Source organism: Streptomyces sp. NPDC056160 (genome assembly GCF_042268205.1).
In the GTDB taxonomy this organism is placed as follows: Bacteria; Actinomycetota; Actinomycetes; order Streptomycetales; family Streptomycetaceae; genus Streptomyces.
This window is the reverse complement of the sequence record NZ_JBHJUW010000072.1, coordinates 1-41,357: the sequence shown is the minus strand read 5'-3', so window position 1 is coordinate 41,357 and position 41,357 is coordinate 1. Positions and strand designations below refer to the sequence as shown.

The following is a 41,357-nucleotide window of genomic DNA, read 5'->3' as shown; positions in this document are numbered from 1 at the left end:
GGTCCTGCTTGTCCTTCAGCTTCCGGGCGGTGCCGAGGGGCGACGGCGCCCGCCCGGCTGCCGCCGCCTGACCGGCTGCACCGGTCACACCCGACACGCCGCCCACACCCGCCGCGCCCGCCAGTCGCTGCGCCTCGGTGAGCCTGCTCAGGCCGATGACCGTGGCGCCCACCGCCCCCAGGCCGACGCCCGCCAGCAGCAGGACCAGGCCCGCGAGCAGGCCGCACAGCGCGGCCGGCCACCGGCGCACCCTCCCGCTCCCGGTCCGCGGACCGCAGGCACGCTCGCGCGGGGCGGTCCCGCCGGACTTTCCGCCGGGCAACGGCTTGGGACGCAACGCAGTCTGTTCCATCGTTCTCCTTCGGCCTGCTCCGGCCTCCGGCTGGTGACTACCCGGCGCCCGCGCCCGCCACGAGCCACGAACGGGTGAGACTGAAGCCGCCGGCGGCTGTCACGTTCCCCCGCATGAGCGATCACCTCCTGCGACTGCCGCGACACCACCCCTGCCTGGCCGAACCCGTCGCCTTCCCCTTCGAGTTCGACCTGGACGGCGCCGACCGTGCCGAGCCGGTCCGGCTCACCTCCGGCGGCCCCCTGGAGCCGGTCGCGGGCGACGCCTCGGGCGGGCCCTGCTCCACGTGCGGCGCCGGCTCCGTGCTCTACGCCGACTCCGAGGGCTCGGCCGGGCTCATCGGCCGGCGGAGGAGGCGCGGGTGGCCCTCATCCGCGGGCTGGGCGAGATCGTCGTGGACCAGGGCGCGCTGCGGCGCCCCGGCCCCCCGCAGGAGCCGCACGTCTCCCCCGGCGCCCGCTCAGCCGACGGGCAGCGCGGGTGCCGGGGGGCGGTCCGGGAGGAAGGCGTGGGCCCGGCGGGCCAGCCAATCGGCCTTGTAGCGGTTCACCTCGCTGTGCCAGTGCAGGATGCCGGCCATCCAGTTCTGCAGGTCGGCGACATACCCGTGCACGGCCGCGCGGGCCTCCCGGGACAACTCGAAGTCTTCGCATACGACGGGCAGTTCGTGGGCGACGACGTGTTCGAACTGACGCATGCGCTGGGTCATCAGGTCGTGCACCACGTCGAGCGCGGCGGGATAGCCGATGCCGAAGAAGTGCTGCACGACCAGGATCGCGTTGTGGATCTCGCCCTCGTACTCGATCTCCTTCTGGTAGGAGAAGACGTCGTTGAGCAGGCAGGCGTAGTCGACGGCCGCGTTCTCCAGCGAGCGGACCGGCCCGCTGCGGTAGACCTCGGGCGGGATCGACGGGCCGTAGCCCGTCCGGCACAGGCTGAGGGTGAGGTCGGAGCCGAAGGTGGCACGCCTCATCTCCAGGTAGTCGACGGGGTCGGGCACGCGGTTCTGCAACTGGTTGGACAGCTCCCACACCCAGCTCTCGGTCATCGAGTCGATCGCGTGCTTCAGGGTGCGCCGCTGGTCGGGGGTCATCTCGGCGGTGGTCCGCGCCCACAGGTCGGTCAGGCCGCGCTCCATGGCGTCGAGCGGGACGACGGCCTCCTCGCCGTCGACGGGCATGCACGCCGACAGGCGGGCCGTGGTCGTCCGGGCGGCGGCGAGGTCACGGCGGTGGCCGTAGACCAGCGGGTAGTAGTCGTCGCCGTACGTGCCCCAGGCGAGCCACTGCGCGCTCAGGTCGAGCGCTTCGGGGGTCGCGTCCGGGTCGATCCCCGCGGAGCACAGGGCGAGGTCGTAGGCGGCGAGCTTGTCCTCGTCCCAGACGCCTTCCGTGAGGATGCCCGTGCGGTGGCACCAGTCGGCGAGCCGCAGCCGGGAGCGGTCCAGGTGCGGGCTCAGCTCCAGCCGGTAGGGCATGTACAGGTCGGGGATGCGGGAGGGGCCGACCTTCTCGTACGGGACGTGGGTGTACGCGCGCAGGCGTTCGGCGCCGGCCGCGGCGAGCAGGGCGCCCACGTCGACGGCCGCGGTGCCGGGTCCGGACGGGGGCCGCCAGGGGCTGGTCGGGCGCGCCCGTGCGTTCATGTACCGGCTGGAGCGCAGGTGCCACTCGTGACCGCCCGACTGCCAGTCCTGCAGGCCCTTGGTGTACGCCGCCACCGCCGCGACCTGGCCGGGGGTGAGGCCGTTCTCCGCGGCCACGGCGGGCACCTCGGTGAGCGCGGTGTGCTCGAACTGGTGCAGGCGTGAGGTGAGGACGGCGTTGACGGTGTCGGCGGCCTCCTGGGTGGTGCAGCCGAAGAAGGTCTCCAGGACCAGCACGCCGTTGCTCAGTTCGCCCTCGTCCTCCACCTCCCGCTGGTAGGAGAACAGGTCGTTGCGCAGGTGCACGGCGTCGGAGAACGTCTCCATCAGCACCCTGAGCGGCCTGGACCCGGCGACCGAGGCGGGCACTTCGGCGGTGGCGTACTCCACGAGCCCCGCCGACCAGGGGGCGCCGCCGACCTTGCGGCGCATCTCGATGTACTCGACGGGGTTGGCGATCCGCCCCTCGTTGATGTTGGACAGCTCCCACAGGGACTCGTTCAGCAGGTGCTCGGTGGCCACCGCGAACCGGCGCCGCCAGTCGGCCGACATCGACGGCACCGTACGCGCCCACAGGTCGGCCAGGCCCGCCTCCACGGGGTTCTCCGGCTCGGGGACGGGGGCGGCGGGGTCGAGCGGCATGAACAGGGGCAACCGGTCCAGGTAGGCCTTGCCGCCGGCCCGGTCCTGGCTGCGCTTGAACGTCTCCAGGAAGTGGTCGTCGAAGAAGAAGACCCACACGTACCAGTCGGTGATCAGGGAGAGGGCGGGTCCGTCGCAGTCGGGGTGGGTGTAGGCGCACAGCAGTCCGTAGTCGTGCGCGTCCAGGTCGGACTGCTCCCAGACCCCGGAGCCCTCCAGCATGCCCATGTCGCGCGCCCACTGCGTCGAATGGGCGCGCGCCTCGTCGAGGTGCGGGTTCAGCCGTGCGGGATACGGCATGTAGAAGTACGGGAGTTCGAAGGGCTGCTGCGTCATGGCCGGGCCCTACCCGGGAGGTTCAGGAGCCATCCTCCGGCAGCCATCCCATCACACCATCGCGTGAATCACCGCCGAACCCGCCCCACGGGCGGGCCCGGTGGCGCGGAACGAAGGCACCCGCCGTGGTCGACCCCGACGATCGTCAGGGGCGGGCGTTGCCGTTGGGCCCGGGTGCCGGGCGCTTCCCGCCTCTACGGTCGGACCTCATGGAACGAGAACCACGCAAGAAGGCCGGGGCCGGTCGGCCGCCCGGTGCGGCGGCCGTCGTGGCCGCGGGTGCGGGAGTCGTCACGTGGCTGTTCCCCCGGCGGCCCGCCAGGAACGCGGCCACGGCGTTCGGGACGGCCCACCACGGGTTCAGCATGCTCGGAGCGGCGGCCGCGGTGTGAACGGCCCCAGGATCAAGTACGCGCCGCGCGAAGGTGGTTGCGGTCACCGTCCCGCCGTTGATGATTGCGCTCTCCACGGGGACGACGGTACGGACCTCCGACGCCGTTCGACCACTGCCGAAAGTCCAGTCCGCGCCGGTGGTGGCCGGCGGACCACGCCGCCGCGCGGCGCGGTCCGCCGCGGCGGCGGTCAGCGGGCCGGCGGGCCGGCGGCCCCGGCTTCGCGTTCCAGTTGTGCGGCGAGGCCCAGATAGCGCGGCCGCCGGGGCAGCGGCACCAGGCCCCGGATCAGCAGGTGCCACATCTCGGTCGTCCTGCGCGGCAGCCGTGCCACCGGTTCCAGCGGCCGGGCCGTGACGCGGGTGCCGACGAAGAAGGAGACCAGGGAACGCGCGGCGGCATGGACGTCGACGTCGGGGTGGACGTCGGCCTCCTTGACCGCGCCGAGGAGCCGGGTGGTGGCGATCTCCAGCCACTCGGTGAAGGGGTGCCGCAGCGGAGGCCGTACCTCCACGCCGCCCGTGGCCAGCCGGAACCCCGCGCGGACGACCGGCCCTTCGACGGACAACCGTGTGAACGCGAACGTGATGCGCATCAGCGCTTCCAGCGACGGGCAGTCCCGCTCCTCCACCTCGCCCGTCACCTGGCGCACGGCCCTGGACTGCAACTCCATGATGGCGTGGGCGAGATCCTCCTTGGCCGCGAAGTGGAAGTACAGGGCGCCCTTGGTGACCTGCGCGTGCTCGACGATGTCGCTGAGGCTGGTCCGTTCGTAGCCGTTCCGGTCGAACAGGTCGGCAGCCGCCGTGATGATCGTCGAGCGCGTCCGCTCGGCACGCAACTGCCTCGGCATGGCCAGAACACTCCAGGTATAACGAACGGGGCATGCTGTTTGTTTCTCCTTCTCCTCCACGATAGCCCACGCGTCCTGGCCCTCACCAGGGCGCGATCGGGGCCGATTTACTCGGAATCTTCGGCTGAATAGCCATCAAAGCCGGGCGAAAGCCTAGCCATTGGAAACCGGTCAGGCGGTTTATTTAAAAGATCCTGGGTGTGGAACTTATCCGGCGCCCCGCTAGTTTCTACGGTGCTGTAGATCTGAACCATCCGACACTTGGAGAACACCATGGCCCTGTGGGACCGCATCAAGGATTCCGCGACGCAGATGCAGACCCAGCTGGCGGCGAAGAAGAACGACCTGAAGAGCGGCGCCTTCCGCGACGCGAGCATGGCGATGTGCGCCCTCGTGGCCGCCGCCGACGGCACCGTGGATCCGTCGGAGCGCCGGCGCGTCGCGCAGCTGATCGCCACCAACGAGGTCCTGCAGAACTTCCCCGCGGACGACCTGCGCCGCCGCTTCGAGGAGAACCTGGACAAGCTGACCGCCGACTTCGACTTCGGCAAGGTGAGCGTGCTCCAGGAGATCGCCAAGGCGAAGAAGAAGCCGGCGGAGGCGCGCGCCGTCGTCCAGATCGGCATCGTGATCGGCGGCGCGGACGGCGACTTCGACAAGACCGAGCAGGCCGTGGTCCGCGAGGCCTGCTACGCCCTGGACCTGCCGCCGCACGAGTTCGACCTCTGAGGACCGCCCCCGGCGCCACCGCGCCGCCCGCCGTCACCCGCCTTCGCGCTCACAACTCGGCCAGCACCGGCAGGAGTTCGCCCGCGGTGGCGACGTCCGCCGTCAACGGGCGGTCCTCGGTGCCCGCGGGCAGCGCGGCGGCGGCCACGGCGAAGGCCGCGGCACGCGGCGGCTCGGCGCGCAGCCGCAGCGCCCGCACGGCGACGACCAGTTCGCAGGCCAGTACGGTCGTGTAGGCGTCCACCGCGCGCAGGGTCTGGCGGGCCGCCTGGGAGGCGAAGCTGGCGGCCTCCTCCAGGCCGTGGGAGAGCACCGCGTGGCCGGTCGATGCGGGCGTGGCGCAGGCCCGCAGCTCGGCGAGGGCGGAGTGGGCCGTGTACTCCAGGATCATCGTGCCGGAGCTGCCGGCCGGTCCGCGGGCGAGGAAGGCGGGCAGGCCGGTGAGGTCCGGGCGGCCGAGCGCGGCGAGGCGGGCGGCGGACAGCTGGGCGGTCTGGAGCACGGCGAGGCCGAGGGCGTCCAGGGCGAGGCCGAGCGGCGCCGCGTAGAAGCCGCCGTGATGGTAGGCCGCCGTGCCGTCGGGCCCGATGAGCGGGTTCTCCGAGGGGCAGTTGACCTCCACCTCGACGATGTGCCGCAGCGCGTCCGCCGCGTCCAGGGCGGGGCCGTGCGCCTGCGGGAAGGCCCGGAAGCCGAACGGGTCCTGGATCCGGTGCTCGCCGGGGCCGTGCGGCCGGCCGGGCGCGCCGAGCAGCCGCCGTACCTCCGCGGCGGCGCGGGTGACGCCCGGGTAGGGGCGCAGCGCGTGGACCTCGGCCGCGTACGCCTCCAGGGAACCGGAGACGGCGGCGAGCGACAGGGCCGCCACGGCGTGAGCGGCCCGCAGCAGCACGTCGAGGCCGTGGCAGCCGAGCGCGGCCTGGCCGAGGGTGAGGGCGTTGCTGCTGAGCAGCGCGAGCGCGTCGCCGGGCCGCGGGACGACGGGGGCGGGCAGCGCGGGGACGGCGGTGTCCGTGGCGCGGTCCGGCCCGCCGCGGCCGGGCGGGCGGCCGTACGGCAGGGTGGCGGGGGACGGTCCGGCGCCCGCCGGGGCGTCGTTCAGCCAGGGGCGTTCACCGATCAGGGTCAGGCCCGTCTGGGCCAGGGCCGTCAGGTCTCCGGTGCCGAGGCCGCCGTACTCGTTGACGGCCGGGTGGACGCCGAGCCGCAGGGCCTCGGTGAGGGCGGTGACGAAGGCGGGCTGGATGCCGGAACCGCCGGCGAGGAGCTGGTTGGCGCGGATCGCCAGCATCGCCCGTACCTGGCGGGCCGGGAGCAGCGCGCCCGCCCCGCCCGCGTGGCTGCGCAGCAGCCGCAGGCCGTGCTCGCTCTCCTCCCCGCTGTCCACCGTCACCGAGCGGTGCGCGCCGACGCCGGTGCCCCGGCCGTAGAGCCTGCCGCCGGCGGCGAGCCGCCCGGCCGCCCGCCAGGAGCGGTGCGCCCGGGCCAGCGCGGCGGCCGGTACGACGGGTTCGGCCGCGGCGTCGGCCAGGCGGACCACGCCGGGCAGCGAGAGGCGGCGGCCGTCCAGCGCGACGCGGGTGTCCCCCGCGTCCCGGGGCGCCCGCGTCGCGCTGTTCACCGCCGTGTCCTCGTGGGGCCCGGGGGGTCAGACGAGACCGGCCGACTTCAGCCAGGCCGTGGCGACGTCCAGCGGGTCCTTGTTCTGCGACTGCACCTGGGTGTCCAGGTCCAGCAGCGTGGCCGTGTCCAGCTTGGCGGAGAGCGCGTTGAGCGCGTCGGTGCCCTTCTGGTCGAGTCCGCCCTTGTGGACGAGCGGCTGGACGTTCTCGAACCCGAAGAGGTTCTTCGGGTCCTGGAGGACGACGAACTTCTCCTTGGCGATGGCCGGGTCCGTGGTGAAGACGTCCGCCGCCTGCACGGTGTCCTTCTTCAGCGCCGCCTGGGTCAGCGGGCCGCCCGCGTCCAGCGCCTTGAAGGACTTGAACTCCAGCCCGTAGAGCGACTTCAGGCCCAGCAGGCCCTGCTGGCGGGTCTGGAACTCCGGCGAGGCGCCGATGACCATGTCCTTCGCGGCGTCCTTGAGGTCCGCGATGGAGGACTTGGCCGTCAGGGCGTACTTCTTCGCCGTCGCGGCGTTGACGGTGACCGAGTCCTTGTTCTGCGCGGGCGACGGTTCCAGCACCGTCAGCTTGGGGTCGAGCTTGGCGCCGATGGCGGCCGTGGTGGCGGCGACCGTCTTCGGGGCGGCGTTCTTGTCGAGGTAGGCCAGCAACGCGCCGTTGTACTCGGGCAGGACGGTCACGGAGCCGTTCTTGAGCAGGCCGTACGTGGTCTCGCGGCTGCCGATGTTGTGCTTGTAGGTGACCTTGACGCCCTTCGCCTTCAGGGCCTCGCCGTAGATGTCGGCCAGCAGGATGCTCTCGGCGAAGTTGTTGGAGCCGACGACCACGCTGTCGCCGCTCGCCTTGCCGCCCGCCAGCGGGTCGCCGCCGGACTTGTCGTCGGAGGACGAACACCCGGCGACGAGGGCGACGGTGGCGGCGAGGGCGACGGCGGCCACGCCGGCGTGCCTCGTGCTGGACCTGGTGCTCTTCGCGTAAGAAGTCACAATTCCCGTTCCGGGTTAGGAAGTCGTGGGGGGCGTGTCGTGGACAAGGGAGCGCGGCATGCGGGGCGCCGCACTTTACTGATCCAATCCAGCCACTTCTTGATCAGTCAAGTGCGGCCAGGTCACCGATTGGCTTCGATCCCGGAGCGCTTGTGAAGTGCAAGCGATTGCTTCGTAACGCATTCTTGATGGGACGGGCCGAACGCCGCTTCTAAGAGGCGGTACATTTCACGAAGTTGACATTGGTCACAGCGGTGTACGGGGGCCGCTCCGGTGTCGTCGCGCATCATCGTCGTCACGATCGTCCCGGGTGGAGACACCCTTCGAAGGAGGCCCGGTGTCCACGAACGAGGTGGACGCGCCCCCACGGCAGGCCCCACCGCCCCGGGCCGGTGGCATCCGGGGATTCGCCGACCGGTGGCCCTTCCGGCGCAAACTCAACGTCCTGGTCGGCGTCCCGCTCGCCGTGGTCGGCCTGCTGCTCGCCTACCTGATCGCGGGCCAGGCCGGCCAGGCCAGGGACGCGGCGGACGCGGCCCGGCTGGTACGGGACAGCGCCCAGGTCGCGGCCCTCGTCGACCGGGTGGAGGCCGAGCACCAGCAGGCCGTCCTGCTCTCCGTGCGCTACGAGGCCCAGGGCATCGGCGCCCGGCCCTCGACCACCGCCTACCGCAGGGCGCAGGGCGCGGTCGACGCGCAGGTCGCGGCGGTGCGGCAGGCGTTCGGCGACCGGCTTCCGGGCACCGAGGCGCAGGCCCTCAGGGAGATCGAGGGCCTCACCAGCCTGCGCGGCACCGTGGAGGAGGGCTACCTGCCCGCCGACAACATCGACCCGGCCTACACGGGCGCCTCGAAGAACCTGATCGACGGCCTCGGACTCGACCGGAACGCGGCACTCGCGGCCACCTTCACCGGCAACCTGCTGGACTCCCTGCTGCGCGCGGACGCCGCGCACAGTTCCTTCGAGACGAGCGTGTTCTCGGCGACGACCGGCGACACCAACGCGCTCATCGAGTTCACCGGCGCGGTCGGCTCGCACGAGCTGTACACCTACCAGGCCGACCGCTTCTCCCGGTTCGCCACCGTGGCACAGGCCGACCGGCTCGCGGAGGTGGAGCACACCGCCGCGCAGCGCCGGATCACCGAGGCGTACGCCGAACTGCAGATCGACCCGAGCAGTCTCCAGGCGAACTCCCCGGACCGGATCCGCCGCGCCTTCCAGGACGCGCTGGGCGACTACCCCTCCTACCCCGAACAGGCCGCCTCCCGCCTGGAGATCGCCTCCTCGCTCATCGACGAGATCGCCGACACGGCGGACGACGCCTCGACGGACGCGTGGTGGCGGGCCGCCGGGCTGCTGGCCGCCGCCCTGCTCGGCTTCCTCCTCTGGCTCGGCTTCTCGGTGGCCGTGCGCCGCTCGGTGGTCCGGCCGGTGCAGGCGCTCACCGGGGCCGCGCAGGAGGTCTCCGCGGCCACCGGGCGGGAACTCGCCCGGGTCGCCGACGACGACTCCGACGACACCGGGCCCCCGCGCCTGAAGGACGTGCCCGTCACCGCGCGCGACGAGATCGGCGACCTGGCGGCGGCCTTCAACCAGGTGCAGACCACCGCCGCGGCGCTGCTGGAGCGCCAGGTGCTCAGCCGCCGCAACGTCGCCGAGATGTTCGGCAACGTCGGCCGCCGCGTCAGCAACCTCACCACCCGCCAGCTCGCGCTGATCGACGCGGTGGAGCGCGGTGAGACCGACCCCGCCCTGCTCGAACGCCTCTACTCCATCGACCACATCGCCGTGCGCCTGCGCCGCAACGCCGACAGCCTGATGCTGCTGGCCGGCATCCGCGAGGCCGTCCTGGACTCCGTCCCCACCGCGCTGACCAACGTGGTCCGGGCCGCGCTCGGCCAGATCGAGGGCTACCAGCGGGTGCGGCTGTACGCCGGGACCGAGATCATGGTCGCACCGGACATCGTCGGCGACCTGACGCTGATGGTGGCCGAACTCCTGGAGAACGCGGTGTCGTTCTCCCCGGCGGGCAGCCCCGTCGAGGTGACCGTGCGGTCCGGCGCCGAGGGCGCGTCGATCGCGGTCACCGACCACGGGCTCGGCATGAGCGCCGAGCGCCTGGCCGAGGAGAACGCCCGCCTGATCCACCGCGAACGCCTCGACGTCGTGCCGACAAAGGTGCTCGGCCTCTTCGTGGTGGGCACGCTGGCCCGCCGCTGGGAGGTCGGGGTCGCCCTCACCCGCACCCCGGGCGGCGGTGTCACGGCGGAGGTCACGATCCCGCCCGCGCTGCTGCTGGCCCCCGGTTCGGTGACCGACGGTTCGCAGGCCGCCGACGGCAGCTCGGCGAAGCCGGCCGGCAGCGAGGTCACGGCCGGCGCCACGGACGCCACGGCTGCCACCGGTGCCGGTGAGGTCACCGGGCCGAGGCCGTCGGCCGCCGTGGTGCCGCAACCCGCCCCCGGCGGCGACGAGCCCGGTTCGCTCCCCCGCCGCCTCCCCCGGCGCGACACGGCCCCCGGCGCGTCCGGCGGGGAGACGACGGCGGACCGTGATCCGGCCGCCGGCCGGCCCGCGGCGCGGACCCCGTTCATTCCCCGGGCCCGCAAGGAGACCATCCCGGCACAGGCGGCGTCCGGCCGGCCGGCGCCGGGCCAGGAGGAGCCCGGCGGGACGGCGGCCTCCCGTCCCCTGCGCCGACGCGTGCGCGGCGCGACCCTGCGCGCCGCCGACGGCCCCGCCCCGGGCGCCCGCGAGGACGTACGGCCCGCCGACGCCGACGCCGTACGGTCCGCGCTGGAGGAGTTCGAGGCCGCGGTGGAACGCGCCCACCGCGACACCGCCGCCGGCCACCGCCCCGACGACCCGCCCCCGACCGCCTCCGCCGAGCCCGGCCCCGCCGACACCGGCGACACCGGCGACACCCCCGAGAAGCACCACCAGAACGACCTCCCGAAAGGAGCCGAGCAGTGAGCACGTCGACAGGTGACACTCCGACGGGAGGCACCCCGCCGACCGATCTGCAGGCCGCCGCAGCCGACTTCACCTGGCTGCTCAACCGCTTCGCGACGGAGACCGCCGGTGTCGTCGACGCCATCGCCGTCTCCTCCGACGGACTGCTCATCGCGGTGTCGCAGCTGCGCGAGCACGCCGACTCCGAGCGGCTGGCCGCCATCGTCTCCGGCATCACCAGCCTGGCCGCCGGCGCCTCCGGCAACTACCGCCTGGGCGCCCTCAACAAGGTCATCATCGACCTGGAGGGCGGTCACGTCCTGGTGTCCGCGATCGGCAGCGGCGCGGTGCTCGGCGTGGTCACCGACAAGGAGGCCAAGCTCGGCAACATCGCCTACGAGATGACGCTGTTCGCCAACCGGGCCGGTGCCGCGCTCAGTCCGCAGCTCGTCCTCGAACTGAAGAACAGCGTCGGCGCCGCGTCGACGCGCTGAGCGGTCACCGCCGGCCGAGGAAGGAAGAAGACCCCATGGCGGACGGCTCCCCGCCCCCGGGAGGAGACCCGGTGGGCCCCGCCCCCGCCGTGCGGCCTTTCCTGGTCACGGCCGGCCGGGTGGCGCCCACCGCCGCCGGCCGTCCGGTGCCCGTGGAGACCCAGGTGGTGGCCACCGCCGCCGGGCTCGCGTCGCTGGACGACCTCTCCTTCGAGCAGCACGACATCATCGCCGCCTGCCGCCTGCCGCAGTCGGTCGCGGAACTCGCGGCCCGGCTGCGGCTGCACCTCAACGTGGTGCGGGTCCTCGCCGAGGACCTGCGCGCCGAGGGGCGGCTGACGGTGCACGTGCCCGACTCCGGCGCCACCCACGACGCCTCCGTCCTGCGCAGGGTTATCGATGGCCTGCGGGCCATCCCCGACTCCCGGGGAGTACTCCGTGACACCGACTGAACAACTCGCCCGCGGCACCGCCGCGGCGGCCGGGCCGAGCACCGTACGACCGCCGCTTCCGGTGAAGATGGTGATCGCGGGCGGTTTCGGCGTGGGGAAGACCACCGCGGTCGGCTCCATCTCCGAGATCGAGCCGCTGACCACCGAGGCGGCCATCACCGAGGTCGCCGCCGGCGTGGACGACCTCACGCACACCCCGCGCAAGACCACCACCACGGTCGCCATGGACTTCGGCTGCATCACCATCGACCCGACGCTGAAGCTGTACCTGTTCGGCACGCCCGGCCAGGAGCGGTTCGGCTTCATGTGGGACGACATCGTGGAGGGCGCGGTCGGCGGCCTCGTCATCGTCGACACCCGGCGCCTGGACGACTGCTACGCGGCCGTCGACTACTTCGAGCACCGGCAGATCCCGTTCGCGGTGGCGCTCAACGCCTTCGACGGCCAGGTGGAGCACCCCTTGGAGGAGGTCCGCTGGGCGCTCGACGTGTCCGAGCACGTCCCGGTGGTCGTCTTCGACGCCCGTGAGCGCGGCTCGGTGCGCGACGCGCTGCTCGTCGTACTGGAACTGGCACTGGCTCGGACCGAGGCCTGAGGGCGGCCGCGGACGCGGACGGGCCGCGACCGGGAGGACCGCGGTTGTCACCGCACCCCCGGGCCGCGGCCCGTCCACCCGCGTCACACGCCGCGCCGTACGCCCCGTGACACCGCGAGCCGTGCTGCGGCCCAGAACAGGACGAGCGTGGCGAGCGCCAGCGCGGCCACCAGGGTGGCGCCGCCCACCACCTTCTCGTAGTTGCGCTGGTAGAGGCCGTCGATGACGTAGCGGCCGAGGCCGCCGATGCCGACGTAGGCGGCGATGGTCGCCGTGGAGACGATCTGGATGGCGCCCGAGCGCAGGCCGCTGAGGATCAGCGGGAGTGCCACGGGCAGTTCGACCTGGAAGAGGATCCGCGACTCCTGCATGCCCATGCCCCGCGCCGCGTCCACCGGCGACGGGTCGACGGAGCGCATGGACTCGTAGGTGGTCACCAGGATCGGCGGGACGGCGAGCACGACCAGCGGGACCATGACGGGGACCAGGCCGAAACCGACCAGCATGGTCATCAGCACCAGCAGGCCGAAACTGGGCAGCGCCCGCCCGGCGGTGGCCAGGAACGCCAGGACGTTGCCGCCGCGCCCGTAGTGCCCGGTGACCAGGCCGACCGGCAGCCCGATGGCCGCGGCGATCGCGAGCGCGATCAGGCAGTAGCGCAGGTGCTCGACCAGGCGGGTGGGGATGCCGTCGTAGCCGTGCCAGTGGGCGCTGTCGCTGAAGAAGGCGTTGACGAAGTGCAGTACGTTCACCAGGCGGCGTCCTCCAGTACGGGCGCGGCCGGCTCCGGCCGGTCCTCGGCGGCCCCGGGCCCGCGGCGGCGGGTGCCGCGCGGCATCCACGGGGTCAGCAGGAACCGTACGCCGACCAGCGCGGCGTCGACCAGGATGGCCAGGACGGCGGTGGTGACCACGGAGTTCACCGCCAGCTCGGGCCGGTGGTAGATGTTCGCGTCGTTGAGGAGGTTCCCGAGCGCCCCCTGGTTGCCGATGAGCATGCCGACGCTGACCAGGGAGATGCTCGACACCGTGGCCACGCGCAGACCGGCGAGGATGGCGGGCACGGCGATGGGCAACTGCACCTGGAAGTAACGCCGTACGGGACCGAGGCCCATGGCGGTGGCGGCGGCCAGCGTCTCCTGCGGCACCGCCCGGACGCCGTCGACGATGGCCGGGACGAGCACGACCAGGCTGTAGACGGCGAGCGGGATCATGACGGTCAGCTCGGTCTGGCCGGTGTAGTCGATGAGGAAGACGATGAAGGCCAGGGACGGGACGGCGTAGAGCACCGTCGTCAGGCCGAGCACCGGCGGGTACAGCCAGCGCAGGCGCACGCACAGCTGGGCGATCGGCAGGGAGACGACGAGGCCCGCCAGGACCGGCAGCAGCGCCTCGCGCAGGTGCAGGCCGATCAGGCCGAACCAGCTGTGCTGGAGGTCGCTCGGGAGGTCGAAGAAGCGGTTCATCGGGCGACCTTGGCGTCCGCGTCGGCGTCCGCGCCGGCTTGCGCGCGCCCTTCGGCGTCCGGGCGGCCCCCGGCGTGCGCGGCGCGGATGGCCGCCCCGATGGTCTGCTGCGACACCACGCCGGCCGCCCGGCCGGCGCCGTCCACGCCGACCGCCCAGCCGGTCGGCGAGAGCACGGCGCAGTCGAGGGCGGCGCGCAGGGACTCCTCGCCCCGCACGAAGGGCCGCCCGTGGGGCAGCAGCCGGGCGGGGTCGATCCGTCCGGCCCTCAGGTCGTGCGGCTCGCTCCAGCCGAGGGGGCGGCCGTCGAGGTCGGTGACGAGGAGGTAGGGCACGTCGGCTGCGGTGCGGGCGGCGATCTGCTCGGCGGTGGCGTCGACGGCGACGATCGGCGAGGTCAGCAGCTCCAGTTCCGCGGTCCCGAAGAAGGACAGCCTGCGGATGCCGCGGTCGGTGCCGAGGAAGTCCTCGACGAAGGCGTCGGCGGGATGGGTCAGCAACTCGGCGGGCGGGGCGAACTGGGCGAGCCGGCCGCCGGTGCGCAGCACCGCGACCATGGTGCCCAGCTTGATGGCCTCGTCGATGTCGTGGGTCACGAAGACGATGGTCTTGCCCAGCTCGTCCTGGATGCGCAGCAGTTCCTCCTGGAGGCCCTTGCGCACCACCGGGTCCACGGCGGAGAACGGCTCGTCCATCAGCAGCACCGGCGGATCGGCGGCGAGCGCCCGCGCCACGCCGACGCGCTGCTGCTGGCCACCCGAGAGCTGGTACGGGTACCGCTTGGCGAGGGCGGCGTCGAGGCCGACGCGCTCCATCAACTCCACCGCGCGCGCCCGGGACTTCTGCTTGCTCCAGCCCAGCAGCCTGGGGACGGTGGCGATGTTGTCGACGATGGTGCGGTGCTGGAAGAGCCCGGCGTTCTGGATGACGTAACCCATGGACCGGCGCAGGGTGTTGACGGGCTGTTCCTTGATGTCGGCGCCGTCGAGGAGGATGCGGCCCTCGCTCGGCTCCACCATGCGGTTGATCATGCGCAGGGTGGTGGTCTTGCCGCACCCGGACGGTCCGACGAGGACGGTGATCGAACGGTCCGGTATCTCCAGCGAGAGCCGGTCGACCGCCACCGTGCCGTCCGGGTACCGCTTGGTGACTGAATCCATGCGTATCAAAACGCCGCATACCCTTCGGGTTGGCAGTAGCTGCCCGCTCTCGGCCACGGTCGCGCGGGCCGTTGCGGAGAGAGTCTAGACGGACGGGATTGCGGCGGGGTTGCAGCACCCGTACGAGCCGCGGCCGCGCGCGGGGCCGCCCGCGCGGACACGCCACCGCACCCGCCGCGACGGTTCCGGCCGTCACGGCGGGTGCGGTAGGTGGGTCCACCGGGGGGGTGCCCGCCCGCCCCGTACGGCACGTGCCGTACGGGGCGGGTCATACGACCGGTGGGTCCGGACGGGTGCGGCCGGCGGGTCCGGCAGTGCGGCCGGGGGGCCGGTCAGGTGGCTGGTCCGGTCAGGTGCGGCCGGGGCCTCCGCTGCCGAAGGAGCCGCTGCTGCCCGGGGCCCAGCGGCTGCGGTGCTGGTCCTGGCTGCGCCGGGTGCTCGCGGCGTGCAGCTCGTGCGGCAGCAGCCGCTTTCCGTCGTCGCCGCAGTGCACCTCGTCCGGCTCGCGCCGCTCGCTGATCTCCTCGACCGCGCCGGTGACCGGCAGGTGCGGCTGCTCGGACGTCTCGGGCCGCTTCGGCTCACGGCGCATCACACCGATGCCCATGCCGACGGCCCAGACGAGCACCACCACGATGATGAGCCCGCCGATGAAGGCACCGAGCGTGGCCCACAGGTGCGGTGCCATGGCCAGTACGACGTTGGAGGCTGTGCCCATGTCTTCCACCCGCCTCTGCGGAGATGCGGCGAAACAACCGGTGGCGCCGGTAGCGCCACCTGTGTCCCATATTGTCCAGTGTCCCACCGTGAAGGGCCACCGCAAAGTGCCGCCCGGGGCCCCGGCCCCGGCTCCGGTTCCGCCTCCTGCCCGGCTCAGTCCTCGGCGGGCGCCAGCCGCAGCGAGATGCTGTTGATGCAGTACCGCTGGTCGGTCGGGGTGGGATACCCCTCACCCTCGAACACGTGCCCGAGGTGCGACCCGCAGCGGGCGCATCGCACCTCGGTGCGCACCATCCCGTGGGAGCGGTCCTGCAGCAGCTCCACCGCCTCGGTGTCCTTCGGGTCGTAGAAGGACGGCCAGCCGCAGTGCGACTCGAACTTCGTGTCCGAGGTGAACAGCTCCGCGCCGCAGGCCCGGCAGGAGTAGACGCCCTTCGTCCTGGTGTCGGTGTACTCGCCGACGAAGGCGGGCTCCGTCCCTGCCTGGCGCAGCACGGCGTACTCGGCCTGGCTCAGCTCCGCGCGCCACTGCTCGTCCGGCTTGTCCACCTCGTACGCCATGAGCCCTCAGCCCCTTCACTCAGTCCTGCTGCAGACGGTCCAGGATGCGCGGTCCGAGGTCGGTGACGTCGCCCGCGCCCATGGTGAGAACAAGATCACCGGGCTTCGCCATTCCCGCGATCGCGTCGGGGACCTCGGCCTTGTCGTGGACCGCGGTGACCTCGGCGCCCGCGGCCCGGGCGGAGGCGATGATCAGTTCACTGGTGACGCCGGGGATCGGGTCCTCGCGGGCCGGGTAGATGTCCAGGACGACGGAGGCGTCCGCGAGGGCGAGGGCCTGGCCCATCTCCTTGCCCAGTTCCTGGGTGCGGGAGAAGAGGTGCGGCTGGAAGACCACCAGGATCCGGGCGTCGCCGGCGGCGGCCCGCATCGCCTCCAGGTCGGCCGTCATCTCCGTGGGGTGGTGGGCGTAGGAGTCGATCACCTGGACGCCCGCCGCCTCGCCCTTGAGCTGGAGGCGCCGCTTGACACCGGTGTAGGCGGCCAGCGCCGGGGCCAGTTCGGCGGCCGGGATGCCGAGGGCGGCGCCGGCGGCGAGCGCGGCGACGGCGTTGTGCGCGTAGTGGCGGCCGGGGACGGCGACCCGGAAGGTCAGCTCGGCACCGTCCAGCAGCACGGTGACCTCGCTCTTCAGGCCCTGCGGCACGACCGACAGGATGCGTACGCCGGCGTCCTCGGACTCGCCGTACGTCACCGTCCGCACCGAGTCCGGCAGGCGCCGGGCCAGCTCGCGCGCGCCCTCGTGGTCGGCGGCGATCACCAGGGTGCCGCCGGGGACGATCCTTGCGGCGAAGGTCTCGAAGGACTCGTAGATCTCGTCCATGGACGCGTAGTTGGCGTGGTGGTCGAGTTCGACGTTGAGGACGATGGCGACCTCGGGCGCGTACTTGTGGAAGCTGCGGTCCGATTCGTCCGCCTCGGCGACGAAGATGTCGCCCTCGCCGTGCAGCGCGTTGGAGCCGGGGGCGTCCAGGTCGCCGCCGATGGCGTACGACGGCTTCAGGCCCAGCTCGCTGAGGGAGACCGCCAGCATCGAGGTGGTGGTGGTCTTGCCGTGGGTCCCGGCCACCGCGATCGGGCGCAGGCCGTCCATGAGGGCGGCCAGGGCGTCGGAGCGGTGGACGGCCGGGATGCCCAGCTCGGCCGCCCGGACCAGCTCGGGGTTGTCCGCGCGGATCGCCGAGGAGACGACGACGCAGGTCGCGTCGGAGGCCAGGTGGCCGGCCGCGTGCCCGATGTGCACGGTGGCGCCCAGCGCGCGCAGCGCCTCGGCGGTCGCCGAGTCCTTGGCGTCGCTGCCGGCCACCCGGGCGCCGCGCTGGGCGAGGATCTTGGCGATACCCGACATTCCGGCGCCGCCGATGCCGATGAAGTGCGGTCGGTCCATGGCGGTAGGAAGGCCGGGTGCCATGCGCTGTTCTCCCCAGGTCGTGCGGCGTCGGTACGGGCGGGCGCGCACCGCGGGCGCGGGGCGCCGCCCCAGCCTATGCCTTGCTGTGGGAGAACAGCTTCAGGACCGGCACGCCGACCTTGTGGCGGGCCCGCGAGGCCCAGTCCCGGTGGAAGAACTCCTCCACGTAGTGCGGGTCCGTCAGCACGATCACCTCGTCGGCGCCGGTCTCGCCGACCAGGGCCTTGAGCGCGTCCAGCGGATGGTCCTCGACGAGTCTGCCCTCGGCGTCCGCACCGGCCGCGCGCAGCGCCGTCAGGGAGACGTCCAGGGCCTGTTCGCCCTCTCCCTTGGCGGCCTCGCCCTCGGGCGTCCCGCCCTCGCGCGCTGCCTCGTCGATCTCGCCGAGCGCGATGTCGTCGATGGCCCGCAGCAGCCGGTCCGCCTGGTCGCCGCGCGGCTGGAGCAGCACCTGGAAGCGGACCTGCTCCTCGCCGTGCAAGGTCGTGACGAACTCCACGTCGGCGGACGTCAGTGCCTTCTCGATCATCAGTACGCTTGTGAACACCAGACGCCCTTTCTCGTGTGAGGGCCGCGCCCTCCCGCTACCTCCGTGTGGGCCGAACCAGCCCCCGCAGAAACCATCCTGCCCTGTGATCGCACGGGTATCGCCGGAATTCCTCCCGCTGCCGCCACCTGGACGGAATTACCCCTTCCGACTACCGGCGGCGCACGGGCCACGCTCCCCCTCACGTCCGCCGGTAACGGCTGAACAGGAACCCCTCCTCCTCCAGCAGACAGGCCAGGGCGAAACGGTGCGGGACGGCGACCGAGGGGCCGCCGGAGATGCGCTGGGCGTCACCCGCGGTGAGCATCGGCGCGACGGTCAGGCACAGCTCGTCCAGTACGCCGGAGGCCACCAGCTGCCCGAGCAGGCGAGGGCCGCCCTCGGTCAGCAGGCGGGTGTGGCCCAGCTCCGCCAGCGCCCGCACCGCCCGTGGGGGATCGATGCCCACGCCGTCACCCGCGGTCACCACACGGGCGCCCGCCCGCTCGGCGGCCGCGATCCGGTCCGGGGCCGCGGCGGCGCCTGTGAGGATCAGCGTGGGCACCAGGGGCGAGGTGAACAGCGGCAGGGAGAAGTCCAGTTCCAGGCCGGCGGTGACGACCGCGATCGCCGGGGCGGGCCCCTGCCCGGCCGCCTCCCGCAGAGCCGCGAACTCCCCCCGCGCGCGGGCCGGGCGGTACCCCTCCTGCCGTACCGTCTCCGCGCCGACCACCACCACGTCGGCCAGCGCCCGCAGCGTGCCGAAGATCCGCATGTCGGCCGGGCCGGAGATGGGCTGCGAACGCCCCTCGTGCTGCGCCGCCCCGTCGAGCGTGGAGACCATGTTGGCCCGCAGCCAGGGCTCCCGGCCGCCGGGTCCGGGCTCGGGGTAGGCGTAGGCCCCGGCCAGCTCGGCGAGGGTCCACTCCCGGTCCACGAGGGCGCCGGGCAGGCGCTCACCTCCGGCCCCGGCGGCACCGCCCGAGGTCTGGGCTGCTGTTTCGTCGGTCACAGGGAACAGGCGTCGCATGCCGTGCAGTGTTCCACGCGGCTTACCATGGGGAACCGTGTCGTCCTCCACAGCCGCCTCCCGGCTCAGCCCCGTGACCGGTGCCACCCCGCTCTCCCTGTGCGCCCGCGAGCCGCACGTCCCGGCGGACCGGCTGGTCGCCGAGATGGTGCCGCCGCCGCGGTTCGACTCGGTGCGCTTCGCGACGTACATCCCCGACCCGAAGCAGCCGAGCCAGACGGAGGCCGTGCGGGTCCTGGAGGGCTTCGCGGCGGGGCTCGGCGGTGCGGTCGCGGCTGATCCCGCCCGGCGCGGCCTGTTCGGCTTCGGCAGGGCCCGGGCGAAGGCGCCCAGGACGCCCGCCGGTCCGCGCGGGGTCTACCTGGACGGCGGCTACGGCGTCGGCAAGACGCACCTGCTGGCCTCCCTGTGGCACGCCACCCCGGCCGAACCCGAGCTGAAGGCGTTCGGCACGTTCGTGGAGCTGACCAACCTGGTCGGCGCCCTGGGCTTCCAGCAGACGGTCCGGACCCTCTCCGGGCACCGGCTGCTGTGCATCGACGAGTTCGAGCTGGACGACCCCGGCGACACCGTGCTCGTCTCCACCCTGCTCGGCCGCCTGGTCGACGCGGGGGTCGCGCTCGCCGCCACCTCCAACACGCTGCCGGGCAAGCTCGGCGAGGGCCGGTTCGCCGCCGCCGACTTCCTGCGCGAGATCCAGGGCCTGTCCGCGCACTTCCGTGCGCTGCGCATCGACGGCGAGGACTACCGCCACCGCGGCCTGCCCGAGGCACCGGCGCCGTTCTCCGAGGAGCAGGTGACGAAGGCGGCGCACGCCGCGCCGAACGCCTCGCTCGACGACTTCACGCAGCTGCTCGAGCACCTGGCCAAGGTGCACCCGAGCCGCTACGGCGCCCTCACCGACGGGCTCGGGGCCGTGTGCCTGACCGGCGTGCGGCCGGTGCCCGACCAGTCGACCGCGCTGCGGCTCGTCGTGCTCGCCGACCGGCTCTACGACCGTGAGGTGCCCGTCCTGGCCTCCGGACTGCCGTTCGACCGGCTGTTCAGCGAGGAGATGCTGAACGGCGGCTACCGCAAGAAGTACTTCCGCGCGATATCCCGGCTCACCGCCCTCGCCCGGGACGCCGGGGGACTCGTCGAGACCCCCTGACCCGCCGGCCGGCGCGGGCCACCTGTCCTCCCGTCCCGCGCCGCCGCACCGGCCGCCGCCTCAGCCTCGCGGACGGAGCGCCACTGCGAGGCCGCGGCGCGGCCCGGCAGGCCGCCGGCCCTGTCCGGCCTCCACCGGCCTCGACCACGCCGGCCGCACGGCCGTGGAGAACCGGGCCGAACGGCACAGCGCCGCCGGACACGGAACCGGTGCCACCGCTGTCGCCCGCCCCTTGGGCCTCGAGCGCCGGAGCCCCGCGTCAGGCCCGCCCGCCCGGCCGCCTGCCCGGCGGACCGGCCGACTGCCTGCCCGCCCGGCCGCCTGCCCGGCGGACCGGCCGACTGCCTGCCTGGCGGACCGGCCCGACCGGCAAGTCCGCGGGCCGGTCGGGCCAGGGGTCTCGACCGTGTTCTCCGCCCGGGCATATCGTTGAAAGAGGCCCTCAACGGGCGCGGGGACGACTGGTCGAGGAGTCGTCATCATGCTTCAGGACGTACTGACCGCAGTGATCGCCGCGGGTTGCGCCGGTCTCGTGTACCTCTCGGCGGCGGCGCGGGTCGTCAAGCAGTACGAGCGCGGGGTGGTGCTGCGGCTCGGGCGGTTCGCCGGGGACGCGCGGCCACCCGGTTTCACCATGATCATCCCCTTCGTGGACCGGCTCTACAAGGTCAACATGCAGATCGTCACGCTGCCGATCCCCGCCCAGGAGGGCATCACCCGCGACAACGTGACCGTGCGCGTGGACGCCGTCGTCTACTTCAAGGTGGTCGACGCCGCCAACGCGGTCATCCAGGTCGAGGACTACCGGTTCGCGGTGTCGCAGATGGCACAGACCTCCCTGCGCTCGATCATCGGCAAGAGCGATCTGGACGACCTGCTGTCCAACCGCGAGAAGCTGAACCAGGGCCTGGAGCTGATGATCGACAGCCCGGCCATCGGATGGGGCGTGCAGATCGACCGGGTGGAGATCAAGGACGTCTCCCTGCCGGACACGATGAAGCGGTCCATGGCCCGGCAGGCGGAGGCCGACCGGGAGCGGCGGGCCCGGATCATCAACGCCGACGCGGAACTCCAGGCGTCGAGGAAACTGGCCGAGGCCGCCCAGCAGATGGCCGACACTCCCGCCGCGCTGCAACTGCGGCTGCTCCAGACGGTGACCGCCGTCGCCACGGAGAAGAACTCCACCCTCGTCCTGCCCTTCCCCGTCGAACTGCTGCGCTTTTTGGAGCGGGCGGCCCAGCAGCCGACGCCCGGTCCGGCGCCCGCCCAGTCGCCCGAGCCCGCGCCACCCGCGCCGTCCGGACCGCCGAAGTCCCTGGGCAACGGCACGGCGCCGCTCACGGACGTACCCGACGCCCCCTTCGACGCCGCATCCGTGACGCCGGTCCGGGCTGCCGCGGACGCCTCGTCCCCACCCGCCTCCGACCCCTGACCCGCTCCGCACGCTGCCCGCTGCCCGCCCGCGCGGCCCGAGATCAGGCCGGTCCGGGCGGGGTACTCGGCGGCCATGAGCGAACACCAGCCGCGCCAGGAGCGGCAGCAGCAGCGGCACGGGCGGCGCCGCGTCAGCGGCTCGTACTGGGTCGAGACGGCGCCGGGGCCGGAGCGTCCCGCACTGACGGAGGACCTGGACGTCGACGTCGTCGTGATCGGCGCGGGCATGGCCGGACTGAGCACGGCGTACGAGCTGACGCGGGCGGGGCTGGGCGTGGCGGTGCTGGAGGCGCGGCGGGTGGCGGCGGGTGTGACGGGGCACACCACCGCCAAGCTGACCGCGCTGCACACCCTCGTCTACGACAAGCTGCGCCGCACCCGCGACGCGCAGGCGGCCCGGCTGTACGCCCGCTCGCAGTGCGAGGCGATCGAGCACGCCTGGGAGCTGGTGGACGAGCTGGGCATCGACTGCGAGTGGGAGACCCGCAGCGCGTACACCTACGTGCGTGACCCGAACCGGGTGGAGGAGGTGCGGGCCGAGGCGGAGGCGGCCCGGGACGCGGGCCTTGCGGCGTCGTTCGTGACCGAGACCGGGCTGCCGTTCCCGGTGGCGGGGGCGGTTCGGGTGGCCGGGCAGGCGCAGTTCCATCCGCGCAAGTACCTGCTGGCCCTGACTGCGGACCTGGTGGCGCACGGCGGGCAGGTGTTCGAGAACACCGTGGTGCGCGGGCTGACCGAGGGCGAGCCGTGCCGGGTGACGACCGCGACGGGCGCCACGGTACGGGCCCGGCACGTGGTGGTCGCCACCCACTACCCCGTCTTCGACAGGGCGCTGCTGTTCGCCCGGCTCTCCCCGCGCCGGGAACTGGTCGTGGCCGGACCGGTCGACGCCGCGGAGGACCCCGACGGCATGTACATCACCCCGGAGGAGAACACCCGTTCGGTACGGACGGCTCCGTACGACGGCGGGACCGGCGAGAACGGGAAGGACCAGAACGGGAACGACGAGGACGGGAACGGCGCGAACGGCCGGCGGCTCCTCGTGGTGACCGGGGAGCACTTCACGCCGGGCACCGGTGACACCCCCGCCCGCTTCGACCGGCTCACGGCCTGGGCGGGCGAGCACTTCCCCGGCGCGGACCTCGTGCACTCCTGGGCCACCCAGGACATCGACCCCACCGACACCGTGGCGATGGTCGGCCCGCTGCACCAGGCCGCCCGCAACACCTACGTCGCGACCGGTTTCGGCGGCTGGGGGCTGAGCGGCGGCATCATGGCGGGGCGGCTGCTCACGGCGCTGATCACCGGGCGGGACTGCCCGTGGCAGGAGCTGTACGACCCGCGCCGGCTGCGGACCGCCGTGCGCGAGGCGCCGACGTTCCTGAGGAACCAGGCCGAGGTCGCACGGCACTTCGTGGGCGACCGGCTGCGGTCCACGCCGCCCGTGGACGCCATCCCGCCGGGCGAGGGCGCGGTGGTCCGGGCCGGTCTCGACCACCTCGCCGTGTACCGGGACGACGACGGCGACCTGCACACCCTGTCCGCCCGCTGCACCCACCTGGGCTGCCTGGTCGCCTTCGACTCCGCCGAGCGGGCCTGGGAGTGCCCGTGCCACGGCTCGCGCTTCGACACCGAGGGCAACGTGCTCCAGGGTCCGGCCACCCGGCCGCTGGAGCGGCGCGAGCGGTGACCGTGGGGCGGACGTCGATCACGCAACGGACGTGGATCACGGGACGGGCGACGACAGCGGGAGCAGCGCTGACGGCGGGAGGAGCGGTGACGGCGGGGCCGTGGGCCGCGGGTGACGACCGGGCGGGTGACCGCGCGGCCTCGTTGCCGCTCATATGATCGGAGACCGTCCTACGTTCGTCAGGTGATCCCACTTGTACGACGTATTACCGGCCTCGCCTCGACCTGTGCCCTGAGCCTCGCCCTGGCCTCGCTCGCCGCCTGCGGCACCACGCGGGCCGCCCACGCCGGTCACCCCGCCTCCCCCACCTCCCCCTCTGCCCCAGCCAAGCCCTCCGCGACCGCGCCCTCCCGTCCGCCCCGCCTCACCCCGGGGCCCGGCGGCCTGACTCCCGTGTTCACCAACGGCCCGCGCGACAAGGGCAAGATCGTCGCGTTCACCTTCGACGCCGACATGACCGCCGACGAGGGGCCGCGCGCGGCGAAGGGCGAGCACTTCGACAACCCGCAGCTCATCGCCACGCTCCGTGCCCTCAAAGTGCCCGCCACGGTGTTCATGACGGGCAAGTGGGCGCAGACGTACCCGGACGAGGCCCGCTCCATCGGCACGGACCCGATGTTCGAACTCGCCAACCACTCCTACAGCCACTACGCCTTCACCGGCGACTGCTACGGCCTGCCGACCGTCTCCAAGGACCAGGTCCGCTCGGACGTGGAACGCGCGTACACGGCGTTCGCCAAGGCCGGCGTCCCGCATCCGATGCCGTACCTCCGCTTCCCCGGTGGCTGCTACGACAGCGAAGTCCTGCGCACCCTCGCCCCGCTCGGCGTCACCGCCGTCCAGTGGGACGTGGTGAGCGGTGACGCGTTCGCCACGGACGCGGACGCCGTGGTCCGCCAGGTCCTGGACGGGGTGAAGCCGGGATCGGTCGTGGTCATGCACTGCACGCGCAGCGCCGCCCCGACGACCGAACGCGTGGTGCGCACCGTCGTCCCGGAGCTGCGCAAGAAGGGGTACCGCTTCGTGAAGGTGTCCGAGATGATCGGCGCCTCGGCGGGCCGCTCGTGATCCGGCACACCTGAACGCACGGGCCAGGGCGAGACCGCTCGAGGGCGTCCTACGCTGGAGCCATGAGCGAGGACGACAAGGCCGGTCACGACGGCCGCGACGGCCGCGACGGCACCAGCGGCAGCGACTACTGCCTGATCGACGCCACCCGGCCGCCCCGGGCCGACGGACCGCCGTACGCGGAGTGCGTGCTGTGCCGCGAGCCGACCGAGTACCCGGAGTCGTACAAGGGGATCACCCTCTGCCCCGCCTGCGAATGGCAGGAGGCGCAGCGCACGGCGTGCTCGGGATGACCTCCGCCCGGTGAGCGACCCCGGGCAGGCGCAGCTCCCCCCGCATGGGGGCCGTCCTCTCGTGCGCGCCGTGGTTGGCACACTGGGGGGCGTGACGTACGAGACCTCCGCCGAGACCCCCGCCCCCGCCGGCAGCCCCTTCCGCGCCGAGCCCACCGCCCGGGACCTGGCCCCGCAGTTCGTGCTGCCGCTGGTCGTCCGGATCGAGCGGGCCGCTCCCCCGGCCCGTACCGACGCGCTGGAGACGGCGGCCCGCGCGGTGCTGGTGCTGCTCGGTGACGAGCGCTCCGGCGGCGACGGCCCGTGGGCGGGGGCGGTGCGGGACTGGCAGGACGCCCGGATCCGCAAGGTGGTGCGGCGGGCGCGCGGCGCGGAGTGGCGGCGGGCCGAGGCACTGGACGGCATCACGGTCACCGGCGGCTCCGCGGAGGTGCGCGTCTTCCCGCCCGTCCCGCTGGACGGCTGGCCCAAGGACCTGGCGAAACTCCAGGTCTCCGGCACCGACCTCGACGATCCGCGACCGCCCGCCCCCGCCGGCCCGGACATCCCGGTGCTCTGGCTCAATCCCGGCCTGGAGATGTCCGCGGGCAAGGCGATGGCCCAGGCCGGACACGGCGCCCAGCTCGCCTGGTGGGACCTCACCGACGCGCAGCGCGCCGCCTGGCGGGACGCCGGGTTCCCGCTCTCCGTCCGCACCGCCGCCCCCGCTCGCTGGCGGGAACTGACCGGCAGCGGCCTGCCGTTGGTGCGCGACGCGGGCTTCACCGAGATCGCCCCGGGTTCGTGCACCGTGGTCGCCGACCATCGGGCGCTCCGCCAGGGCTCCTAGGCGCTGCCCGGCGTGAACCCTCAAATCTTGCTCTGAAGACGCGCCCGGCGCGGTTCCGTGCCGTCCGGCGGGGCCATACCCCCCTCACCCGCGCCGTGCGCGCGGGCGTCCGGTGACAGGGGGCGTACGGGAGCAGGGGGCGCAGGACTCATGGAGCGACTGGGGACGGGGATCGGCTGGCGGCCGGAGATCTCGGACGCAGTGGAGGCCATGCCGGGGGTCGACTGGGTCGAGGCGGTGGCCGAGAACCTGTGCCCCGGCCATCTGCCCGCCTCGCTGCTGCGCCTGCGCGAGCGCGGGGTGACCGTCGTGCCGCACGGCGTGTCCCTCGGGCTCGGCGGGGCCGAACGGCCGGACGAGGGGCGCCTGCGGGCGCTCGCCGAGCGGGCTCAGGCGCTGGGCTCGCCGCTGGTGACGGAGCACATCGCCTTCGTCCGGGCGGGCGGGTCCCTGACCGCCTCGGACCGCATCGAGGCGGGCCACCTGCTGCCGGTGCCCCGCACGCGCGAGGCACTGGACGTGCTGTGCGAGAACGTCCGCATCGCCCAGCAGGCGCTGCCGGTGCCGCTCGCCGTGGAGAACATCGCCGCGCTGCTCGCCTGGCCCGGCGAGGAGCTGACCGAGGGCCAGTTCCTGTACGAGCTGGCCGACCGCACGGGCGTACGGCTGCTGATCGACGTGGCCAACCTGCACACCAACCATGTCAACCAGGCGGAGGACCCGGCCCTCGCGCTGGCCGAACTGCCGCTGGAGGCGCTCGCGTACGTCCATGTGGCGGGCGGGTACGAGCGGGACGGCGTCTGGCACGACAGCCACGCGCACCCGGTTCCCGCGCCGGTCCTCGACATCCTGTCCGACCTCGCCTCCAGGGTGGCCCCGCCCGGGGTGCTGCTGGAACGCGACGAGAACTTCCCGGAACCGGCCGTGCTGGGAGGGGAGCTGGAGGCCGTTCGGGAAGCGGTGGAGCGGGGTCGTGCCGGGGCCCCGGCACGCAGGCACACGGGCGGGGCAGGGCCCGGGAGGGTCGGCGGGGGTGCGCGCGGGCGTGACGGCGGGGCGGGGCCCGGGCGTGACGGCGGGGGTGCGCGCGGGCGCGACGGGGACGAGCGGGTGGCGGCCGTCCCCGAGCCGGTCCGGCAGCGGCTCGCACTCGCGCAGACCGCGCTCCTGTCGGCGCTCGTGGCGGGGACACCCGCGCCCGAGGGCTTCGACCGGGGGCGGCTCGGCGTGCAGGCGCGGGCGCTGGCCTCGAAGCGGGCGGGTGTCGTGGCGAAGGTGGCGCCCGAGTTGCCGGTCGTCCTCGGCGCCGGCTACCGCCCCGCCTTCCTCGCGTACGCGCGGGAGCACCCGATGCGCGGCGGCTACCGGCTGGACGCGATGGCGTTCGTCGAGTCCCTGCTGCTGGCGGAGCAACCGCAGGACGCGACCGCGCGCCGGGAACTGCGCGCGTGGTGGCGGGAGCGGTCGGGTCCCGCGCCGAGGTCGCTGAGGCCGGCGGTCCGGGCGGCCAGGGCGGCCCGCCGGGCGCTGCTCGGGCGCTGACACACGGGACAGCGGAGGTGGCGCGTACGCCGACCCGCCGCCCGCCCCTCCCCAACCGTCCGCCCCCGATCCACCCCCGCCGGCACCCCCCGCCGACCCCCCGTCGGCACCGCCCGGCACGCCCGTCCTGACCTCGGAAAAGAAGCGGAACGTCACATACAGGCCACACTCTGTCCGGAATGTGAACAAGGCATGGAGATTCCCAGGCCCCTGGCATAGAAACTTGTCATGCTCTGGGTCCTTCTTCTCCTGCCGGCCTGGGCCCTCGCCGGTGCCGCGTGCACACGGCTGTGCCTGGCCGCCGTGCGTGCGGCGGCCGTGGACACCCGGGACGCGGCCGTGGACCAGGATCACGACCTCACCCTCTACGAGGCGGCGTTCCTGTCCGGCGGCCCCTCCCGGGTCGCCGACGTCACCCTGGTCTCCATGGCCCGCCAGCGGCGGCTGCTGCTCGCGCACACGGGCTGGGCCACCGTCGTCGACCCGCGCGGACGCGACGAGATGGAACGTTCCGTCATAAGGGCCATCGGCCCTGGAGGGCAGTCCCGCATCGCTCCGGTACGGTCCGCCGCGGCCGCCGCCGACCCGGTGCGCAGCCTCGCCGACCGCCTGGTCAGCGCCGGCCTGGCCGTGCCGGAGGGCGAAGGTTCGACGGTCGCGGCCGGGATGCGCCAGGTGCGGACCGCCGCACTGGCCGTGGCCGTGCTCGCCGTGACCGCGCTGCTGCTGCCCGGCCCGACCGGGATGCCGCGCACCCTGGTCGCCCTCTGGTTCCTGCTCCCCCTCGCCCTCACCCTGAGCTGCCTCGCGATAGCCCGGGTCGAGATCCACCCGTACTCCCGCTGGGCGTCCCCGGCCGGTCAGCGGCTGCTCGGCACGCTGGCCCGGCGGGTCCGCGGCACGGGCGACGAACGCACCTGCCTCGCCTCCGTGGCCGTGCGGGGCATCCGGGCGATCGGCGAACCGGAGCTGCGCGCGGCCTTCGCCCACCGCGACCAGCCCTGGCGGGACTGACCGGCCGGCGCACACCGAGGCGCAGCACACGACGGCGAAGTACGCTGCGGCGCGCGACAGCGGAGACACGGCGGCGCACACCGAGCCGGCGCGCGCCGCCCCTCGGGGGCGCATCGGGCGCACCGGCGCCGACACCCGCCGCCCGGTGCTTGCCTTCGCCCGCGTGCGCCCGAAACATCCCTCGTGCCGCCGCCGTGTGCCGAAGGGATACGCCGATGAGAGCAGCCGCCGTGTGCACGGCCGCCGGGTCCTTGGTCCTGACCGCCCTCGCCGCCGCCCCTTCCGGCGGCGCGCCGCGGCCCGAGCTGCCGCCCGGCGGGGCGGCCGAGTTGCGCGGCACCGTCGTGGCCGCCGCGCGCGCCCGGGTGACCGGCATCGACTTCGGCGCCTGTCCGGGCGCGCGGGAGATGCCCGGTTCGCTGGAGTGCGGCACCGTGTCCGTGCCGCTCGACTACGCCCGTCCCGACGGCCCGAGGATCCGGCTCGCCGTCAGCCGGGTGCGGGCCACCGGCCGGGACCCGCGCTCCGGCGGGCGTGCGGTGCCCCGCCAGGGCGCCCTCGTCTTCAACCCGGGTGGGCCCGGCGGTGACGGCATGTCGTTCCCGCTGGTGGGGCTGCTGTCCGAGTGGAAGCGGGTCGCGGCGGCCTACGACCTCGTCGGCTACGCCCCGCGCGGGGTGGGCCGTTCGGCGCCGCTGTCCTGCACGGACCCGAAGGGCTTCTTCAAGGCGCCGAGCCCGGCGCCGACATACCCCTCGGCGGCGTACAAGAAGAAGCGTGCCGCCGAGGCCCGGGCGTACGCCCGGGGGTGCGTCCGGCGCTCGGGCTCCCGCTTGCGCTTCTTCACCTCCCTCGCCAACGCCCGCGACCTGGAGGTGCTGCGCGCGGCGCTCGGGGAGGACCGGCTGACGTTCATGGGCGCCTCCTACGGCACCTACTTCGGCGCGCTGTACGCGACGCTCTTCCCGGCGTACGTGCGCCGGATGGTCTTCGACTCGGCGGTGAACCCCGACCCGGCCCGGGTGTGGTACCTCGACAATCTCGACCAGTCCGCCGCGTTCGAGGCCCGGTGGGCGGACTTCAGGAGGTGGGTGGCCCGGTACGACGACGTGTACGGGCTCGGCCGTACGGCTGAGGCGGTGCGCGCCGCCTACGAGAAGGCACGCACGCGGCTGGCCGCGCGACCGGCGGGCGGCACGGTGGGCCCCGGGCAGTTGCAGGGCGCGTTCCTCGGCACCGGGTACGACGACGGCTCCTGGCCACTGGCCGCGGACGCCCTGGCCGCGTATCTGAAGGGCGACGAGAAGCCCCTGGCCGCGCTGGCCGCGCCGTACCGGGCGGGAGCGGCCGTAGCGGAGAACAGCGCGGCGGTCTACACGGCCGTGGAGTGCAACGACGCGCCCTGGCCCGCCGACTTGCGGGTGTGGGACCGGGACAACACCCGGCTCGCCCGGGTGGCACCGTTCGAGACCTGGGCCAACGTGTGGGCGAACCTGCCGTGCGCCTCCTGGCCGGTGCCACGCCGGCTGCCCCTGGACGTGCGGACCGCGCCGGGCGTGCTGCCGCCCACGCTGATCCTGGCCGCAGAACGGGACGCGGCCACCCCGTACCGCGGGGCTGTGGAACTGCACCGGCGGCTGGCCGGTTCCACGCTGCTCACCGAGCGGGGCGCCGGCACGCACGGCATCGCCTACGGTCCGAACCGGTGCGTCAACGCGGCCGTGGACGCCTACCTGCTCCAGGGGCGGGCGGCGGGGCGCTCGGCGGAGTGCGCCGGGCGCCCGGAGCCGCGGCCGGGCCGGCCGACCTTCCAGGAGACCCGTGAGCAGGAGCTGAGGGACGCCCTGAAGGGAAAGGACGACCGCGAGCCGGCCGGGAAGTGACCGTAGGGGGTCAGGCGAGCCCGGCGACCAGGTCCGCCACGTCCTTGCGGCGGCCGGTGAAGAACGGCACCTCCTCGCGGACGTGCCGGCGGGCCTCCGAGCCGCGCAGGTGGCGCATCAGGTCGACGATGCGGTGCAGTTCGTCCGCCTCGAAGGCGAGCACCCACTCGTAGTCGCCGAGCGAGAAGGACGCGACCGTGTTCGCCCGCACGTCCGGGTAGCCGCGGGCCATCTTGCCGTGGTCGGCGAGCATGCGGCGGCGGTCCTCGTCGGCCAGCAGGTACCACTCGTAGGAGCGCACGAACGGGTAGACGCTGACGTAGTCGCGCGGCGTCTCGTCGGCGAGGAACGCCGGGATGTGGGAGCGGTTGAACTCCGCGGGGCGGTGCAGCGCCATGTTCGACCACACCGGCTCCAGCGCACGACCGAGCCTCGTGCGGCGGAAGAGGTTGTACGCCTCCTGGAGCTGGTCGCTCGTCTCGGCGTGCCACCAGATCATGATGTCGGCGTCGGCGCGCAGCCCCGAGACGTCGTACGTGCCGCGGATGGTCACGTCCTTCGCGGCGAGCTGGTCGAACAGCTCCTGGACCTCGTCGGCGTAGCCCGCGCGGTCCTCGGGGAGCACGTCCTTCAGCTTGAAGACGGACCACAGGGTGTAACGGATGACCTCGTTGAGGTCCTTGGCCAGCTTGCCCTTGTTCGGGATCCTGCCGGAGTCGGTGGTGGAGGCGTCGTCACTCATGGGGCTATTCTCCCGCTCCCCCGTGCAGACTCTGCACCGGGTGGGCGGTGAGTTCCTGCACAGCGCGCAGGTCACCCGCCAGCTGGTCCACGGCGGCGTGGGCGCTCGCGACGCACGCCGGGATGCCCACGCCGTCGTAGACCGCGCCGCACACGGCGAGGCCCGGCAGCCCGGCGACGTGGTCGCGGACGCGGGCCACGCGCGCGTGGTGGCCGACGGGGTACTGGGGCAGACCGTCGGTCCAGCGGGTGACGCGGCTGCGCAGCGGCACGGCGTCCAGGCCGGTGGCCTCCCTAAGGTCGTGCCGGGAGAGGTCCACCAGCTCGGAGTCCTCGCGGCCCAGGATCTCCGTCTCGCCGTACCGCCCGACGGAGGTGCGCACCACCAGCACGTCCGGGTCCTGGCCGGCGATCCAGCCCCACTTGCGGGAGGCGAAGGTCGACGCCTTGATGGTGCGCCCGTCGACGGGGGGCACGAGGAACCCGCTGCCCTCGGGGAGCGCGGCGTCGCCGCGCCGGTAGGCGAGGGTGATCAGGGCCATCGAGGCGTACTCGACGGCCCGCAGCTCCGCCGCCGCCCCGGGGGACTCGGCGCCCAGCAGCCGGGCGGCGGCGGGCGCGGGGGTGGCGAGGACCACCGCGTCCGCGTGCAGGACACGGTCCGCCGTGACCACGCGCCAGCCGCCGAGCGGCTCCCTGCGCAGCTCCGTCACGGGGGTGCCGGTGAGGATCTTGCCACCGCGTGCCCGCACCGACTCGGCGACCGCGAGCGGCAGGCTGCCGACCCCGCCTTCGATGCCCATGAAGACCGGTCCCGTCCGGCCGCTTCGCTGGGCCTCGGCCGCGGCGGCCTGGATGCCGCGGACCGCCTCGGTCAGGGAGGTGTGCGTCCGCGCGGCCCGGAAGAGCTGGGGAACGGCCGAGCGCATCGAGATGCGGTACGCGTCGCCCGCGTAGACGCCGCCGAGCAGCGGCTCGACCAGGCGGTCGACGACCTCGCGGCCCAGGCGCGCGGCGACGTACTCACCGACCGCCACGTCGTCGCCGACCTCGGTGCGGGGCAGGTCGGCGTCGCGCTCGACGCGGGCCAGGCCCTCTGCGGAGAGCACTCCGGTGAGCGCGGCGGCGGTGCCGGGGACACCCATCACGTGGCCCTTGGGCATCGGGCGCAGGGCGCCGCGGGTCCACAGGGACGCGGTCGCGGTCGCGGGCGGCTGCAGCCGGTCCGCCAGGCCCACCTCGCGCGCGAGGTCCACGGCCTCGGGCCGGCGGGCCAGCATCGACTCGGCGCCCAGGTCGACCCGGACACCCGCGATCTCGCCCGGCAGCAGCTTGCCGCCGACCCGGTCCGCCGCCTCCAGCACGGTCACCCGCGCGCCGCGCTCCAGCAGGCGGTGCGCGGCCGCCAGCCCCGCGATCCCGCCCCCTACGACGACGACCTGCCCCGTGCCCGTACCCGTTGCGCTCATGGCCCCCACTCTCTCAGACCCCACCGGCACTCCCCCCGGGCCCCGGTGTCCGGGACGAGTCCGGACCGTGATCGCATCGGAACCGGTCTCCGGCAACGGGCCGGCCCGCCCGCGAGTCGAACAGGCGTCAGAGTTCGCCACGACTCCCGGGGGTACACGACATGCGCGCACGGTGTTCTGTCCGCTCCACTTCGGCCCTGGCCGGCCTGCTGCTCGCGACGGCCCTCGCACTCACCGGGTGCAGCGGCGCGGGCGACTCCGGTGGCAGCTCGTCCGACAAGGCCGCCGGGAGCGGGGCGCAACGGGGCGCTCCCGCCACGGGGAACGCCGGCGGCAGCGGGTACGGCGGCGGCGCCGCCGCGTCCGGGGCCAGGGCCGGCACGGCGCCGAAGGTCACGGCGAGCCACATCGTCCGCACCGCCTCGGTGAGCGTGGAGGTCACGGACGTGGCGAAGGCCCTCGCCGCCGCCCGCACGGCCGCCGGGAACGCGGGCGGCTACGTCGGCGACGAGAGCACCACGCGCGACGCGCAGGGCCGCGAGCGGACCCGGGTCGTGCTCCGCGTGCCCGCCGGGAAGTACGACGAGGTCCTCACCGGCCTGGCGGGCACCGGCAGGCTCGTCGAACGCTCGGCGAAGGCGGAGGACGTCACCGGCCAGGTCGTCGACGTCGACAGCCGCATCAAGTCGCAGCGCGCCAGCGTGGCCCGGGTCCGCGCCCTGATGGACAAGGCCGCAAGCCTCGGCGACGTCGTCTCCCTGGAGAGCGAGCTGAGCCGCCGGGAGGCCGATCTGGAGGCGCTGCTCGCCCAGCAGGCGTCACTGAAGGACCGTACGAGCCTGGCCACCATCACCCTGTCGCTGTCCGCGGCGCCCGCGCCGCAGGAGAAGGCCGCCGACCACGACCCGGGGTTCCTGGACGCCCTGGCGGGCGGCTGGCACGTGTTCGTGACCATGGTCCGCTGGATCGCCCTGGCCCTGGGCGCGGTCCTCCCCTTCGCCGCCGCGGCGGCGCTCCTCGCCCTGGCGTGGCTGCGCCTCGTACGCCCCCGGCTCCCGCACCGGGCCACCGCCGCGCCGACGATGACCGCACTGGGACCGCTCGGAGGGGCGGCGCCCGGCACCGCGACCGGAAGCGGAACCACAACCGGAACCGGAACCGGAACCGGAACCGGAACCACCGAGGGCTCCGGCGAGACGCCGGACGGCGAATCCCGGTGAGCCGGGCCACCGCGACGGCCCCGGTCCCGGTCGGCCGTAGCGTGTGGGCATGACCATGAGCAAGAGCACCGGTACGGACACGGGCGGTGCGCGCACGGCGCGCCGGGGGCGGGAACGGCTGGTCGTGATCGGCGGGGACGCCGCGGGGATGTCCGCGGCGTCCCAGGCACGCCGCCTGCGCGGACCCGGCGAACTGGAGATCGTGGCGTTCGAACGCGGCCACTTCAGTTCGTACTCGGCGTGCGGGATCCCCTACTGGGTCGGCGGTGACGTCGGGGACCGGGACCGGTTGATCGCCCGCACGCCCGAGGAGCACCGCGCGCGGGACATCGACCTGCGGATGCGCACCGAGGTCACGGAGATCGACGTGGCGGCGGGCCGCGTCCGCGCGCGGGACGTCGATTCGGGGGCGGAGTCCTGGACGTCGTACGACAAGCTCGTGATCGCGACCGGGGCCCGCCCGGTCCGCCCCGAGATGCCCGGTGTCGACGCGCCCGGCGTGTACGGCGTGCAGACGCTGGACGACGGGGAGGAACTGCTCGCCGGGCTGGCACGCGCGCGTGGCCGCAGGGCGGTGGTGGTCGGGGCGGGCTACATCGGCGTGGAGATGGCCGAGGCCCTGATCAAACGCGGCTACGAGGTGAGCGTCGTCAACCGCGGCCAGGAGCCCATGTCCACCCTGGACCCGGACATGGGCCGACTGGTGCACGAAGCCATGACGGGGCTCGGGATCACCATGGTCGGCGGCGCCGAGGTGACCAAGGTGCTGACGGGGACGGACAGCCGGGTGCGGGCCGTGGCCACGACGTCGGCCGAGTACCCGGCGGACGTGGTGGTGCTGGGCATCGGCGTCCGCCCGCAGACCTCGCTCGCGCGGGCGGCGGGGCTGCCGCTCGGCGCGCACGGCGGGCTGCTCACGGACCGCGCGATGCGGGTGCGCGGGCACGAGAACATCTGGGCGGGCGGCGACTGCGTCGAGGTCCTCGACCTGGTGTCCGGACAGCACCGGCACGTGCCGCTCGGCACCCACGCCAACAAGCACGGCCAGGTCATCGGCACCAACGCCGGCGGCGGCTACGCCACCTTCCCGGGCGTCGTCGGCACGGCGGTGAGCAAGGTGTGCGACCTGGAGATCGCGCGGACCGGCCTGCGGGAACGGGACGCCCGGCGGGTCGGGCTCCGGTTCGAGACGGTCACCGTCGAGTCGACGAGCCGGGCGGGCTACTACCCGGGGGCCTCGCCGATGACGGTGAAGATGCTCGCCGAACACCGCACCGGCCGTCTCCTGGGCGTCCAGATCGTGGGCCGGGAGGGCGCCGCCAAGCGGGTCGACATCGCGGCGGTGGCGCTCACGGCCGGGCTGACGGTGGAGCAGATGACGGCCCTGGACCTGGGCTACGCGCCGCCGTTCTCCCCGGTGTGGGACCCGGTGCTCGTGGCCGCCCGCAAGGCGGCGGCCAAGGTCGCCGGGGCACGGACGTAGGCCGGTTCGCCCGGCGCATGCAGGGCACTACTTCCCTGTGGTGATCCCCGTCCATGACGTGAACCCGGTGCGGCGCACCCCCTGGGTGACGTACGCCCTGATCGTCGCCTGCGTCGTGGTGTTCCTGGCCACGCCCGGCATCTCCGGTTCCGTGACCGGGAGCGGCACGCTTGCGCAACTGTGCCACGCGCAGGCCTTCACGGAGCACTGGGCGCTGGTGCCGCGCGAGCTGATCCACCACCGGATGCCGTCGCTGGTGCCGACGGGCGCGGTGGGCGTGGGGGTGCACGGACCGGGCTGCGTGCTGGGGCCGCCGGCGTACGGCAAATCCCCCGTGCTCTCGGTCCTCACCGCGATGTTCCTGCACGGCAGCTGGCTGCACCTGCTGGGGAACATGCTGTTCCTGTTCATCTTCGGCAACAACATCGAGGACCGGATGGGGCACCTGCGTTTCGCCCTGTTCTACGTCGTCTGCGGCTACGCCGCCGGGTACGGTTTCGCGCTGCTCGACGCGGAGTCGGGGCAGCCGCTGATCGGGGCGTCGGGGGCGATCGCCGGGGTCCTCGGCGCCTATCTGGTGCTGTACCCCAGAGCCCGGGTCTGGGTCCTCGTGCCGTTCCTGGTCTTCCTGCCGCTGCGTCTGCCGGCCTGGATCGTGCTGGGGTTCTGGTTCGTGCTCCAGGCGTTCTACTCCGCGGGCGAGGGCGTCTTCGACACGGGCACGGTGGCGTACGCCGCCCATGTGGTCGGCTTCGTCGTGGGCATGCTGATCGCGCTGCCGTTGCGCCCCGGCACCCCGCCGCCGCCGAAACCGCGGGGCCTGGTCTTCGGCCGACGGGCCCGCCCGGGGTGGTGAGGGCCGCCGGGCCGGCCCACGGCCCGGCGGTGGCCGGCCGGACCTGTTGACGCATTGGTCCAGACCTTCTACGTTGTGTGCGCCTGCCCGAAGCGGCACGGCCGTGCCCCGGCCCGCCCCGCGCACCGGCCTGCCTTCGTCCGGGCACACGCATGCGCACGCGCACGGTTCACCTCACCCCTGTACCACCCCACCAGCGCAGGGAGAGCCATGTTCCACAGGCGCAGACCACTTCTTCTCGGCGCGGGAACACCGCGCACCCGCCACAGTCGCGGCCCCGCCCGGCTGCGGCGGCGGATCGCCGCCGTGGGGGCCGCGCTGCTGCTGCCCGTCGCGGCGCTCACCGCCCTCGCCTCGCCCGCCCACGCGGCCGGCACCCTGACGGCGACCTTCAGCACCCAGGACAACGGCTCCTGGTGGAAGGGGACGTACATCGTCCACAACAGCGGTACGGCGGCCGTCAGCGGCTGGACCCTGGAGTTCGACCTGCCGGCCGGGGTCTCCCTGAGCGGCAACTACAACGGCGACGCGACCGTCTCCGGACGGCACGTGAGCGTCAAGAACGCCTTCTACAACGCGAACGTCCCGGCCGGCGGCAGCACCGAGCCGTACAGCTACTGGTTCACGGCGACCGGCACGGCCGGCGCCCCCACGGGCTGCACGGTCAACGGCGACAAGTGCGACGGCACCCCCGATGTCCCGCCGACCGCCCCCGGCACCCCGAAGGCGACCGCCGTCACCGCGCACTCGGTGGCGCTGGGCTGGACAGCGGCCCAGCCCGGCGACCACACCGTGGCCTCCTACGACGTGCTCAGCGGCACCGACACCGTCGCGACCGTCAGCGGCACCTCGGCGACCGTCACCGGCCTGACCCCGGCGACGGGTTACACCTTCACCGTGCGCGCCAAGGACACCCGCGGGAACACCGGGCCGGCCAGCGCGCCGCTGACCGTCAGGACGGTGGACCCGTCCACCGACCCGACGCCGCCGACCGCGCCCGGCAACCTGCGCTCCACCGGCAAGACCTCCTCCAGCGTCAGCCTGGCCTGGGAGAAGTCCACCGACAACGTGGGCGTGGCCGCCTACGACGTCTACCGCGGCGCCACGCTGGCGAAGTCGGTCGGCGCGGACACCACGTCGGCCACGGTGGACGGGCTCTCCCCGGCCACCGCCTACACCTTCACCGTCAAGGCCCGCGACACCGCCGACAACCCCTCGCCCGCCTCGAACGCGCTGAACGTCACCACCGACGACGTCGCCGGGCAGGGCAAGCAGCTCAAGGTGGGCTACTTCGTGCAGTGGGGCATCTACGGACGCCAGTACTTCGTGAAGAACCTGGACACCTCCGGCGCCGCGGCCAAGCTGGACGTCGTCAACTACGCCTTCGAGAACCTGGATTCGAAGGACCTCACCTGCAAGGCGGGCGTGACCAAGGGCACCTCGAACGACCCGGAGGACCCCGACCAGGGCACCGACGCGGGCGACGCGGACGCCGACTACGCGCGGCCCATGTCCGCCGACCAGTCGGTCGACGGGGTCGCCGACGACGGCTGGGGCAAACTGCGCGGCAACCTCAACCAGCTGAAGAAGCTCAAGGCCAAGTACCCGAAGCTCAAGGTCGTCGCGTCGATCGGCGGCTGGACGTACTCGAAGTTCTTCTCGGACGCCGCCGCCACGCAGGCCTCCCGGGAGAAGTTCGTCAAGTCCTGCATCGACGTGTGGATCAAGGGCGACCTGCCGGTCTACAACGGCGCGGGCGGGCCGGGCACCGCGGCGGGCATCTTCGACGGTTTCGACATCGACTGGGAGTGGCCGGGCTCCGAGGGCCACCCGGGCAACCACTACGGCACCCAGGACAAGGACAACCTGACCGCGCTGCTGGCCGAGTTCCGCAAGCAGCTCGACGCGCTGGGCGGCGAGCACAAGCTGCTGACCGCGTTCACCCCGGCCGACCCGGCGAAGATCTCCGCCGGCTGGGACCTGAAGCACATCTTCGACTCCCTCGACTACGCCGACGTGCAGGGGTACGACTTCCACGGCTCGGGCAGCGACAACTCCTGGGAGCCGAAGCGCACCGGTGACGCGTCCAACCTGTACACCGACGCCCAGGACCCGTACCCGTTCCACTTCAGCATCGAGAACGCGATCCAGGCGTATCTCGACGCGGGGGTCAACCCGCGCAAGCTGACGGTGGGCTTCCCGTTCTACGGGCGCGGCTGGCAGGGCGTCACCGACGGCGGCGCCGGTGAGTGGCAGGACGCCAACGGCGCCGCACCCGGCCAGTTCGACACCGAGGCCGGGGTGCGCGGCTACAACAACCTGATCACCAGTTATCCGTCGATGACGGTCCACCACGACGAGCAGTCGGTGTCGACGTCCGGCTACACCGGGGCGAACGGCCAGTGGTGGTCCTTCGACGACGCCTGGTCGATCGGGAAGAAGACGGCCTGGATCAAGTCCAAGGGGCTTCTGGGCGGCTTCGTGTGGGAGATGTCCGGCGACACGCCCGGCGGTCAGCTGATGACCGCGCTGGACGGTGGACTGAAGTAGCGCGGCGCGGCCCGGGGCCCTCCGGGCCGCGGTGGACTCCCGGGCGGGCGGCCGGCGGACCGCCCGCCCGGGTCACCGTCGCGGCCCGCCGCCTCAGCGGCCGGTGTGCGTGTGGACGTACTCCACGAGCCGGGTCAGCGCGTCCGGGTCGGTGGACGGCATGACACCGTGGCCGAGGTTGAAGACGTGGCCCTCCAGGCCCGCGGCGGACTCCAGCACCTCGCGGGCCTTGGTCTCGACAGCCTCGCGGCCGGCGAACAGCACGGTCGGGTCGAGGTTGCCCTGGAGCGCCTTGCCGGGGCCGACCCGGCGGGCGGCCTCGTCCAGCGGGACGCGCCAGTCGACGCCGACGACGTCCGCGCCGGCCTCGCCCATCAGGCCCAGCAGCTCGCCGGTGCCGACCCCGAAGTGGAGGCGCGGGACGCCGTACCCGGCGACGGCCTCGAAGACCTTCGCGGACGCGGGCAGCACCGAGCGGCGGTAGTCGGCGGGGGACAGCGCCCCGGCCCAGGAGTCGAAGAGCTGCACGGCGCTCGCGCCGGCCTCGATCTGCACCTTCAGGAAGGCGCCCGTGATGGCGGCGAGCCGGTCCAGCAGGTCGGCCCACAGCTCGGGGTCGCCGTACATCATCGCCTTGGCGTTCTCGTACGTGCGTGAGGGGCCGCCCTCCACGAGGTAGCTCGCGAGGGTGAACGGCGCCCCGGCGAAGCCGATCAGCGGCGTGGCGCCCAGCTCGCGGGTGAGCAGGCCGATCGCCTCGGTGACGTAGGAGACGTCCTCGGGGGTCAGGTCGCGCAGCCGGGCCAGGTCCTCGCGGGTGCGGACCGGGCGCTCGACGACCGGGCCCACGCCCGGCTTGATGTCGAGGTCGATGCCGACTGCCTTCAGCGGTACGACGATGTCGCTGAAGTAGATCGCCGCGTCCACGTCGTGCCGGCGCACCGGCTGGAGGGTGATCTCGGTGACCAGGTCGGGCCGCATGCAGGAGTCCAGCATGCCGATGCCCTCGCGCACCTTGCGGTACTCCGGCAGCGAGCGCCCGGCCTGCCGCATGAACCACACGGGGGTGTGTGGCACCGGTTCGCGGCGGCACGCCCTGAGGAAGGCGGAGTCGTAGGTGGCCGTCGGCGGGCGGTGGCTGGCGGGCGTCTCGTTGGCACTCACGGGGGCAAGTCTCGCACGGCGCCGGGGGCGCGCGGGCCGCGGCGTGGGGCCCCCGGACGGCGCTCCTGCCTGCGGCGGGGTGTCTTGCTCTGCACAAAGGCCCGCTTCCCCTTAATCTTCCCGGCATGGCTGCGGCTCAGGGACGACTGTCGGACGGCGCTGGCGGAATGGACGACGCGAAGGAGGCGAAGGAGGGGGACGGGAATGCGGGCAGGGCGGATCAGGCCCCGTTGCCCTTCCGGGCCGCCGTCGACGCACTGAGAGCCGCGCGGCTGCGGCCGCAGGTGGAGATCGAGCAGGTACCGCCGCCGCAGCGGCTGGCTCCGTACGCCTACGCCCTGGAGGCCACGGTCGTCGACGGTGAGCAGGACCTCGCCGACGGCCGTCTGGTGCTGCTGCACGACCCGGCGGGGCACGACGCGTGGCGCGGCACGTTCCGGCTGGTGACCCTGGTCCGGGCGGAGCTGGAGCCGGAGATGGCCGCCGATCCGCTGCTGCCGGAGGTGTGCTGGTCCTGGCTGACCGGGGCGCTGCAGGCGCGCGGCCTGACGTACGGCGAGGCGAGCGGGACCGTCACGCGCGCCGGTTCGCACTACTTCGGCGGGCTCTCCGCGCGCCCGCCGGCCTCGCAGATCGAGATCCGTGCCTCCTGGACGCCGCGCGAGGGGCTGGGCGGGGTGCCGGACACGGGGGCGCACCTGGCCTCCTGGTGCGATCTGCTGGCGCAGGTGGCGGGTCTGCCGCCGGCCGGGCCGGGTGACGCGTCCGTGGTGACGCTGCCGCAGCGCCGCGGCCCGCAGTCACGCTGAGTCATACCGGCCGACGACCGACGCGTCTCCCCCCGCCTCCTCCCCCTTCTTCTCCCGTCTTCTCCGGCCGGCCCGGGCGGTTCTCCGCCGGGCCGGCCGCTGTCGTGCGCCCGCTCCCGCCCGTCTTACCGATCCCTTGCCGTGTCTTTGTCGATACGGCCACTTTCGGGCAGTTAGCGACCCCGAACGGCCCCGAGTGAACCGATTCGACCTTCGGATGATCGACAGTGTGTCCGAATTGCACGCATTGTTACTCACCAGATCGTGATCATTCTCTAAAGGACCACGGGTTTGATGCCGAAGACGACTGTGACCTAGCAAGCACGGTTCGTACCGGCTCCCTCCCCACAAGCCGGCCCCGTCCCCCCCCCACCCCCAGGAGGCCTGGTGTCCGTTCTCCTCGAGCAGCCCGCAAGCCTGGTCGCCTACCGCCCGAACAAGCCGACCGCCATGGTCGTCGTGGCGGACCCGCGCGTCCGTTCCACCGTCACCCGTCACCTGTGGGCGCTCGGAGTCCGTGACGTCATCGAGGCGTCATCCGTCGCGGAGGCCCGCCCGCGCATCGGCAACCCGCGCGACATCTGCGTCGCCGACGTGCACCTGCCCGACGGCTCCGGGCTCACTCTGCTGTCCGAGACCCGTGCCGCCGGCTGGCCCAACGGCCTGGCCCTGTCCGCCGCCGACGACATCGGCGCCGTCCGCAACGCCCTCGCCGGCGGCGTCAAGGGCTACGTCGTCACCGGTACCCGCACCAACCTCGGACTCCCCACCCGTCCGGGCGCCGCCCCCATCGGCGCGGCCCGGCTGCACCGCCGTCCCCCGGGTGCCCCGAGCCACCCGGGTGGCTACCGCGAGCTGTCCGGGCGCGAGGTCGAGGTGCTGCGGCTGGTCGCCGAAGGACAGTCGAACAAGGCGATCGGCGTCTCGATGGGCCTGTCCGCACTGACCGTCAAGAGCCACCTCGCCCGCATCGCCCGCAAACTCGGCACCGGCGACCGCGCCGGGATGGTCGCCGTGGCCCTGCGCACCGGCATCATCCACTGACATCGACCGCACACCGGCCGCCGCCGCTCCCCCGATCGGCCGCCGCCCGTCACTCCACCGCCCGCCTCCTTCTGCCCGCCGTCCCTCCGACCGGTTTCACCGCCCGCCCGTGCCCCGTCCCCCCGAGGCACCGGCCCCTGCCCGGTACCGGCCGTGAACCGGACGCGTCCTCGACCTGACCGGTTCACGAC

General features: G+C 73.6%; 36 protein-coding genes and 1 pseudogene. 21 read left to right on the top strand and 16 right to left on the bottom strand.

All coding sequences use genetic code 11. The features are described from left to right. Positions 1-352, bottom strand: a pseudogene (locus tag ACFC02_RS24965) (PDZ domain-containing protein); the annotation flags it as partial. A 460-nt stretch (positions 353-812) separates the two neighbouring features. Beyond that, a complete protein-coding gene (cyc2, locus tag ACFC02_RS24960; protein WP_376361392.1) occupies positions 813-2,975 on the bottom strand; it encodes a germacradienol/geosmin synthase Cyc2 in 2,163 nt (720 codons plus the stop codon). A 209-nt stretch (positions 2,976-3,184) separates the two neighbouring features. Between cyc2 and ACFC02_RS24955 the strand changes: the two genes are divergently transcribed. Continuing rightward, positions 3,185-3,367 carry a hypothetical protein gene (locus tag ACFC02_RS24955; protein ID WP_376361389.1) on the top strand — a complete coding sequence of 61 codons (183 nt, stop codon included), beginning with the start codon at positions 3,185-3,187 and terminating at the stop codon, positions 3,365-3,367. Between the two features lie 190 nt (positions 3,368-3,557). Here the strand turns inward: ACFC02_RS24955 and ACFC02_RS24950 are convergent, their stop codons facing one another. Beyond that, a complete protein-coding gene (locus ACFC02_RS24950) occupies positions 3,558-4,220 on the bottom strand; it encodes a ScbR family autoregulator-binding transcription factor (RefSeq protein WP_376361386.1) in 663 nt (220 codons plus the stop codon). Positions 4,221-4,493: 273 nt separating this feature from the next. Here ACFC02_RS24950 and ACFC02_RS24945 point away from each other — a divergent pair, with 273 nt between their 5' ends. After that, positions 4,494-4,949, top strand: a complete 456-nt coding sequence (locus tag ACFC02_RS24945; protein WP_360964263.1) for a TerB family tellurite resistance protein — start codon at positions 4,494-4,496, stop codon at positions 4,947-4,949. 49 nt (positions 4,950-4,998) lie between these two features. Here ACFC02_RS24945 and ACFC02_RS24940 read toward each other — a convergent pair whose 3' ends face one another. Together ACFC02_RS24940 and ACFC02_RS24935 are read right to left on the bottom strand one after the other, a co-directional pair. After that, the gene (locus tag ACFC02_RS24940; protein ID WP_376361383.1) at positions 4,999-6,570 is read right to left on the bottom strand and encodes an aromatic amino acid lyase; all 1,572 of its coding nucleotides are present in this window, start codon (positions 6,568-6,570) and stop codon (positions 4,999-5,001) included. Positions 6,571-6,597: 27 nt separating this feature from the next. Then, entirely contained in the window at positions 6,598-7,560 is a 963-nt protein-coding gene (locus ACFC02_RS24935; RefSeq protein ID WP_376361380.1) for an ABC transporter substrate-binding protein, read from the bottom strand. Positions 7,561-7,897: 337 nt separating this feature from the next. Here ACFC02_RS24935 and ACFC02_RS24930 point away from each other — a divergent pair, with 337 nt between their 5' ends. Genes ACFC02_RS24930 through ACFC02_RS24915 form a run of 4 tightly spaced genes read left to right on the top strand, consistent with a single transcriptional unit; the run spans position 7,898 to position 12,054 of the window. Beyond that, on the top strand, positions 7,898-10,534 hold the full coding sequence (locus ACFC02_RS24930) for an ATP-binding protein (RefSeq protein WP_376361377.1): 2,637 nt from the start codon (positions 7,898-7,900) through the stop codon (positions 10,532-10,534). Then, entirely contained in the window at positions 10,531-11,007 is a 477-nt protein-coding gene (locus tag ACFC02_RS24925) for a roadblock/LC7 domain-containing protein (protein ID WP_376361374.1), read from the top strand. Before ACFC02_RS24930 ends, ACFC02_RS24925 begins: the two co-directional genes overlap by 4 nt. Positions 11,008-11,042: 35 nt before the next feature. Then, on the top strand, positions 11,043-11,459 hold the full coding sequence (locus tag ACFC02_RS24920) for a DUF742 domain-containing protein (RefSeq protein WP_376361371.1): 417 nt from the start codon (positions 11,043-11,045) through the stop codon (positions 11,457-11,459). Then, positions 11,446-12,054: an ATP/GTP-binding protein gene (locus tag ACFC02_RS24915; protein ID WP_376361368.1), complete on the top strand. Its 609-nt coding sequence runs from the start codon at positions 11,446-11,448 to the stop codon at positions 12,052-12,054. Before ACFC02_RS24920 ends, ACFC02_RS24915 begins: the two co-directional genes overlap by 14 nt. A gap of 83 nt (positions 12,055-12,137) precedes the next feature. Here ACFC02_RS24915 and ACFC02_RS24910 read toward each other — a convergent pair whose 3' ends face one another. From ACFC02_RS24910 to ACFC02_RS24875, 8 genes are all read right to left on the bottom strand, one after another. After that, entirely contained in the window at positions 12,138-12,806 is a 669-nt protein-coding gene (locus ACFC02_RS24910; RefSeq protein WP_360964005.1) for an ABC transporter permease subunit, read from the bottom strand. Further along, positions 12,803-13,519, bottom strand: a complete 717-nt coding sequence (locus tag ACFC02_RS24905) for an ABC transporter permease (protein ID WP_376361365.1) — start codon at positions 13,517-13,519, stop codon at positions 12,803-12,805. Before ACFC02_RS24905 ends, ACFC02_RS24910 begins: the two co-directional genes overlap by 4 nt. Beyond that, on the bottom strand, positions 13,516-14,688 hold the full coding sequence (locus ACFC02_RS24900) for an ABC transporter ATP-binding protein (RefSeq protein WP_376361362.1): 1,173 nt from the start codon (positions 14,686-14,688) through the stop codon (positions 13,516-13,518). Before ACFC02_RS24900 ends, ACFC02_RS24905 begins: the two co-directional genes overlap by 4 nt. A gap of 340 nt (positions 14,689-15,028) precedes the next feature. Next, positions 15,029-15,397 carry a DUF6479 family protein gene (locus ACFC02_RS24895; RefSeq protein WP_376361359.1) on the bottom strand — a complete coding sequence of 123 codons (369 nt, stop codon included), beginning with the start codon at positions 15,395-15,397 and terminating at the stop codon, positions 15,029-15,031. Between the two features lie 155 nt (positions 15,398-15,552). Continuing rightward, positions 15,553-15,960: a peptide-methionine (R)-S-oxide reductase MsrB gene (gene msrB / locus ACFC02_RS24890; RefSeq protein WP_376361356.1), complete on the bottom strand. Its 408-nt coding sequence runs from the start codon at positions 15,958-15,960 to the stop codon at positions 15,553-15,555. A 19-nt stretch (positions 15,961-15,979) separates the two neighbouring features. Next, positions 15,980-17,371, bottom strand: coding sequence for a UDP-N-acetylmuramate--L-alanine ligase (gene murC / locus ACFC02_RS24885; protein WP_376361353.1), 1,392 nt, complete (start codon positions 17,369-17,371; stop codon positions 15,980-15,982). 73 nt (positions 17,372-17,444) lie between these two features. Next, the gene (locus tag ACFC02_RS24880; RefSeq protein ID WP_376361350.1) at positions 17,445-17,918 is read right to left on the bottom strand and encodes an indole-3-glycerol phosphate synthase; all 474 of its coding nucleotides are present in this window, start codon (positions 17,916-17,918) and stop codon (positions 17,445-17,447) included. A gap of 181 nt (positions 17,919-18,099) precedes the next feature. Continuing rightward, positions 18,100-18,927, bottom strand: a complete 828-nt coding sequence (locus ACFC02_RS24875) for a pyrimidine reductase family protein (RefSeq protein ID WP_376361347.1) — start codon at positions 18,925-18,927, stop codon at positions 18,100-18,102. A gap of 37 nt (positions 18,928-18,964) precedes the next feature. On the opposite strand from ACFC02_RS24875, the gene zapE reads away from it, so the two are divergent. The 9 genes from zapE to ACFC02_RS24830 all read left to right on the top strand — a co-directional run bounded on the left by zapE (position 18,965) and on the right by ACFC02_RS24830 (position 29,830). Next, positions 18,965-20,077 (top strand): cell division protein ZapE, encoded by a 1,113-nt coding sequence (gene zapE, locus ACFC02_RS24870; protein ID WP_376361344.1) that lies wholly within the window; start codon positions 18,965-18,967, stop codon positions 20,075-20,077. A gap of 481 nt (positions 20,078-20,558) precedes the next feature. After that, positions 20,559-21,509: a slipin family protein gene (locus ACFC02_RS24865; protein ID WP_376361341.1), complete on the top strand. Its 951-nt coding sequence runs from the start codon at positions 20,559-20,561 to the stop codon at positions 21,507-21,509. A 75-nt stretch (positions 21,510-21,584) separates the two neighbouring features. Further along, positions 21,585-23,201 (top strand): FAD-dependent oxidoreductase, encoded by a 1,617-nt coding sequence (locus tag ACFC02_RS24860; RefSeq protein WP_376361338.1) that lies wholly within the window; start codon positions 21,585-21,587, stop codon positions 23,199-23,201. A gap of 183 nt (positions 23,202-23,384) precedes the next feature. Further along, positions 23,385-24,269, top strand: a complete 885-nt coding sequence (locus ACFC02_RS24855) for a polysaccharide deacetylase family protein (RefSeq protein WP_376361335.1) — start codon at positions 23,385-23,387, stop codon at positions 24,267-24,269. Positions 24,270-24,331: 62 nt separating this feature from the next. Then, on the top strand, positions 24,332-24,562 hold the full coding sequence (locus ACFC02_RS24850; RefSeq protein ID WP_376361332.1) for a hypothetical protein: 231 nt from the start codon (positions 24,332-24,334) through the stop codon (positions 24,560-24,562). A gap of 91 nt (positions 24,563-24,653) precedes the next feature. Continuing rightward, on the top strand, positions 24,654-25,391 hold the full coding sequence (locus ACFC02_RS24845; RefSeq protein ID WP_376361329.1) for an aminoacyl-tRNA hydrolase: 738 nt from the start codon (positions 24,654-24,656) through the stop codon (positions 25,389-25,391). Positions 25,392-25,541: 150 nt separating this feature from the next. Further along, on the top strand, positions 25,542-26,933 hold the full coding sequence (locus tag ACFC02_RS24840) for a DUF692 domain-containing protein (RefSeq protein ID WP_376361325.1): 1,392 nt from the start codon (positions 25,542-25,544) through the stop codon (positions 26,931-26,933). A gap of 228 nt (positions 26,934-27,161) precedes the next feature. After that, positions 27,162-27,947: a TIGR04222 domain-containing membrane protein gene (locus ACFC02_RS24835; protein ID WP_376361322.1), complete on the top strand. Its 786-nt coding sequence runs from the start codon at positions 27,162-27,164 to the stop codon at positions 27,945-27,947. Between the two features lie 215 nt (positions 27,948-28,162). Then, positions 28,163-29,830 (top strand): alpha/beta hydrolase, encoded by a 1,668-nt coding sequence (locus ACFC02_RS24830; RefSeq protein WP_376361319.1) that lies wholly within the window; start codon positions 28,163-28,165, stop codon positions 29,828-29,830. A 10-nt stretch (positions 29,831-29,840) separates the two neighbouring features. On the opposite strand, the gene hemQ is transcribed toward ACFC02_RS24830, so the two are convergent. Together hemQ and hemG are read right to left on the bottom strand one after the other, a co-directional pair. Beyond that, on the bottom strand, positions 29,841-30,572 hold the full coding sequence (gene hemQ, locus ACFC02_RS24825; protein ID WP_376361316.1) for a hydrogen peroxide-dependent heme synthase: 732 nt from the start codon (positions 30,570-30,572) through the stop codon (positions 29,841-29,843). Positions 30,573-30,576: 4 nt separating this feature from the next. After that, a complete protein-coding gene (hemG, locus tag ACFC02_RS24820; RefSeq protein WP_376361313.1) occupies positions 30,577-32,040 on the bottom strand; it encodes a protoporphyrinogen oxidase in 1,464 nt (487 codons plus the stop codon). A gap of 161 nt (positions 32,041-32,201) precedes the next feature. Here hemG and ACFC02_RS24815 point away from each other — a divergent pair, with 161 nt between their 5' ends. From ACFC02_RS24815 to ACFC02_RS24800, 4 genes are all read left to right on the top strand, one after another. Beyond that, on the top strand, positions 32,202-33,260 hold the full coding sequence (locus ACFC02_RS24815) for a DUF4349 domain-containing protein (protein WP_376361310.1): 1,059 nt from the start codon (positions 32,202-32,204) through the stop codon (positions 33,258-33,260). Between the two features lie 49 nt (positions 33,261-33,309). Further along, positions 33,310-34,743 carry an FAD-dependent oxidoreductase gene (locus tag ACFC02_RS24810; RefSeq protein WP_376361307.1) on the top strand — a complete coding sequence of 478 codons (1,434 nt, stop codon included), beginning with the start codon at positions 33,310-33,312 and terminating at the stop codon, positions 34,741-34,743. Positions 34,744-34,780: 37 nt separating this feature from the next. Then, the gene (locus ACFC02_RS24805; RefSeq protein ID WP_376361304.1) at positions 34,781-35,599 is read left to right on the top strand and encodes a rhomboid family intramembrane serine protease; all 819 of its coding nucleotides are present in this window, start codon (positions 34,781-34,783) and stop codon (positions 35,597-35,599) included. 210 nt (positions 35,600-35,809) lie between these two features. Further along, complete coding sequence (locus tag ACFC02_RS24800) at positions 35,810-38,149, top strand: glycosyl hydrolase family 18 protein (protein WP_376361301.1); 2,340 nt, start codon at positions 35,810-35,812, stop codon at positions 38,147-38,149. Positions 38,150-38,242: 93 nt separating this feature from the next. On the opposite strand, the gene hemE is transcribed toward ACFC02_RS24800, so the two are convergent. After that, positions 38,243-39,313: a uroporphyrinogen decarboxylase gene (gene hemE / locus ACFC02_RS24795; protein WP_376361298.1), complete on the bottom strand. Its 1,071-nt coding sequence runs from the start codon at positions 39,311-39,313 to the stop codon at positions 38,243-38,245. Positions 39,314-39,438: 125 nt separating this feature from the next. Here hemE and ACFC02_RS24790 point away from each other — a divergent pair, with 125 nt between their 5' ends. Then, positions 39,439-40,122, top strand: a complete 684-nt coding sequence (locus tag ACFC02_RS24790; protein ID WP_376361295.1) for a DUF3000 domain-containing protein — start codon at positions 39,439-39,441, stop codon at positions 40,120-40,122. Between the two features lie 387 nt (positions 40,123-40,509). Beyond that, positions 40,510-41,166 carry a response regulator transcription factor gene (locus ACFC02_RS24785; protein WP_018564425.1) on the top strand — a complete coding sequence of 219 codons (657 nt, stop codon included), beginning with the start codon at positions 40,510-40,512 and terminating at the stop codon, positions 41,164-41,166. The last annotated feature ends 191 nt before the right edge of the window (positions 41,167-41,357 follow it).

Bases quoted from the DNA above. Each gene is read 5' to 3' on its own strand.
- ACFC02_RS24950 (WP_376361386.1), bottom strand. From the start codon at position 4,220: ATGCCGAGGCAGTTGCGTGCCGAGCGGACGCGCTCGACGATCATCACG.
- ACFC02_RS24875 (WP_376361347.1), bottom strand. From the start codon at position 18,927: ATGCGACGCCTGTTCCCTGTGACCGACGAAACAGCAGCCCAGACCTCG.
- hemG (WP_376361313.1), bottom strand. From the start codon at position 32,040: ATGAGCGCAACGGGTACGGGCACGGGGCAGGTCGTCGTCGTAGGGGGC.
- murC (WP_376361353.1), bottom strand. From the start codon at position 17,371: ATGGCACCCGGCCTTCCTACCGCCATGGACCGACCGCACTTCATCGGC.
- msrB (WP_376361356.1), bottom strand. From the start codon at position 15,960: ATGGCGTACGAGGTGGACAAGCCGGACGAGCAGTGGCGCGCGGAGCTG.
- ACFC02_RS24860 (WP_376361338.1), top strand. From the start codon at position 21,585: ATGAGCGAACACCAGCCGCGCCAGGAGCGGCAGCAGCAGCGGCACGGG.
- ACFC02_RS24810 (WP_376361307.1), top strand. From the start codon at position 33,310: ATGACCATGAGCAAGAGCACCGGTACGGACACGGGCGGTGCGCGCACG.
- ACFC02_RS24895 (WP_376361359.1), bottom strand. From the start codon at position 15,397: ATGGGCACAGCCTCCAACGTCGTACTGGCCATGGCACCGCACCTGTGG.
- ACFC02_RS24865 (WP_376361341.1), top strand. From the start codon at position 20,559: ATGCTTCAGGACGTACTGACCGCAGTGATCGCCGCGGGTTGCGCCGGT.
- ACFC02_RS24920 (WP_376361371.1), top strand. From the start codon at position 11,043: ATGGCGGACGGCTCCCCGCCCCCGGGAGGAGACCCGGTGGGCCCCGCC.
- ACFC02_RS24955 (WP_376361389.1), top strand. From the start codon at position 3,185: ATGGAACGAGAACCACGCAAGAAGGCCGGGGCCGGTCGGCCGCCCGGT.
- cyc2 (WP_376361392.1), bottom strand. From the start codon at position 2,975: ATGACGCAGCAGCCCTTCGAACTCCCGTACTTCTACATGCCGTATCCC.
- ACFC02_RS24840 (WP_376361325.1), top strand. From the start codon at position 25,542: ATGGAGCGACTGGGGACGGGGATCGGCTGGCGGCCGGAGATCTCGGAC.
- ACFC02_RS24790 (WP_376361295.1), top strand. From the start codon at position 39,439: ATGGCTGCGGCTCAGGGACGACTGTCGGACGGCGCTGGCGGAATGGAC.
- ACFC02_RS24830 (WP_376361319.1), top strand. From the start codon at position 28,163: ATGAGAGCAGCCGCCGTGTGCACGGCCGCCGGGTCCTTGGTCCTGACC.
- ACFC02_RS24835 (WP_376361322.1), top strand. From the start codon at position 27,162: ATGCTCTGGGTCCTTCTTCTCCTGCCGGCCTGGGCCCTCGCCGGTGCC.
- ACFC02_RS24905 (WP_376361365.1), bottom strand. From the start codon at position 13,519: ATGAACCGCTTCTTCGACCTCCCGAGCGACCTCCAGCACAGCTGGTTC.
- hemQ (WP_376361316.1), bottom strand. From the start codon at position 30,572: ATGAGTGACGACGCCTCCACCACCGACTCCGGCAGGATCCCGAACAAG.
- ACFC02_RS24815 (WP_376361310.1), top strand. From the start codon at position 32,202: ATGCGCGCACGGTGTTCTGTCCGCTCCACTTCGGCCCTGGCCGGCCTG.
- ACFC02_RS24800 (WP_376361301.1), top strand. From the start codon at position 35,810: ATGTTCCACAGGCGCAGACCACTTCTTCTCGGCGCGGGAACACCGCGC.
- ACFC02_RS24945 (WP_360964263.1), top strand. From the start codon at position 4,494: ATGGCCCTGTGGGACCGCATCAAGGATTCCGCGACGCAGATGCAGACC.
- ACFC02_RS24850 (WP_376361332.1), top strand. From the start codon at position 24,332: ATGAGCGAGGACGACAAGGCCGGTCACGACGGCCGCGACGGCCGCGAC.